This window comes from Paenibacillus sp. Marseille-Q4541 (assembly GCF_018310695.1).
In the GTDB taxonomy this organism is placed as follows: Bacteria; Bacillota; Bacilli; order Paenibacillales; family Paenibacillaceae; genus Paenibacillus.
Map to the genome: position 1 here is coordinate 1 of NZ_JAGXCY010000020.1, position 56,524 is coordinate 56,524.

A 56,524-nucleotide genomic window follows, 5' to 3' on the forward strand; every position below is an offset into this window, starting at 1 on the left:
ATTACATATGATTTCATATTTATAATTAATAATCAACAGTTTTATATACTCATTTGTTATTTAATGTAAATAATAGAAATATTAATCTCCATAAGAAAAAGCCTTATCCAAGGAAGTTTTCCGTTAGACAAAGCTCTTCTCATTCAAGATATTTAGATTATAAGGTTTCTAAATGACGATAACCCTACTACTCTCTATTCTTTATTCTTCCGCACGAGCAATATTTGAAAAATGATTTCGAGTATATTCTCGAAACTGCTGTGCTGCCTGAGATAAGTAACGACGGCGGTTATAACCCATCCCGATAGTTCTGAAGCAATGAGGACCTGATAGTCTTACCATCGATAATTCTGATGACAAAGGACGGGTGATGGACAAAGAAGGTACAAACGAAACACCAAGTCCCCGTCGAACAAGACTTCCAATCACCTGAGGTTCATCTCCTTCAAATGCGGTGAAGGGTGTAAACCCTGCTTCCAGGCACAGCTGATCTGTGAGTACACGGAAGTCATGCCCAGCGTTCATGCTGATGAATCGCTCTTCGCTTGCCTCGGCCAGCGGTAATGAATCACGCCCTGCGAACCGATGAGATGACGGAACGAGCAAATAAATTTCCTCCTCCAGCATCGGCTCCCACTCCACCTCAGTACCTTCGATCGGCACAGAGGACAGACATAAATCTACCTCGCCATTCTCCAATTGACGCTTCATCGAAACCGCAGAACCGATACGCTGACGTAGGCGGACAAGCGGATATTCTGTCAGGAAAGGTCCTAATAATCCGGGTAACAAATGAGGCAGTGACACGGCAAGTGTAACCGATCCTTCTTGTAGTCCAGCCAATTGACGAATTTCGCGGCGACCTTCCTGCAGCTCCAAAAATGCCTTGTCCACCCTTTCCAGAAAAGCCTGCCCGAACAGATTTAACCGTACTTGCCTACCTTGCCGATCAAATAGTGGAACCCCCAGGTCTTCCTCCAACCTAGAAATCGTTTTGCTCAGTGAAGGCTGAGCTATATTCAGCTCTTCAGCAGCACGAGTCATGTGCTCCAGCCTTGCTACCGTTTGGAAATATTGAAGCTGAAGCAATTCCATAATGACACCTTACTTTCCAATTGATAGACTCCAGTATATGATTTCAGTAATTTTCATGTATTATACTTTATCATTTCTCCGATGTACAATAGGAAGCCGATAGATAGCTGCTTACGAAACGAAGGAGGAAATATTGTAGTGAATGGAATCAAACATATATTCGGAGATTGGAAGAGGCTCCTACATCATAAGCATGGCCGGGTGGCACTCGGCTTTCTTCTTCTTGTCCCGTTAATTTATCTGGGATTATTCCTGTCTGGGTATTGGAATCCCTACGGAAACCTCGATAAGCTTCCGGTGGCCATTGTCAACCAAGATCTCGGAGCGACGATGGATGGTGAACCCATTCATGCCGGGGAAGACTTTGTAGAAGAACTAAAGAATAAGCAAACTATGGATTTTCGTTTCGTCAGCGCAGAGCAAGCGAAATCCGGTTTGAAAGACGGAACGTATTACATGGTTGTTACCGTACCGAAGGATTTCTCAGCTGCAGCAGCAAGTCTCATGGATGAGAATCCAAAGCAGGCCCAGCTGCTGTATGAAACCAATGCTGGACGTAACTTTGTCGCATCACAGGTTGGCACTAGCGCTGTGAAGGAAATGAAGGCCGGAATCCAAGAAAGTCTAACGAAGGCTTATGCAGACGGGGTGCTAAGCTCTATGCAGCGTATGGCTGACGGTCTCGGCAGTGCCGGAAGCGGTGCAGTAGCACTGCATGAAGGGACCGAAAAAGCATATTCTGGCCTACAAAGCTTAGCTAGTGGTGCTCATCAGCTTACAAGCGGCACGGATCAGCTCCAAGGTGGCAGCGATAAGCTTGCGACTGCTACTTCACAGCTGAAGCAAGGAGCGGAGAGCGCGTCGAAAGGCAGTACGGATCTTGCGGAGGGCCTTGTTGAGCTAGATGCTTCACAGCAAACACTCACCAGGGGTAGTGAACAATCGGCCACAGGCATGAACGAACTTGCCGTTTCCAGTCATCAAGCTGCTGACGCACAAAAAGAAGCAGCAGCTTCGTTAGCTCAGTTGAAAAAAGCACTGGCAGCTTATGCTAAGTCCACGGATGGATCCAGCGATGATCAAGTACTTCAAAGCCTTGTCAAGCAACTCGGTGAGGCAGCGGATGCTACGCAGGCACTCGCTCTCGGGCAACAGAAACTGGCAGCTGGTGCTGATAAGCTGGCAGATGGACAACAAAAACTGGCAGGTGGAATGGAACAGCTCGGTTCCGGAATCTCTTCTGCTTCTGCAGGTGCGGATCGATTACAAGCTGGGACTACCAAACTCAGTTCAGGGTTGATCAGCTGGGAAGATGGTTTCCATTCGCTGCACAGCGGAATTACCGGACTTGCTTCCGGAGCATCCAACCTATCAAATGGTTCGGATCAGCTGCTTAGTGGAATACGTGAACTAAATGACGGAACAGGCGAGTTGTCCACCAAACTTGCAGAAGCAAATAACAAGACCGCCGCCTTACGCACGGGGAGCGGCGTTGCTGCCATGTTCGCAGAACCAGTACAGCTCGTTGAATCAGACCTCCACGAGATTCCAAATTACGGAGTGGGTATCGCTCCTTACTTCTTGTCCCTGGCGCTATTTGTCGGGGGAATTATGGGTGCAAATATTTTACCGCTAGGTCGCAGACAAGACTTCAAGCTCACAGGTACCGCACAGTGGATTAATAAGCTAGGTCTGTTCTACACGGTAGGTATTGTGCAGACCCTGATCGTCATTGCTATTGCACTATTTGGATTCGGCATTGAGCCGACCAGTGTACCCGGATTTATTGGCTTCTGCCTGCTCGCTTCACTGACTTTCTTGACCATCATCTATATGCTACTTACACTCTTTGGCTTCGTGGGGAAATTCCTGTCTGTTACTCTATTGGTCTTGCAGTTGGCATCTTGCGGAGGCACGTTCCCAAGTGAACTGAATCTTCCCATCATGCAAGCCATTGGACGCTGGGTACCGATGACCTTCTCACTGCATGGGCTGCAAAATGTGATCTCTATTGGAGACCGAGCAGCAGCTATTTCAAGCGCACTTGCTCTCTTAGCATGGCTGATCGGGGCAGCAGTCATAAGCCTTGCCTTCAACGTCATCCATGCCCGCAGGGAACTTCAATTGGCCAAGGCAGAATCGGCAGTTAGTTAATCATTAGAATGAAGCATTGCCCGCTACTAGCAAAAAAAGTTATTATTTGGTAGGAATGATAATCCTACAATGAAAAGAGGAATACCTACCATGGAGATCAATGCAGTCTTAGATGGATATTTCCAAGCATGGAATGAGGCATTTCAAAGTAAGAATGGAGATACCATCCGCAGGTATATGTCCAAGGATTTCGTCGGGTACTGGGCGCATTCAAAGCTAACCATTTCAGATCAGTATGACTACAGCTATGATGTAGAGGGCGTGCTGGAACAATATGATGATGGATTGAAGTCTTTTGAACCCTATTCCATCACAGAACGACAGGGCGGAGAAAATATACTAATAACCGGCAGAGAAACCAGTATCGTAAACGGTAAACCTCATTATGCCCAGTGTATGTTCATTTGGAGAAAAGAAGCGGAAGAATGGAAGCTCCTGAAGGAATACATTGAGCTGGAAACTTAAGCTTCTCCCTTAAAGGAAACGATTTAAATGAATTCAAAGAAGACCTGCAAGAATCATGATCTGATTCTGCAAGTCTCCTTTGTGCGTTTACACTTAGTTGAGTTTTGCCACACTTACCGCAACTTTTTCAAGCTGTGCTTTGCTTAAAGTATGATCTGGAGAGCTTAATGTTACAATTCGATCATCCAGCTTAAATCCTAGCATTGCCGTTTCATCCGGTGTATACCATTTCGCTTTCGTCCCGTTCGAGAGAGTTACTGTCTTGCTGTCATACCCATCGGAGTAATCTCTTGGTGAGATGGAGATAGCCATATGTTTAAAAACCAATCTTACCCCGTCATCCGAAGCGCCTGACTTTTGATAGCTATCTCCTTTCACCATCTGAGTCGGTGCATAGGCCGTTTCGAAATGTTCAAAATTAGCAAACGCCTTTTCCATTTCCTTAATCTGAGCATCACTGTATTTTACATTCGTTAATTGCGCATTTTGACCGGGATTGGTAGACTTTGTTCCGATAAGGACCTGTTTATTTTTCGCATCATATGAAACGGGAACCTGGACTGCATCTGCGATAGTCCGAATAGGTAAATAGGTTGTGTTCTGATAGGTGATGGGCGTAAGCTTCTTCCCATTGTTATCAACTAGTTGATAAGCGGCACCATTCACTTGGATTCCTAGATTATGGTTGAGATAAGCAGTAATCTTCTGCAGGTTCGTACCTGCATATACACCTGCCGCTCCTGTTAACGTCATACCCACTACAGATAATGTTATCATTGATTTTTTAAAATTTTTCATGATGATTCCATCCCTTCTTCTATTCCTGTTTATTTGTCTCTTACGTTTACTTGAAATCTATCACTTGCGTAACGATAAGCGATTCTTTGTCCTCCGTCGTAATCCCAAGCTTTGAGCCAGATGGACTCCAAGTTAAAGGGTACACAGGATGAGCTGCATCGTCCGCCGGAGTGTAATACGGTGTCAAAGACGATACTTTCCCGGAAATGATGCTCCAAATATATACACCATTCATTCCACTTTTATTTTCTGAATACACATCAAACGCTAATTTGGATGAATCGGGTGCCCAAGAGATATAAGAGATTAGATCCCCTTTACCAATCAAAGATCCCTGCAAGTTTCCAGCAGAATCATAAATCAGTAGTTCACTCCCCTTCGAACGGTCAGACTCTTTAGCTGTAGACACAGCAATATAATTGCTGTCAGGGGATATCTCAAAACTCCAAACATTCTCAATCAGACGAATTGATCGGGGCTGTCCGGGTTCAAACACTTTCAGTACATGTTTCGCATCCGTATAATAAATACGTCCTTTGCTCACACCAAACTGCGTAAAAAAAGGGGTCTCCTCATCTTCAAACGCGATTTTCTTATAGGTGCCGTCTGTAGAGATGAGACGAATATCTCCTACTCCACTCGTAGAACCGGCCGCTAGTACATACGTATCATGATCAAGCCAGCCGCCAAACTCCATATAGTTGTCCCCTGTTACTGGTATCATCTCGTTCGTACGTTCATCCTGAATGAAGTTATCTGCTGTATATTTATCCCGCCATTTCTGGATGAAACGAAAGGAACCGTCCGGCGATAATTGTTCTTTCACGAAGAATTCCCCTGCTTTTAATCCTTCTTCTTCGTCTGTTACTTCACGCCGGGCACCGCTGCTCATCGTGATGACTTCCTTGGTGTAGGCGTATTGCGATTCCTCTGCTGAACTCCCTTCCTCTATAAGTTTCGTAGTGCTGACTTTCACCTCATCCTCGGACAGCCATTCCTCGATAGCAGATGCTTCTAAACGATGAATGTGCTGAACTAAGACCTCTTCACCTGATTGCCGTGCTTGCTTGTTTACGACAGTAAGTTTACGTTCCCCTCCAGCCGTAGAGGGACTTTGCTCAGGTTTGTGCTGTATCTGTCTGCTATCTTTTTCTACGACGGTAAGTCTATCTGTAGATTGACAGGCTGATATCAACACCCAAATCACCAGAATCATTAACAGCTTCATGCTATACATTACAAGCGCTTGTTTCATTAACAGGTACCTCCTCCTGTTGAATTCAGTATAGATCCCAGGTATTTCAGAAAAATATCCAGCTTGTAACGAACTTGTAAACAATAAATGCTCTTGATTAAAAATAAAGCCCAGACCTATGTAAGTCTGAGCTTTCTTCTTGATACAGATTCACGTATGTTCTCCATGATGTTCCACAGGTAAAGTAACGATAAACTTCGACCCCTGAGGACTAGACTCTGCCAAAATAACCGATCCATGCTGTTTCTCAGCCAAGCTCCGCACCAGAGATAATCCTAGTCCCGTGCCTCCATTGGCCCTAGAACGATCACTGCTTATCGTATAAAAAGGCTTGAAGATCAGCGCCTGCTCGTCCTCCGGAATTCCGATTCCTGTATCACTGACCTCAATGGTCATACAGGCTTTTCCATTCTGATCCCAAGATAATACGTTAGAGAGGATAACGCTCCCTCCGGGCCGATTGTATTTAATCCCATTATCGAGCAGGTTGACCACGATATGCATCAGATTTTCTGGATCAGCCCATACCTCTCCCTCATTTAGCGTTGCCTTGAGCGTGATATGATACTTCTCCGCTTTTGCTTCAAGTCTAGTCACAGCTTCCTGAAGTAACGGCTTAATCTCAACTGATTCAGCTCTGTTCTGAAATTCATAAACATCCATGGAGGACAACTGAAGTGCCTTCTCCACGAGCCCGTATAATCGCTGAGCTTCTTTACTTATCTGTACTCTTGCTTCCTCCAGAAGTATCGGATCATCCTGATACATCTCAAGCAGATCGGCGTAAGCAAGAATGGAAGTGAGGGGTGTTTTTAGTTCATGACTGATATTCCCGATAAAATGTTTCTGTTGCTGCTCAAGTTTCTGTAATTGTACATTTGCATCCTGCAGTTTTATTTTCTCCTCCGTAAGTTGTCCCATAGAGGAAGAAATTTGACTGCTCATCTCATATATTCCTTCGGCCAACTCACCAAGTTCATCGTTGCGCTGAACAGGAAGAGCGGTGAGATACTTCCCTTCACCAATTTGGTTTGCAGCACCGTTCAGCTTACTGATCACATGAACCTGGCGCCAGACGTATCCAAACCCGATTAAGAATCCGGCAACCAGTACGGCTGCCCCTGTAATGACAAATAAATTCTGAATCCGTTCGTAAAAAGCACGCTGCTCCGCAATAGAAGAATGAAATTGAATCGTCCCCATTTGCTCATCCAGATTGTACAAAGGTGCTAAATAAAGAATCTGGTCACCTTCCGTAATATAAGCCGAACATCCTTCCGCCGTATATTCAAGCGCATCTTTTACATCCATTTTTGGCTGAAAAGGAAGCGAGGTCCCAGTAAAGGTCCCGTCAAGCTTGTAAAGTGTAACCGCAGCGGCACTTTGTTCCCCTAGATCCACAGCGAGGCGTTGACCGAGATTTTCCATAAAAGTATCCGGTGTCAGTTCCGTATTGGTGAGGAACTCTTGGTGTACGCGTATACTCGCTGCCTCTGCTTTCTGGGCAAAAGTATCTGTTAAACGTTCTCGCTGATCCTCTCGTATTCCCGCAAGAACCAATGAACTTAGCAAGGCGAGAACAGAGAATAGCAGTAAGGCCAGTAAAAGTGCAACCTTCCACTTAAGTCCAATATATTTTTTCTTCTTCATCATGAAGAAGACTCCGTACTTTTATATCCGATACCATAGACCGTCTGGATGATGGTATGCAATTCGCCAAGCTTCTTTCGAAGTCTTTGTACATGAATGTCCACCGTCCGAGTTCCACCTGCAAAATCCATATCCCACACCTGCTCCAGCAGAGCCTCCCGTGTGTATACTCTCTCGGGATTTCGTGCTAACAGCGTAAGGAGATCAAATTCTTTAGGTGTTAGCTCCATGAGCTTGCCTTCTGCATGTACCGTTCGATTGATCAGATTAATAGAAAGACCCGATAGCTGAATGATCTGCTCAGCAGGATCCTGTGTTTCTATAGATACGGCTTGCACACGTCTACGGGACAAAGCCTTTACTCTAGCAATTAACTCACGCATATCAAACGGCTTCGTCATATAATCATCGGCACCGAACTCTAGACCCAGCACTTTATCAACGATATCATTTTTCACTGTTAATAAGAGGATCGAAGGGCGGTGTGGATTTCCTTCCAGCTTACGGCACACTTCGTATCCATTAATTCTCGGCATCATCACATCCAGAACCATTACATCCGGCAGGAAAGTAATAATACGATCCAAAGAATCCTGTCCATCGTAAGCCGTTTCAACTGTATAACCCTCTCTTCGGAGTGCATAGGCGATCGGGCTTGCAATGCTCATCTCATCATCAACTACAAGAACTTTTGTCATCTTTATAGGTGACTCCTTTATTATACTTTGTTATTGCAATGATGGTACTCTATCCGGTGTGAGATTACAACAATGCACTTCAATAGCCTATGTTCTCCAGTATGCTAACTAAGCGACTTTGATGAGATGATGACCTCCTTTACTTCAATTAAATTACTGCATATGTAATCGGGTTTATAATGATCAGGCAGCTGCTTGTTCAGTCTGTTTAACCAAATTGCTTGAATCCCTAGGCGCTGTGCACCCTCTATGTCACTCGAAAGTGAGTCCCCTACATGAATGACTTCATCAGGTGTACATCCACTCACTCCTTGAAAACTCACATTCGCATGGATATGATAATTATTTTATAATTGGATAAAAACGAGAGGTGAAGAGGATGAAGCTTGAGGATTATGCTGCAGTGATCGTAGTTGCTGAAATATTTTTTCTACTAGCTCTCTGTCTCTGTTTTCCACTCTGGTTATATGCCAAAAAGGAGAAGTCAGCGAAGTTATTTCGAAATCTGATGATCCTATTTGTTGTACTTCTTATTATAGGAGCTCCTTTTTATTATCAGGTGTATGGGGAAGTCATAGTAAAAGAAACAATCTCGGATTTTAGTTAGACTGATCTGGTTCATTCCTCTATACATCAACCTTGTAATTTAATTGTAGTTCATCACCAGGTACTCCTCTAATCCCCCAATGGTTCTTGGGTGTTTCGAAAATGGTAATTTCGATATCGTTTGTATGAATCCCTAATTGATGGACTCTCTCCATAATCAAGTTGAGTAGCTTTCTTTTCACCTCATCTGTTCTGCCTTCAAACATACTAACCTCAATAATGATGTACTTCTCCGTCCGGTCTGAAGGATAGATGAAATCTTCTTCATCCATACAAAAGAATCTGTGGAAACGTTTATCCGCAGGTAATTTTAGTGAATCCACCATACAAGAATGGAGCACATCCGATAATTTCTTCTGAATTGGTTTTATCGTTGTAGACAATCCATATATTTTGAATTGAGCCATGCGAACTCCCCCTGTTGGCTAAAAACTATCAAACTTTATTCCCAACTGCTATCCAGCGACCGTCGATGTCTTCAAATACAAATTCATCATTTCCGTAATCCGTTCTGATGAGCGGTCTTACGATCTTGATACCCAATCTGTGACATTCTTTTTCAAGTTCTCTTTGCTCTAAGGCAATAAAATACGCATCATACCCATAACCATGGATTTCTCGATTAGGAGTAAGCCTCTCTTGCTGAGACTGAGTTAAAATAATTTCGATGGAATCGCGATACAAACATATATGTGGTTCAACAGATTGTAGATAAGGTACAGATCTAAATCCAAGTTTCTCATAATAATCTGCCGTTCTCTGAAGATTAGGAGTAGGAAACATTTGCAGACAGTGTGTAAATTCGCTATTCATAAACAGCCTCCTCCAGTACAATTTACTCGCTTGAAGAAGAATTAGAGCAGAAATAAAGATAAAAAGAGATCATTTCTTATGCCTAGAAACAATCTCTTCCTGATTCCCTAATTCTACTAGATTAACTTGTTTAGAGTTGCCTACTTCTTTTAAAAACAACAATCACATCCTTGGAAGCTCCTTGCGAAATACTAGTATCAAAACAGGAAACGAGTTCCCATCCGTTCATTCCATGCTCGTTCAGTTCCTGTTCAAATTCCTCCGTGTCTACTTTCCCTCCCATGAATCCACCTGTCTTATATTTCATCGTTTTATATTCCCATTGTTCCATGCATACTCTCCTCTCGCTCGTATCTATCCATGTGAATCATAGTCGTTGTTATGCATGCCATATTCGTGGCATCGGCATAGATTCTTTCCCAAGTTCCGCTGAAATATATCTGAGCAGTAACTCCAGTTTGAGCGTGGTATAGTCGGGATCATCCCAGAGGTTGTTCAGCTCCCTCGGATCGTTCTCAAGATCAAAAATTTCACCATAGGATTGACGGTAATATACTGTGATTTTATACCTCTGATCTACATATGTCTTCTGATGAATGGTGGTGGGCTCATGCCGGAATTCACATATCGCATGGTCACGCGCCTGCTCCTCTTTACCAAGCCATACTTTGCTTTGATCTACCCCCGTCATTGCATGAGGAACATGGATTCCGCAAAAAGTAAGAAACGTAGGAGCAAGATCTACTAGCGACTGAATGGCAGCAGACTGCTTATTTGCAGGAACATGACCTGGATAACGGACAAGGAAGGGGAGCTTAATCAGGTCTTCATAATGAAAACCACCCTTATATTGCAGCCCGTGCTGTCCAAAAAAATGACCATGATCTGTTGTAAAAACAACGAGGGTATTCTCGGATAAACCGAGTTCATCCAACCGATCGAGTATTTTTCCGATATATTTATCCATCAAACTGATCATTCCATAATACGTTGCTACTAACTGTTTACGCTCCTCTTCAGGGAGCAAATGAGAAGTATATCCGTGGATTCCCCGCCCGGTTTCCTTCAAATGGTTATAATCAGGGGCTGCCTCCTGGGTCATTCCAAAGTGTGGTGGGTTCTTATCATGTTCTCCATGATGTACGGTAGGGACCGTCAATTCGTCTTTATTATAGAGGGTATCCCAAGGTGCAGGTACAAGATAATCCGGATGAGGATCAAAAAAACTAGACCAAAGAAAGAACGGCTCGTCCTGCTCTTTATACTCTTCTAAAAGCGCTCCTGTACGCTCCGCGATCCATGTATCATAATGAATTTCCTCCGGTATAGGCCAGGAATGAGTAATCGAAGGGTCCATTGTCCCCGTTGGTTCCAGAAAATAATCGCGCCAGTTAGGGTAACCCTTCTCTTCCATCCAGATGGCATAGTGCTGACCGACATGAGCCTCATTCGTATGATTCCGGGCAAGCTCAACATGGTCAAAACCATAAAAAGGTCCATGAAAGTTGCGCCAAAATTGTAAATCTTGTAATACGGGATAAGCTTCAAGTGATGGGTACTCCTCTGTTCCATGAAGCGGCTGAAAATGTGCTTTGCCGACAAGCGCCGTTCTATAACCAGCTTCCGCAAGTTCCTGTGCCACCGTCCTTCGGTCTTCCATCAGCTTCGTACCCAAAGTCCATGCCCCATGCTGGCTAGGATACATCCCTGTCAGAATAGAAGCCCGCGTCGGTGTGCAAGTTGGATTCGGACAATACGCACGCGTAAAAGCAGTCCCATCTTTCGCAATTCGGTCTAGGTTTGGCGTATGTACTTCGGACTGAAATGCCCCTATTGTATCCCAATGCTGCTGATCACTTGTAATTAACAAAATATTAGGACGACTCATGGAACCCCTCCTCTTTTTTAGGTAGTCATTCACGCACCACAACGGAGACAGCATAGTGGTTAACAAATCAGTTCAATAGAGTGTATCTTTCTTCCCCTCATTACTACTTTTTTCTACATCTCCATACCTTGTACCTTCCCATGCTCCAATAAATAAAAACCAGCCCATAACGATAGACGATATAGACCGGTTCGATGGATTTATTTTATTTGACTAGCGGGTGTGATTAAATTTTTACCGATCACATTAGGGGAGACTGGCTTTTTATTGATTTCTTCTTCTCTGGCCCAGACGGATAGTTGTCCCATATGGTGGATCTGATGAGCAATGACATGTCGCATGACTTCACCCCAGGTGTCAATATCTACAGTTCCATCTGGTCTCTCATCATAGAGGGCTCGCGTCTCCATTGTATCATTCCATGCATATACGAACTCTTCCACTTCGGATTTAAAACGCTTATCAAGCTCCCGTACCTTCTGAAGCGTAGCGTATTCTTCAAAATTTTCTTGGAAATCAGGTTTCCCTTGAAGTACTCGAATCCAGCTCCACTCTACATCCACGATATGAAACAGCGTCTGTAAAATGCTCCCTACTCCTCCTGTTCGTGGGCGCAGCAATTCCTCTTCCGGCAGATCCTCACACCACTCATACCATTGCTCTCTTACGATCCAGTTATGTCGAAAAAAAGTTTGCATCCTTAGATCCCTCCAAATCCCCTAGTTTGCGGTTCATTACGTCTTAGGGGAGTAGTTAAGATATTTCTTTATTGCGATCGAAGCAAATCTTGAAAATCCTTCATAGAAATCAATTTCATCATATTTCACCTTACTGTACTCGGCAGGAGCTCCAAAATACCCAAGCGGTGTTATTTTTTTCGCTGTTTCTCCACCAATATGCCATTTTTTCAAATCATCCCTTGTCAAATTCGTTGGGGCCAGGGTTTGGGCTATGTTCGTATTCACAAGCCCCGGGAAGTATTTCACCATCCCAGCCGTACCGCTTTCGCCTGCATGAATATCAAGAAACTCCGGAAAAGATTGCTCTGGATGAGGTGGATCTGGAAGCGGGACATCAAAGATAAGGAAATGATCGTTCTGTTTGTTTATTTCTAAATCTTCTGCAATCCAGTGCGAAATTACAGATCTCACATCCAAACGAAGTTTACTACGAGCCTCTGAGATTGCATCATGTAGGGCAAGACCATTCACAGGATCTCCATGAATATCTACCAGAAAAACATGCTTTACTCCCCAGCGATGCAAACAATCGAAGATATCATAGAGTACATTTTTTACCGTCTCCCTACGAGAAGTAAAAGATCCAGGAAAAGCACTCGTCACATGATTGATACCCCAATAGAAAGGAGGGGCAATTAGGGATTCTATACCTGAATTGTCTAACTCAGCTTTAATCTTGTTGCAAATGAGGTGGCTGCTGTACACATCCATTCCTGTTACTAGATGAGGTCCTTGCTGTTCAATAACACCCGATGGTAAAAGTACAATCGCTTCATTTTCAATGGATTTCTGCACGTCTGTCCAAGTCATATCTGCCATCGTTCCCGCAAAAATAGAATGAACCATTCCGCTCACAGACTCCTCTCAAGTACCGGAATTTTAACTAACCACCCCTATTGTCCCGTTCACCAGTTTGTATACCTAGGCTGGGCAGAGAATAACTTATCTGCAACCATATTCCCATCCTTGTCAAAGCCTCTCATGGTCCATCCTTCATGTGTATATTCATCCATAACAAATAGCACATAGCCATTCTTCACTTCCTTGACAAGATACTTATCTGGATGAGCTTCGATGTCCTTCATACTAAACTCATAAGACTCATTGTAGTCCGTTATCTTTTTGTGATATCCAAGCGAAATCGAGTGAATATTTGAATTCCGGTTTACTTTAATACCGACGACAAAACTATCATTTTGTTCTACATTATTCCCAAATCCCACCACCTGGAAAGGCATGTCTTCTTCAGGGAATTCCCTTTCAGCTAGACCACCATACTCATAAAACAAACCTAATTTTTTATTGAGCTTAACGGCACCGAACGTTTGATTCTTCATATCTTCATAGATTGCCGCTTTACCATAGACCGTATCTTGAGAAATAATGATCTTGTGATTTCCAGGTATAGCCCCGGATTCTGTTATGTGCCAGTTCTCTGTATAGGTAGACAAGAATCCTATTACAAGAATAACACTAACGATAATAACGATATTTTTCTTTCTCATATGTATGCCCCTGCTGTAATGTATCGTTATTATAGCAGTTCACTATTAGACAATCCTGTAATAATATACCACTTCATATATATTACGCAGATTCATCCGTCCCTTTCTGTCCTAGAAATGAACCTTCCAAATGTTTATCAAAAAATTGTTTGAACTCAACATTGTTGTCAATGTACCGGACTTCTTTATTAAAAACACCGGTTCTTGTTATATAAATATTTTCACGATTATATTGAATTAGGACCTCTCCCGCAGGTTTTAAATATAGTCTAATGCCGGAGGAAATACTGCCCGGTATACTCGATATAGGGACTTTCTCAAGATCTGATGCTGCATTCAGCCAATCCGTAATATTCCTTACTTCATCCTGCTGTAAATTGACATCGGTAAAGTATACTTTAACTCCCCCATCTCCTCGAGTGTACATGACTTTGGTCATTTCGAAATTTTTAATGTTCTCTGGCTTTAGATGTGATGAAACGGATTCAAGTGCTTCATGCTCACTTCGCCACAATATAATGAGTAATATGCCTGCAATAACCCAAGTTTTCTTGTATAAAAGAATGGAATCCTTCTCCAACATTCAGCCTCCTCATAAAAAAGAACATGAATCGCCTATCCGTTCCATGTTCTTTCTTTTCTAATGATAGGATCACATGTTATGAGAATCCTGTCTGAGTTTTTGTATTTTATAATAATCTTCGACGCTATCTTCCGCCCCATTCATGATTCTTCTGTATGCTCTAGAAGGTGGATATAGCTCTTCTTCCCCTATTTGCAAGGCAATCGTATCTTCTACAATTTCACTAGCTTTCCATTCACCACCAAGGTGTCTCACGACAACTTCACCCAGATATCCACCCCACATCTTAGCCATGTAAGCGATCTGTTCTTCAGAAGGTCCTTTATTAAAAATCTTTCTCCATCCTCTAGGAAGCTCACCATGAAACTTTTGGAGGATTGAATCCAGATCCTTCAAGCTAGCCTCACTAAAGTCGAGTTTTACGTCCATTTGATCAGCAAAGTCTACCGCATCTTCCGCATAAGCTTTCATCATATCTGCTATTCTTAGCTGCGTCATCAAGTTCAGTCCCTCTTAGTTGTATTAGAAACATGTTTTCTGTATATCTATCCTAAGCCTTATGGACCCAGTTGATCAAGCAATTATTTCCATCACTTTGCTTTCTTGACAATGTTAATTGCTATTGCCAGTCTCCTCTTTCTTCTCCGCAAGATTGTTTTTCCATAGATTAATTAGCTTTCTCTTTAGATAGGAATAGGTCTTCGTTAACTCTTCTTTTAAAGCCCCCCATATCACTAACATAAATCCAAGAATCATACATCCTATTGCATATATCATCGGCTTATTTCCTTCGGTTATTTCGAGTGCAGACCCAATTCTTCCAGGTGGAGTCGTAAAACCTCCTAATGTAAGACCAAGTTCAAGCGCAGGAAGATACATCCCTAGATAAAGACATATGCCACCAAGAAAAAGAATGCCTCCTGCAATGATTTTTTTCATCATTGTTCCACTCCCATCGTAGGCAAGATGAAGACGTGTAATCCTACCCTTGGACCGCTAATCTTTCTAATGATTCCCAATCTTTGAGCAGTTCTCTAGCCTCATTCGCGGTCCTCTTAATAAAGTCATTCACCTTGTCTTCTGTATAGTAAATCAGCTGAATCCCAGGTTCGTTCTTCTCATTATTCAGCCAGTTCAGTTTGATCTCACGGTACCTCTCCGCTTCTTCAGCACTTACGAGTGAATCCATATCGAAACCTCTTGCTGCCTGCAGTTTGGCTATAACGATATCCACCCACTCGTTACTTCGCATCAGGTTATATTCGAGCTGGCTGACTTCCTCATCGTAGATCCTTCGGATTTCCTGAGGCTCCTTCTGTACTTCTTGTTCAAAGTCAGCATATAACGTTGTCGTCCAACGTTCATCTGTATAGATATGTATGAAATACCCGGCGACATATGTTTTCCACTCCGGATCTTCACGTTCTCCTATATATGCCATGTACTTGCTTGTGAGTAGGCCCTTGTCTGCCAAGCGATCATCATGGACAAAATGAGACAGCATTTTCTCCTTCCGTGTTGTCCCTTCCCTCGCGTGAATCGCGTCTGGTGCAATACTCCCCAGCAAAAATGATGACGACGGATGACCCTTAAAAATTTCATACGCTACTGCAAAATGGACCATTGGCCACGGCATATCGTTGTCCTCCTTTTATGTGAACACTGAAGCCTTTTTCTTAATAACGTTATGTATAGCGGATCAGTTACATCCATATGAGAACTGTCCTACATATTTTTCAAGCACAAGAGCCACACCATCTAGATCGTTGTTATCCGTCGTTTCATCAGCAATTTGTTTCAGCACGGCTACTGCATTCCCCATCGCAACCGAATAATCTGCTTCTTGAAATAAACCCAAATCGTTCATATCATCACCAAATACCATGACCGATTCCATCGGAATCCCATATGTCAGGCATAGTTCACACACCGCCCGCTCCTTAGACGTGTGAAGTGGCATGATCTGAATCAGCTCGTTCTGATCCGTTACTAACAGATGTACTTTGTCCCCGAATGTATCCATGAGTGCTCGCTTGAGTTCAGGAGAGCTGCCAGAGAGCAGAATCTTGGTTGCATTATTCTTTTTAAATTCTGGTAAGGGCTGAATAAGCGGATTCAATTTCACCTTCATCATGGTCATTGCATCATATTCCTTGTAACTAAACCACTGATCGCTGACTTCCATCGTTACGTGTGCATCTGGTTCCTGATGCAGACAGAACTCCACGATCTCGAATGTTAGATATGCAGGAATGTAGCTAGAAAATTGATACCCTGTTTTTTTGCAGATCACTTCTGCACCGTTATAATAAACAAATGCTCCAATCTCTAGCAATTCCTTCGGCAAAAAAGCGTTCACTGTTCTCGGTGGTCTCGCCGTAGCAAAGATGATTTTCATTCCTTGGCAATGACATGCGAGCACTGCCTTCATATTTCGAGCAGATACTTGTTTCTTTGAATTTAATAATGTCCCGTCCAAATCCAGAACCACTGCTTTCCATTTCATAGGATCTCCCTCCCTACACTTCAAAAATAAAAACCCACCTTATCACACATTTATAAGGCTGGGTCTTTGATGTAAGTTATTCCGTTCTACGCAGGCTTCACATTTACAATGTAATTAGGGTTGTTCATGATTTCATGAATAATATCAGGTAATTGTTCTACGGTAAACAACTGGGTATATAACTTGTTTTCAGGACGTAGCTCCGGATCATTTTCAAATTCATCCAGCAAAATAAGACTTCGTTCGCCCATCTGGACTTCCTCAGGACGGAGGTGATCTCGAGTTACAATCGTATCTTGATCAACAAGTAGCACAGCATAAACAATGTTTATCTTATAATCTGCCAGTTCATCTGCCAGCCACTTTGCCTCTGAAGGAAAGGTTACGTAATCAATCACCACATCATAACCGTAATCTAATAGATTTTTAGTAATACTCGCGATATTATTCCATGTTAACTGATTTGTTGCAGGATCAAGCCATGGTTTCCCTCAGCCTTTCACCGGAAAATGACTCACCTGATCACCTGAGACATAAGCGCTTTTCACAAGTGTCTGAACCAAATGTCTTGATGTTGTGGATTTGCCTACTCCGGCAGGGCCAGAGATGATATATACCGTATTGGTCATGATACAAACTCCTTATATTAATCTGTTTTCGACCAAATGAGTCCAAAAATCAATCCTTCCAGTGGCCATGCGAGTCTTCTCTTAATGGATTCCACATTGGATTTAAAATGTTTTACGCCAATCTACAAACTCCGGTCCGGTGGGCAGTCCCGTCATATATAATTCTCGTAAATCCGGAGGGAAAATAATCTCGTACTTACTTTCTATATGTAAGATTTCCGCTAAAGTTAAAGGTTTCTGAACTCTTATTTTTTGAGATCTCAGTTGTTTTATAATTGCGTAAGGGTCCATACTCATCTCCTTTAAATTAACGATGCGATACTTTTTAATATTAAAATTATAGCATCCCGTATTCTTTTAAAGCATGGTGGATTCCGCCTTCACTAGCCTTTTTGGTAACAAAATCAGCCACTCCTTTAAGCGAATCGTTCCCGTTGCCCATCGCAATCCCAAGCCCAACATAGCTCAGCATATCGATATCATTTAGGCCATCACCAAAGGCAATCGCTTCCGATCTAGAAATATTATAATAATTCAACACTTCCCTAATTGCGATGGATTTAGAGACTTCTGTTCGCTCTAGTACATTGCACACATACTTGTGAAAACGCTGGAACCGAAGTTCAGGGAAATAATCGATGAACTTTCCCACTTCCTGCTCATCCGCATACAAGCAAATGCAATATACTTCGTCTAGCACATCCTCTACTATTTCAGGATATACGTTTATACCTAAAGTCTCTTCTAATGCTTCGAGAACTCGGTTGTTATCCGGCTCCATTCCATTCATCATGAAACTTTCAGTGAAGTAAGAAACATGCTGACCATGGATCTTAGCGAACTCTGTGATTTTTGCGATCGTTTCCCTCGCAATGACAGATTTATGTATCGTTGTTTCGTTACATTTAATTAGCGCTCCATTTGCACTGATGAATGTATCGATCCCCATGCTTTTAAATTCTTCACATAAACTGTAGGGTCGTCCCGTTGCTACCACTACTTTTGTTCCATTGCTGATTAATTGCCGGATGGCTTCTTTCGCGCTTATAGGTATTGTTCTGTCCACTTCACTCAGCAAAGTGCCATCCACATCGAAGAACACAATTTTATACATTAAGAAAGATAGCTCCTTTAAAGGATTTTATCTAAACTCAAGCAAAAGATTCATTCGGAGACTTTTCAACGAATTTATGTAATCCAACGCTTCATCAGATCGTTTTATGATCCTTCTCTTATTAGCATATGGATTGGTAACTTCTATTACCTTGGCTACATCGTATCCATGATTCCATTCAATCATCATTTTGCACAAATTTTTAACGGATTGCTTATAATTCCACTGTTGGAATCCAGTTCTGGATAGGACAAATCGTTTTACAATTCTATAATCTCTTATGATCACACTTGGATTGAGGATAAGGATAACATCAGCTTGCTCAAAACTCTCCGTAGTCCAGTCAAACTGTACTCCTTCCATAATCCAAGTTTTCATTTCAAGCGTGTCTTTAAACCTCTCATCCCTCTCTGCTTGGGAATATCTCACGCCTTCATATTCTCTGTTCCATATCATATTATCTATTTCAAAATAAGGGATACCATACTCACGGGATAATTTTCTGGCCAAAGTGGATTTGCCACTCCCGCAGGATCCGACTATGCGAATTTTCATCTCGATCACCTCACCTTTATCCTAACTCCAAACAAAAATAAGATTTAGCATTTACATCTCATCAATAGGTGTTTCTCTACAAAGATTGTTCCGTGATCTGTTTGATGTGATGGATCGTATGATGAATATAATCTTCAGCTAGCCATTGCAAGGTTACGGTACTGCCATCTGCCAAAATAGTTTGTTTCTGATATTCTTCGTCAGTTACCTTTTCTAGTACATAGCGTATTTGTTTGTTTAATTGGAACCATAACGTAGTTAGTTCAGCTTGTGAGTAATTGTCTTGATAATCATGGATGGATACCCAAAGATCTTGGTTATATCCTTCTAACTTTACGATTTCATCAGCTATTCGAATTTTCAGAAATCGATGATGATTATTACTAGCTGAGTCACATAAATGACCTAATATCTCTTTCTTAGACCACTTATTAGGATTTGCTTTTCTGCACAATTCTTCTTCTGTAATTGACTTTAGTACTTCTGGAAATGCGGTGATGAGATTTTCAAGATTTTTTATGATATCCATGTTTATTTCTCCTTCAGTCACAGAAGAATGACCTCTTCAAATTTAGCCCCGTTTGGATTGTTGACATGCCATTATTGCAACTTCTTGTGCATTCATAGGTAAACTCCTCTATTAGCTACACTTAACAGGTGTTACTATTTAGATTACTTCGTCACCATCTTTGTATTTTCCTGTCCAAACTACGGATTGCATTAGAAGTACCAGCGTTAAAATAAGGCTATTTGAATTAAATAGATAACCATATTCATCGATTTCAACAAACAAAAAACCGATGAGATTTAGGTCTCATCGGTTTTACTATAGACAATGATGATGCATGTCTAATTGCATATATAAGCCTAGTTTAGTGTCTTGGACGGTTGATTGTTCCTCTGTTTAACGCTTCACGCTGTTCTTTGGTTTCAACATCCTCGTTTACTAGCGGTTCCCCCTCACGAGTTACGCGAGCTTCTTCATGTTTTACCGTATCCTTAACTTGCTTCGTATCTTGTACGGTTTCTTTATGGACTTCTACTTCACCAGTAACTACGTTACGTTTATTCACTTCCACTTGTTCCTCACTTACCGGAATACGAATGTTCTCGCTGCGTCCAATAGGCTCGTTTGTTGCTTTATCATTCACAGCTTTGCGCTCAATGACGACTTCTTCATGACTTACAGGAACATCAATCGTTTTTTGCTCTTCGATGACTTCTTTACGTACTTCTACTTCCCCTGTTTTAGCCTTGTTTTTAGACACATTTAGCTGCTCTTCCCGTAGGCGAAGTGTTTGTTCATCTTCACCTGAATCAAAGCGACCATTGCCAACATTCTCCGCAGTGACTTTACGGTCCATATCTCTAGTTGCTGTACGATCATTCATTGTCTTGCTGGCAACGGAACGATCCGTTACTGCCGCATTTGGAGCTGTACCTATCGACGTATTCGGAGTTGCATATTTTTCATCAAAATGATGCGCATTTGAAGCATTATTACTACGGAAGATATTGTGGACTTTTGCTTTATTCCTAGCCTTTTCTTCAACTAACACTAGAATTTGTCCTTCTTTAACATTGTTATCATATTCTTTCGCTTGTTCTTCTGGAATTCCCAGACCAATCAAACCTCCAACAAGTCCGCCGGCACCTGCACCAACCGCTGTTCCTGTCAGCGTCACTGCGATTGGACCTGCTACCATAATTGGACCGAACACGGGAATTGCCATTATTCCCAAACCTGCCAGAAGACCTGCAATACCACCAACCAGGCCACCTGCTGTCGCTCCTGTAGCTATACCCTTAGGCGCTTTCGTGCCAGTCTCCTCACTGATTGCCTTCATATCTTTTTTATCTTTAGCAATAACAGAAATTTCGTCTGTACGGAAACCTTCCGCTTTCAACTGCTCAATTGCTCTGCTTGCTTCAGCTTCTGTTTTAAATGTACCTACGATTTTTTCATTCTCATGTACCTTATTCGTGTTCTTTACGTCATTCATTTTGTTTACATTGTTGTTCATCATAATTGTGTTTCCTCCTTAGATGTCTCTCATCGTTGTATTTTTTATTGTTTGTTATCGTTGTTTCGCTTGCCTGATCTAAACTTAACCGTATAAAAATGATTAAAACATGGCTATTTGGTTTAACCGTCCTCATTTTTCTATCTATGATCTTACTAATTTACATTTATTATTGAAGTTTCATATGTGGCTAATAGTAGGAAGTTTCCTTTGATCATGCGGATTTAAGCTTGTCCGTTTAATATTTTTTAGTAACTTTGTGATGCCCAGTTGCGTTTAAATAATTAATAGAATTTTATGTTTGGGGGAGAACGATGAAGAACAAATGGAAGGTTATTTTATTTAGTTCTACCGGAATTTTAATGATTTTAGTCGTAGTAGCCGCAACCTATATCAACAACGTAGGTTATAACAATATCAAGCTTATGTACAAGTTAAATACAACGGAAGTATCCATTGTTCAGATGGATGAAGAGGGACATTATCTTGCATTAAGGGAGAACAGTAATGAACTTCTTAGAGATCGTATGGAAAGGGAAGGCTGGCAGTTCCAGCAGCAGGAAGGCTCTGGATATTTTTTCGATAAAGATAATAAAGAGGCTGTTGTTACAACGAAAATATGGAACCGGAACTATGTTATTTATCAAGTGAATGATAATGTGGCAAACATTGCAGACGAATAAGAAGTGGCTTCACATATAAGGGTACGAAAAAAAGTCGACTTCACAGAAGAACTACGCTGTAAAATCGACTTTTTTTCTTGTCATGTTGCTTATTAAGTAAATTTTCTTATTATGATTTCTTTAATTTGGTCTACAATGACTTGTTTATCTAGAGCTCCATCGATAACAAAATCTGAATTTGGCTTTATCTTATCAATCATCATCATGTACGCTTCTCTTGCCCCAGATAAATAGGCTGTCATATCCTTTCTGATGTCATCTCCAGAAGAATGGCCATAATCTCTTAATATACGTCTAGACATAGCAATATCCAAAGGGGTATCAATAAATATAGTCAAATCAATAAATTCATTCATTTCATTGTTTAATTTGGCGAATGGATAGTCGAGCAATATGTAATCTGGCTTTGACTCTTTTTCTTCTAGCAGCATAGTCACATCTCTAATAAAGGGTGTTAATTTCCATTCATTATAATCTCCCCCGCGCCTAGCCCAATCCACCAAGTCGCTTGGTCCTTCAAAATCGTAATCATCAAAAAACAGTGCTTTAGTGTTACCCAGTTGCTTGTTTAAAAGCTCGATCGCTGTAGTTTTACCTCCGCCTCCAACCGCTGCAATCGTAATAACGATAGGTTTTTTCATCAAGTTAACCTCCCTCTCGTGTTGTTATCTACATTTTTTAATTATGATGCTGCCATCATACAATTAACTATCTTCTTCTACTTCAAAGATGGAGTCAACAATAATCGGAAGATTATCCCTAACAGAAACCGCGCCAAATACAGACCTAGCATGGACACCTCGTTCATTAAACACATCATACATTAAGTCGGAAAATCCATTTAGCACCTTATGATGTTCTTCATAAGTAGGTTCTGCATTAACAAACCCTTGTACTTTGATCACTCTCTTCACTTTATCTAACGTTCCCAAAGCATCTTTTAATACAGCAAGAACTTCAATTCCTGTTTCCCGAGCATATTGATATCCTTCATCTGTTGTAAATTCGCTGCCTAACTTCCCTTTTGGACATCCGGTGGGCCCTTTCCCTGATACAAACATCATCCCATTAACTATTACATAGTTCGTATACTGCGCAGCAGGATGACTTACAGGAGGTAAGTCGATCCCCAATTCTTTAAGCCGAGATTCGATAGATTTACTCATATCTAACCCTCTTTCATGATTACTCAAAATATTCAGGATCCCCATTTTCAAATAATACATTTCCATCCTTATCTGTTGCTTTAATCGTGATGGGATCATGCAATTCGGATTGCCCTGTTATATACCATACCAAATTCTAATCCCATGATGATCTATGATGTTAGCAGATTTATTGCCTTCACTTACTATGATCACTTGAGTTATTTTGGAATCTACAACAGCACCATATAGTATTTTCACTTCTCCTTCTGAACCACCATCTCTCGACCATGTAAGAGCATTGTCAGATAACAATTCTGTATAACCACCCGAACGCACCCATTTTACGTCAACCCTCTGATCTTCAAATATTCCATAACCTAATTTTTGGTTTTGTGTACGATACAATGAGATTATCTCATCGCCTGTATTTGCTATACCTTAAGTCTTTTCCTTATCATTCTGATCTGGCCTCTATGATTGATCTCATCTTCAAACACGTGAAACCACATGAAATAATAATTTGCTTGTTTGTGGGCCCAAAACTCTTCTTCTGTATATAACCAATCATCATTAACGGTTTTAAATAATTCATAAGTTCGGTTTCTCACCGCATTCAATTGTTCTATATAATAGTCTAATTCATTCCCCTTAATCTTTTCTCTTCCTTCTTGCCCAAGACTCAAAGCAGCACCCCAGACTGACATCTCTTCCTCATTTAACTCTCTTTTCTCAAACGTCCCCACCTGGTATGCGTATTCTACTGCTGCAAAATGTAATAATAGAGCTCCAATTGAATTGCTATCCTGGTCTAATAAATAATCCAATTGTTCTACGGATAAATCCTTTACACTTTCTAATGTGGTAAATCTGGCATAGTTCATCATTGATAATAAACGACTAATTTGAGGTGAATGACCTGGGATGTCGGTAATAAGAAAAATCTGATTCATGTCTATCATTGGGATAACCTCCATGTTCATTTAGTTAGTTACGTTAAACCAGAAGATTTTATAGTTGAAAGAAAGGGTCATTCCTACACTCTTCGCCAACTGAATCGAACCTGTATTCTCAGGAGTACAATCCCAGTAAGGATCTAATCCTTGGAGCTTACACTCTTCTACAAATGCGTGAGCTACAGCTGCACCATAATGCCTTTTTCTATACTCTTCTAGTGTTTCTATATCAATTGCATGCATCTTGTCATCAACAAAAGCAGAAAAACATAAACTCACTACCTGATTGTTATGCACGCCAATATATCCAAAACCATGTTGTAAAAATTCATCTACGGAATCCCAAAACCGAGTAATCTTTTGCTCTAAAAATGATTGATTTTCAAATCTGCTGGACCCGAGCAATGCTCCATCTAATCTGTGAATCATCACATACTCCCCGTGGTTACTACATGGTGCTGTGTCTGTGCTGAGTTTAAACACATGCTGATTGTCATTTGATAGGTTTCTTTTATTAAAAATCGTTTGTACCGTTTCTGCCCAGCGATCATTTTCTACACTAATTTCGACCAGCTCAATATTACATTTTTTAAGTTTAGGTTCAATAGAATGGGTCATATAGGTTTCCAATCCTGATAGAAAGGATTCACTCTGCGGATCTCCAGCAACATGAAACCCTGCTTGACCTTGAATCCAAATCAATACCGCTGTTATGTCTGTCTCATGATCTACATAAACAGAACCAGGATTTGTCCCTCTTACCACTGCTCTTGCCTCAATATTTCTACACTGATCTGTAATATGTCTGACCTTATAAAAGTCTTGTTTGGTAAGCTCTGTTATCATAATTACACCCTCCTGAATTGAGTGTGTCATGCGAATCATTTACGTTATGTTCTTATTTAGAAAAACTAATCTATCTATCTCAGTGAAACCATTTTTCTTATAAAATGCCTCTGCAGGAATATCCCGATCGGTTAATAAAGTGATGTTACTTATTCCATGTGAATCAAGTTCATTTACTAAAAACGCCATCAGCTATAGGATTTAGCCCCCTTGGATCGTGAAGGTTTGGGATATGACTTTATGGCTTCCGGAAATCCCCTCTATTTCAATACTATCTTCTTCCTCGGAATAATGAATTCCATTTACTTCATAGTATTTCTTCCAGAATCGAACGGCCGCCTGATTACCAGATAATTGTTCAACTTTAAATTTCCCTTGGAATTGTTCTAGCACCCAATGAACCGCTTCTGCTGCTAGTTTCATTCCCCGATATTTTTTAATAATGAACAGCTCCTGTATGGCATAATCGATCCCTTCTGGTACATAAGGAGGCGAGCATACTAATATAAATCCTATTATTTTCCCTTCATAACTAATGAAATAAGGATGTAATTCCTTTTTTTCTAGATATAAATAGGTGTTTGTTGGATCAAAAGTGCCTTCTTCTGTTATATCTTCGCCAGTAAATTCGGATAGGTCATACAAATATAAGTTATATAAGTTCAAAAACGTTTCCTTTTGTTCTTTCAATATTCTAGTAATGTGAGTATTCATTTCTTCCCTCCATTAATCAAACATCACTTCACTAGTAACGTTTAGACCTTTATCGAACATGATCTGCACTTGTTCACATGTATTTCTCTCCTCTGAGAGCTGTGGTAGATTGGCACGATCAAAGAACTGAACTTCACTCGTTTCCATTCCTTCCTCCGCACTACCCCCGATGATCTCGCACAAAATAAAAATCTTGTACACATGGTACGGCGAAGGTAAATGATGATGCTTATTTTTATCCAACACGGCAAGTAGACGCTTAGGAGCCACATCGAATCCGGATTCTTCTTTTACTTCTTTCACTACAATTTCACGTGGAGATAAACCGACATCCGCCCATCCCCCAGGAAGTGCCCATGCGCCATCTGCTTTTTCCTTCACCAACAGTATTTTATTGTCCTGAAAAATAACACCTCTTATATCTACTTTTGGAGTCGCATATCCGGTTTCCTTCGCAAACAAATCTACAATTCGATTAGAATCGACTTCCGTATACGTGTTCAGTATTTCGATACTTAGACTTCTCAATTGTTCGTATCTCTCGATGTCATAAATATCTTTGCAGTATGCTAATCCATTCTGACTGATAGCCTGCATCTGTTTTGCCCATGTCAGCCATTTCACTTCTTCCATGACCCTCACTCCTTATTCGTATCGATATCAGATCACATAATGGTGTAACTCTGTGGAATTCTCGATTTCTTCTAACATGTAATTTCTTCTCACCCTATGTCCGCGACCATCGTTATGGATGTATCCACCATACCAACTTCCTGAAACCCGAATCGTTGATATAATGTCACTGCTGGCAAATTATTCGGATCTACACTTAGAGACACTCTCTTGATTCCGATCCTTTTCATCTCTTCGAATAATCTTGTTAGCAGGGCTGTTCCCATTCCTTGCCCTCTATATCCTTTTACTAATGCCATTCCCAGTTCCGGTACATCGTCACTTAGGTAACCAAACCCTTTGTTATTTTCATTAAAGTAACGAATGGTTACCGACCCTAAAGACTGCCCTGTGTTGCCAACGGCAATATAGCCTAAATCTCCATCTCTCCCCCAATTCTCTACATACTTCGATAGGAACGATTCTTTTATAACCTCTCTGCTAAAAGGTTCTTCACCTTCTCGGACATATAAAGATTCATATAACATATCCCATAAAAAGGGTTCATCTTGTTCTGTTATAGGTTTGATTGTATATAGACTCATTAAATCCGCCCCTTTGTCTCACTTCAGAGTACGTAACGATCTTTCCAAGTTCAATTTATAAAACGCCTCAGCTCTAGATATGCTTTATATCCTAGACTGGGCGTTTTAAATTATTACCATAATTATACATATTTATTTTGAGTAACGATAGACTTAAATCGTTTTATCCCAATTCGGAAATCGGTATTGTAGGCTGAGGTCACTTTGAAAGGGTGAGGATTCTATTCAGTAAATTCAATGAGAAATGGATGCGTCTTATTGTCTAATGCCTTGTGGATTCTTTCTTTGAGATTCCCCGAAGTAACGATGAACTTCATTTGAGTAACCTCCTCAGACATCTGTTTTATTCACTAATTCTTTTATTTCTTTCATTTCTTTCATCAGTGAACTGAGTCCCTCATTAACTCTCTCATCATTTTCTATTTTTCTTTTCAGCTTTACTTCAATAGATATTAGAGTAATCGTAATAATAAATAGGAATAGGACGATAAGGACCACGCCCACAATCTATCCCCCCTTTCATCTCAGTTTCTTCGTTAAATAAAGTGCCACATCATCATCAATGGTTACCTGATCTCCATTTGTTATATATCTTTCGCCGTTATGAATTCCCTTGCCATCAGGGACGTATCCACGATTTGCATACAATATTTGGGCGTTCCCATAATCCGTAAATAATCCAACTCCGATACCGGCAACATCAGAGCGTTCTTTAATAAGTTCCTCCGCTTTATCCATTAATTTCGAGCCAATCCCTTGACGACGAAACTTGATTAACACGTTAAAATCATTAATTTCAGGAATCCCTTGTTCTTTAAAAGAAGGGTAATATGAATCCCATAGAACATTGACATATCCAGCAAAAGCACCATCAACTTCAGCAATGATCGATATCCGATCCCCGTTTCTCTGTTCATCCAAATATCGAACATATAGTTCAACTGGTTTTTGCCACCCTTGTTCTTTAAACGACTTCGAAATAACTTCAGCATCTCTTTCATTCAGCTCTCTCAAAATAATACCCATCGCATGAATCTCCTACTTTCACAAAGTTTGATTTACTAATTTAGTTCCTTACTATACTGTGTTTAGTAAATTTCATCTCTTCAATCATACTTAATTCGGTTTTCAAACACTCCGGATAAATTTGCATGTCTTTCAACTCTTCGAATGCAAACCACTTAAAAATCAATCTCCCGTTGTCCTCTATGCCTTTAAACTCACCTTTTTGATTAACAATCTCTTGGCCTTCGGGTAATCTAATAACATAGTAAAATCCGATCTCATGATACTTCTTTCCACTATAATCAAAAAAATCCTCGTTAACATAAACGAGTTTATTAATCTCTATACGCACACCGAGCTCCTCATAGAACTCCCTGATTAAGGTATCTTCTGTAGCTTCGTTGAATTCCACTCTACCACCCGGTAAATTCCAGAAATCATCATCAGCAGTGGTATGTAAAAGAACCCTTCCCCTATCTACGGCAATTCCCGCCACTCTAAAATTAAACTTGATGTCATTCTTCTCAAAAGTAATATTGTTATTTTCGTAATTCATTGTTTCTCCTCCTTATATAGTGAAGTTGGTTGTAATTTATAATGGGACAAAAACCCACCTCAGATAAACTTGGGTGGGTTTTTGTTATTTCATTTTTCCAATTCTTTGGAAGAAAGGAGGATGACAATCCGAGATTTAATCTTAGTTACATTTTACCTTTATTTACAACTATGTACAATTGAATTTTCGTTTTGTTTCAGCGACTACTCTTTGTATTCTCCGGAAATCGCTTACACTAAAGTCTAATTCTATAACTGATACACCCAAATATAGATTGTCATTAAGCCAACTAGCAACATACAAAAATTCACGCTCACAAATAAACAACGAAGCCATACCGGTTGATGAAGTTGATATAGTGCCTTAGGTTTTCCCTTGCCTTCAATCAAAAACATGATAAGTAACGTATGAATCACCCAATGACCCACAACCTCAGTAAAACCAAACACTGACGTGGTAAGCATAAATATTCCCGTTAGTATAAGCGCTGTAAATCTGTTCATAAACCCCAGGATAAGTACCCAGCCTAAAGCAAGTTCAATAAAAGCAGATATCAATACAAACTCGTCTACGGAAAATCCGAATGTGGGAAGGTTATACTCATAAATAAGTGACTCGGAAAGCCATGGCATCACCATCTTTTCCATAGAAAGCCAAGCTAGTGATATACCTGTAATGGTGTACAGCGCAGTCAATGCCGATGACCTTAATCGTGTGTTTACGACCAGTAAATAGTATACAATCCCCAAGTAGAAACAGTAGTCGAGTGAATGAAATAAACCGTATTGAAACACAGCATGTATATACAAAATAGCAATGGCTAATCCACTTAGAGGAAGGAGTCGTTTGTGTAATAAGCTTAAGATCGCGATGATGAGAATTCCGTACAACCACCAAGAATCTAGGGCAAATGTAGGTGCTAAATACGAACCTGTGCAAAGTTGTAGCAACAAACCGGTTCCAATACCGATGCGAAAGATCGTCAATTGATAGCAGCTAAAGCGATTTAAGAAAATCAAAATTTTGCTCACCCATCTGTTTCGTTCGATTTGTTTGTTGATGATTGTAGCTGACAGCAGAACTAGTAAGGTGACTCCAAGCCACAACAAAAAACTAGGCGTAATGATGATTTTGATGGGATGTGACTTCCAGTTGCTATCATGTAAAAACCATTTAACATGTGCATATAAACGACCTGATATTGAATAGGAAAGCATTGTCATGTGAAACTCCTTTTACGAAATGGATTGAAATCACATAGAAGGACTTAACGAGGCGGAAGGTAAATACATCTTTAACACGTTGTTATCTGAACTAAGTGTTTTTAAATACTGATCATCCCAAGATGATTACTGAAAAATAAACGCAAATTATTTCCATTTATTTTCCATTTTCTTATTGTAAAACATTATAACGTTATTTCCTATTAGATTTTCGTATTTCTCTATAAATTGCTTCAAAAGTCATATGTATAATGAGTCGCACTGCCTAACTCTAATGCGGTAAGGCAGTGCAGATGTGTATGGTTTTAATATTAACTCATCCGATTTCAGCCACCTAGTACACTTTCTAAATCTTGTATGAACTGATTCGTTGAACAGACTTTGACTCCAATGTTTTTGATCTCATCAATTCCTTTACTGTAAACCCCTGAAATAGCGTCTTCTACCATGACCACTTTAAAATCTCGCTCACTCGCTTCGTAAACGCTTGTTCTTGGACAATTCGGGAAATTGCACCCAGTGAAAATCAAGGTGTCTATATCCTTCTCTCTTAAAAATGTTTCTAGATTTGTTTTGTAAAACGCTCCCCATCTAGGTTTATATAAAGCCCATTCAGAACTCCCAATCGGTTGTATTGATCCTTGTAATAAATCTTCATAGTCTAATTCTTTCGCATTCGTTGGTTTAATTGCACTCACAAGATCCGCTCCTATTGATCCTGGACTAACAATTCCCACTCCAGATTCAATCACTTCTTTTCGGCACAAGTCTACATTCGATCCATCTTCTTTATAGATACGAATCACGTGAATAATTGGAATATGAATATTTCTACATACCTCCAAGATACTCTTCATCCGAGGAATTACCTCATTCGTTCCTTTGATTTCTGCTACAGCACCAGGCAAACTAAAGTCATTTTGTGTATCTATTGTGATGACAGCACACTTGGTGAGATTAGGTTTTGTATACTTATTCATTAATAAACCACCTTTATCAAATCTTCTCTCGCTTTAATTAGCCATGGATGAACAAGTTTTAATTTATCTCGTTGTTCCCAAATGTAATTGAGATATATTAGAATTGCTTTGTCTATTTCTAAATTATTGACTCTCTCCCTCATTTCGATTAAATGGGGATGTTCTCCCGGTAGCTTCCAAGAAATTTTATCTGCTACGAACAATATCTTTGCCGTCATACTTGCTTGGGCTCTATAAGTTGTATGGCTTTCAATAGCTAGTAAAATTTCTCTATCCGAGATCCCGAAAATATCTTTGGCCATAAACATGGAAAGCTTTTGATGCACACTTCTATTGTACTTATTCTCTTCTTCAAGAATCTCAATAGACAATTCCTTAGCCACATCAAGCATCGTTGATACTGGAATTACGTTACTTATATCATGTAACAGAGAAGCACTGATTACTTGATTCGGATCGATTGTAAATAGATCTGCAATTCTATGAGCTTCTGCAGTAACATCCAGCGTATGTTCCAACGTTCTCAGATCCTCATTTATAGTAAAAAATAGTGAGATGTCTCTTTTCAAATCCCCAGATAAGCTAAAACCATTCGTATATTGATCGAATTGTTTGTTCATGTTCTGTCCTGCCCCTCGTATTTTATTTTCTGTGAATGTTTCCACATCTACAACATGACCCCACCACAGTGGCAGGGTCATTGTAACGCTATTTACTTGAATGAGTAGAGTACGTATGGAAGAGCTTTAACGATGATTCCGGAACATATAATTAACGGATAAAAGTACCTTTCTTAAACCAAACATAACAAAATAGATAATTGCTACATTAAAAGCATAATACATTAAACCCCTTGAAGAAACCATCTTATCCCGTCCGCCTCATCATGATACTGTGTATAAAATCTAAAGGGGAAACCATATGCTGTTCTGGAAGCACCGTCAGTAGAAAACGTCCCTGGAACAAAAAGGATAGAAAGTAAAGCGAGCCAGATCGATAGACGTAAAATAAATACATGTATCCTCATTTATTTCTTCCCTCCTCATAACGACAATTCTGGTACTTCGATATATTCGGACACTCTTGATTTTAATATTTCTATTAACTCTTCATCCATAAATCGATAATCATCTGGGATATCAAGGCAGATTACTCTTTTGTTCATTAGATTGTATGAAAATTTATTTTTCAGCCTTCTTACATGTTTCTTCTCCATTGCAAAAATAAGATCAGACCAACCAATGAGTCCTTCTGTAACTTTAATTCTTGCTCCTTCTTCAGTTCCTGCTGATCTAACGTCATATCCATTGTATCGTTCAAAAACTTTTTCAGCTGTTAAACTACGCCATTTATTACGGCTGCAGATAAAGAGTAATTTAATATCTTGTCACCTGTTTCCTTATTTTTGTTTTCCGTTAACCCGAAGCATATTCCCGCTCGATCTACGATATAATGCCTTCGTCCATTCCGATCTCTTCTTCTTTTTTGTTTTGACTACTCATCTCAAATGCAATTACACGTCCCATATGTAACACCTCATTTTTTCTAATGATTGTTAATTCTATTTACATTGCTTCTTCATTATTGCATAAACATCCTCTAGTCGAATCATCAAAATAGGTAAACTTCTTATTAAGTTGGTTCTATAAAATAAACAAAACCGCCTCCCCTAATGGAAGACGGTTTGTTATTAGCACCTATGAAGATGTAATTAATTTATCTCAATTAAACAACGCCTTGAGCGAGCATAGCGTCTGCTACCTTAATGAAACCTGCGATATTCGCTCCAGCCACAAGGTTGCCTGTGCAGCCGTACTCATCTGCTGCCTGAACGCAGCTAGTATAAATGTTCTGCATGATCTCATGCAGTTTAGCATCCACTTCTTCAAATGACCAGGACAACCGCATGCTGTTCTGTGACATTTCAAGTGCGGATACGGCTACTCCGCCAGCGTTAGCCGCTTTAGCCGGTCCGAACAGAACGTCCTGCTCAAGGAAAAGTTCAATTGCTGCCAGTGTTGAAGGCATGTTAGCTCCTTCACCAATCGCTTTTACTCCACCTTTAATCAGCATTGCAGCGGAATGCTCATCAATTTCATTTTGCGTTGCACAAGGAAGTGCGATATCACAAGCAATGGACCAAATTCCTTCACAACCTTCTGTATAAACGGCTTGAGGATGCTCTTTAACGTATTCACTGATACGTAGACGCTCCACTTCTTTCAAGCGTTTCACGGTCTCCAAATTAATACCTTCTGGATCATAGATGTATCCGCCCGAATCACTGCATGCAACAACTTTTGCCCCAAGTTCTTGTGCTTTTTGAATAGCATAAATGGATACATTACCAGAGCCGGATACAACAACTGTACTGTCCTTGAAGCTCAGTCCTTTAGATTTCAACATCTCATTTACAAAATAAACACAACCGAATCCAGTAGCTTCCTTACGCGCTAAGCTACCTCCATACTGCAGACCTTTACCAGTTAATACGCCGGATTCATGACTGCTGCGAATGCGTTTATATTGCCCAAACATATAACCAATTTCTCTTGCTCCTACACCAATATCTCCTGCTGGAACATCGGAATCTGAACCAATATATTTATAGAGTTCTGTCATGAAGCTCTGTGTAAAACGCATAACTTCAAGATCAGATTTTCCTTTTGGATCAAAGTCAGAACCGCCTTTACCGCCGCCGATAGGCAGACCAGTCAAAGCATTTTTGAAGATTTGTTCGAAGCCGAGGAACTTAATGATCCCGGAATAAACGGAAGGATGAAAACGAAGACCACCTTTGTACGGACCAAGTGCACTGTTGAACTGAACGCGGAACCCACGGTTAACTTGCACCTTGCCTTGATCATCAACCCAAGGTACACGGAAAGTGATAATACGTTCTGGTTCAACAAGCTGTTCAAGTAAGCTGTTTTCCCGATATTTAGGATGAGCTGCAATAACAGGAACAAGGGAATCAAGAAATTCTTTTACAGCTTGATGAAATTCAAACTCCTGTGGATTTCTAGCAACAACGGATTCATAAACCGAATGAACATATTCTGTGGCAGTTAGCTGATCAAGCGCTGTAGTATCTGTAGTTAGTATGGACACTTTTTCAATGCACTCCTTTATTGTGTTAAAGTATGGACTGGTCTATTTGCATAAATCGCATAAAAGTTTGTAGTTAAATATACAGGAAACTAAATAAAAAAACGAGATGCTAACCTATAAAATCTTTTTTATGATGCTATTAAAATGTTCTATGGATCTATCACTGGATGTAAAGGATTATTTTTTAATAAATTGTTATCTATTCATAAAAAGGGTATGAATTCCACTATTTTAATCTATCATTTGCATAAATAGCCGCACCGATCATTCCTGCTCTTCCGCCTAACTGGGCTTCCTGAATCTTACAGGCCTCATTAGATAGCTTTAAAGCATGTTTCGCTGTGGTTTCTCGGACTATATGTAGTAATCGATCTCCGGCGGCAGACATGCCACCCCCTACAATAATTATTTCAGGATTAAATAAGTTGATTACATTGGATAGACCAAACCCTAGAATTCGCCCCGTTTCATGCATAACTTCAATCGCTACTTTATCTCCTAGATCGTAGGCATCAGAAATCATTTTAGCGGTCATTCGACTTGGATCTTGCCCAGTCCATTCTTGAATGATACTTTTTTGACCCGTACTGAGTTTTTCAATCAGCGTGTTCACCATACCTACAGCAGAGACATATCTCCCTAAGCAGCCGGAGCTACCACATTTACAAGGACGCCCTTCTCTATACATATTCATGTGCCCCACTTCCCCCGCACTTGAGGTCTTCCCATACATAACCTTCCCATTACTGATGATTCCGGACCCAAGACCTGTTCCTAACGTTATTAATACTAGATTGTCGTAACCAATTCCTGACCCATGTCGCCATTCCCCATAGAGATTTACACGTACATCATTATCTATAAAAGTAGGGAATTCAAAAAAACGATTCATAATATTGACGACGTGGATGTTTTCCCAGTCAGGAAAATTAGGAGAAAAGATGGAAAGTCCTTCATCTGGATCAAGAAGACCCGGAATGCCCATCCCCATACATTTGATGTCAGCCAGAGATAAATGAGAGGTTGCTATTAGCTCCGTAATTATGTCTTTCATTTTATTCATTACATGGTTTGGACCCTTGACTGCTTCCGTGGGCACACTTGTTTCCGCCACCGTCTTATACTCATTATTAAATATAGCCGCTTTGATGTTAGTACCGCCTAGATCAATGCCTATCGTAAATTCGCTCATATAAAATCTCCTATTTCTTATTCTGAAACACTTGAATAGGTCCCTGCCACTTCTCATTGTTAACTATTGTCTCCGAGTATTCTCCGGCAGTGTAATCATGAATAACCTTATTCCAAAATTTATTTGCAGGTAGATTTTTTGTTGTTTGCCGCACTTCCCAAGTTCCTTTAAATTTATTAAAAATGGTGTGAGCTGCTTGTTTGCCATAGCCTTTATTTCTAAATTTACGCATAATAAAAAAATCACTTATTACATTCGTCTCTTTCGCGGTGCTCACTTTCACAAAATCCCTTGGAACATTGGATATAACTAGCGCAAAACCTGCTATTTCACCACCAACTTTCAAGAAGTAAGGGTGTCGATAATGGTCAGTCCATTGATGATCTAAATATTTGTAAAGATAAACACCATGATCGTTCAATACATGTTCATCAAACTCACTTGAGTCATATCTATAGAACTGTATTAGATTATTAAGAATGACCTTATCTTCATAAGGGATTTCAATGATTTCAAGCATCCTTATCTCTCCTTGTCCATGTTGGGAAAACCAACGCTATACCTACAAATGATTTGTTAGATTCATTTCAGTAATTTCCCATTTATTCGACGTCTTCTCAACCGTATGTACACTTGTATTATCGATCGGAAAGAAAGAGCATTTATTGGTCCATTCCTGACCGTTTAAAAGATAGTACAAGACATTAATGACACCGCCATGTGTTACTACTAACACATTTGTCTCTATTTCTTGGCTTTCAAGCTGAATACATAAATTCTCAAACGCTTTTCTAACTCTGTTATGAAAATGGATTGGAGTTTCGCCTCCTGGAAAAGGAGTATCCATGTGAAGAGTATTAAAGTAAACACCCGGGTACTTTTCTTCGGCTTCTTTATTTGGCATCCCAGCTAGGATCCCGTTATTCATTTCTCTCCACTCTTCTGTGTACAGGGCCTCTAGTTTGAGAACTTGTTCAATTTCTCTTGTCGTTTCCACAGCACGTGCAAGATTGCTGCTCAGAATGGTATGAATGCCATATTGCTCAGGATGATGATATAAATACTTAGCAAGTTTCCTCGATTGAAGAATGCCTTGATCAATGAGTCCCCTGCCACTCCATCCTCCACGGAATCCCTCTTCATCTTCGCCGTGTCTAACGAAAAATATCTTCATTGCAATATTCCCTCCTGTAACCTCACAATAATTTAAATTATTGTCACTCTATATAAGTAATTAATTGGAAAACATACAATAGTTTACAATGCATTTAGTAAATATGGAAGCGACAACATTATATTAATGAAAATAAAAACGACAGTCCCAAGGCATTATAATTTCCTCCTAAGTAGGGACAAAAAGAAAGAACAGCATCCAAAAACCGATACTGTTCCTTTTAAAAATTTTCCTTTGAGACTAGTTGTTTGCCAAAAAGGCATCCAACTGTTTTTGCTTCTCTGCGATGATTTTATCGATACCCGCTGCTTTCAATTTTTCTGCATATTTCGGAATCATTTCATCTGGATTTACCGCACCGGAAGTAAGTGCCGGTTTAAACTGTTTGTTGACGTTATTGACCGCGGCAATCTCATTTTTGACAGACTGACTGTTAAATGTGAATCCGAGCGCCGGTGACTTTACACCTCTGGCATTGAAATCTTTAAACTTCTCCCATTTCTCAGGATCTTCATTATCCCAGAGATAGTTGAGGAACTGATTGCCAAGTTGCCACTGAGCCCCCGGATTATAGGTCCGGTTGTTCGGGTCCGTACCTTCAGGCAGGCTGATGATATTTTCGCTGCCTTCTTTTTTCACATAGTGTTCGCCTTCAATACCGAAGTTGAGCAAATTGTTCACATAAGGATCGGAGTGAAGCAGGTTAATCACTTCCATCGCCTTGGCTGGATTTTCAGATGTACGGGACAGAGCCAGCATCGCTCCGGAGGCATCCCCTGTCGTAATCGTTGGCTCCGTAAGTTCAATCTGAGTCAATGGGAATCCAACATAGCTCTCTTCTTCCTTGTCTTTCCCAGGTTTCATTCCATCTGTCCACATAAAGACTTTTCCTGCTTTAGCCTGATCTTTCGGGAACACTGTAGATGTTGCAGAATCACTATTGATGTACCCCGCTTCGTACCACTTACGTGCAAGTGCCGCAGCTTCCTTGAATTCAGGAGTTTCCACCTCATTCAATACGGTAGTATCTGAGCCGATTTTTCGAATCACACCGGGTACGGAAGCATCACCAAGATAATCCCAATCCAAGTTATCCAGTAGTCCATTTCCTGTTGAATTGGACATATAAAACGGAGTTACACTTGGTTCGTTTTCCTTGATCGTTTTGAGAAGCGGCTCGAGATCCGCCCATTTCTTCACATTCGAAATATCTAGATTATACTTTTCAAGCAAATCTTTTCTTACCAGCACGCCGCGGGTTGCCGCCAGTTCCTTATTTGTCGGAACGCCGTAATTTTTTCCGTCTACCTTCGATCCTTCTAGGAATGCGGGATCAAGGTTCTTAATAATGTCCTGTCCATCTTCCTCCAGCAGATCGTTTAAAGGTAGAAAAGCACCTTTTGCCACGTTCACCGTATAATTTTGCCATGCTGCTGTAAAAATGATATCCGATTTCTCTCCCGACGATATCATGAGGTTCAACTTGTTGTCCCATTGTCCCCAATCAATCGCGTTAATTTTAAGCGTTGCTCCGATTTTGGGTTCAATGTATTTATTAATTTCGGCCTCTACTTTCGCTACGTCCTTCTGAGGTGTCCCTGGATAGAACAAAGATACTTCATAGGACTTTTCCGATTTAACTTCGGAATCCCCTCCCGTCTTCGTCTCACCGGTGGATGTAGTATTTCCGCTCCCCGAACATCCGCTTAAAGCCAGCACAATTGCGGTGATGGTTGCCAGAATAATCGGTCTTTTCCGTCTAACGAATCGTCCCCCATGAATCCAATTCATGACCTTGCCCTCCCTAATTTAAACTCAGTATTTTAAAACACATACATTTCTAGGCAGAATCAACTATTATCTTTTAGCCTTTAACCGCACCAACGGTCAACCCCTTGATGAAATAACGCTGGAAGAAAGGATACGCGAGCACAATCGGTCCGATACCCACAACGGCCATAGCCATCTGTAAGGTTTTGTTCGGCAAATCCAGCATGCCTCCCTGGGAAGAAATCTGCGAGGCGACATTGGAGTTGGAAGTAAGATACTGGATATCAAGCAAGGTTCGGTACATTAAATATTGAAGACTGATCGTTTTATTGTCAGAGATAAATATCATGCTTAGATACCAATCGTTCCAATAATTCAGCGTACTGAACAAGGCAACGGTAGCAAGTACCGGCAGGGATAAGGGGAGAACAATCCGTACAAAGGTACGAAATTCACCTGCGCCGTCCACTCGTGCCGACTCAAGAATAGACATTGGGATCGAATTCGCAAAAAAGGTTCGCATGACTAGGACAAAAAACGGTGACATCAACATCGGCATAATCAGAACCCAGATGGAGTTTTTCAAATCGAGTAAATTGACATAGACGAGGTACCAAGGTACCAATCCGCCGTTAAACAACATCGTGAAGAAAATAAAGAAAGCGAAAAATTCCCGATACGGTAAATCACGTCTGGACAACGGGTAAGCATAACAGGCGGTCAGCGCTACACTGATCAATGTGCCCACCACGGTAACAAAAATCGAAACCCCGTAAGAACGAATGATCTGATTCATATCTTTGAACAAAAAGTCATAAGCACTTACACTAAATTTCTCCGGTATAAATCTATATCCATTCGCAATCACCGTCGTTTCATCGGATAACGAGATGGAGAGTACAAGAATGAGTGGCAAGATGCACAAAGCCGCGTAAAAGATGAAAAAAGCGTGAATGACAATTCCTGATCGCTTAGAGACATGAAGCGGATTACTGGAACCCATATGCAAAAAACTCTCCTCCTTTTAAAATAGTGCGTTATCCTTGTTAACACGGCGAACGATGGAATTAGACAACAGTACGAGTATAAATCCGACAACCGCCTGGTACAGACCAGCCGCCGAAGACATACCAATGTCACCGCCGATCAGGAACGTACGATAGACATAGGTATCAAGAACATTCGTCACCGGGAACAGAGCGCCGGATTCGAGCGGTACCTGATAGAACAACCCAAAGTCTGCATAAAAAATACGTCCGATCTGCAGCAATGTCATCACAATCATCAGCGGGTAAAGGAATGGAACCGTAATAAAGCGGACCTGACTCCACTTGCTCGCACCATCAAGGACGGCTGCCTCATAATACTCCTCACTGATCCCGATCACGGCAGCCAAATAAATGACTACATAATATCCGATATTCTTCCAGGTATTCACAAAGGGTAAAATATACGGCCAGTATTCCGGTTCGGAATACCAATCGACAGACTCCTTGCCAAGAAGCGGCAGAAAACTCGTGTTCATAAACCCGGAGTCTTTCCCCAGAAAAGCAAGCACTAGATAACTAATAACAATCATTGATAGAAAGTATGGTAACAGCATGACCGACTGATAAAACTTCGAAGTGAATCGCCCTTTCACCTCACTCAGTAAAATGGCAAGACCTATACCGAGCACGAGATTCAGCAAAATAAACACAACGTTGTACGCAAGGGTGTTGCGTGTAATTTCCCAAGCATCCGAAGTGCCGAACAGATATTTAAAGTTATCTAGTCCAGCCCAAGGACTTCCGAAAATCCCGTCGGTGTAATTGACATTTTTAAAGGCAATGATGACTCCAAACATCGGTAAATAGTTATTAATCAGCAGAAACACAACCCCTGGCAAAAACATCAAATACAGCACTTTGTATTTGCCCAGATTGTACAGCATGGTTTTCTTTTTCTTTATTGGTTTTGGCATTACTTTACACCTTTCCCCCTTCATATAGGTTCACTGTTCACCCTCCCCTTCAGTGGTAACTTCATTATAAAAATCGCAGCTAAGTTTAAATACCAAGTATCGTAACCTCTTACTGTGTCATTTGATGACATTCATCTGCTACAAAAAAAGAACGGACGCTCATAGCATCCGCTCTTCCTCTGTCTTATTCCCGATCTGCCTGCGGTACTGCTGGGGAGTAAGACCCGTATATTTCTTAAACATTTTCGTGAAATGGGTGTAATTAAAATATCCTACTTTGCTTGCTATATCCGTAACTGTGGCACTTGTGGTCAGCAGCAATTCCTGCGCTTTCTGGACTCTGGCATGAAGAATATAGCTACTTAAGGACATGTCCATTTCTTTCTTGAAGAATCTGGATAGATAGGCAGGATGAAATCCAATAAAGTCTGCTATTTCCTCTCTTCCCAGTTCGTATTCCAGCCTTGCATCAATGTATAGGCATACCTTCTTCACCGTCGAATGTGTATCCTCTCCTTCCGGATGGATCAGCAATCCCGAACGTGAAATGAGTTCATGCGCCCACTCGCGAAGCGCTGGAAAAGACCTTGTAACATCCGATTCCTGCGGTTCCTCGCCCAGATAAATACTATGCAGGGCAATTCCATTCTTATGAAGTAAAGGATATATAGAATGTAGCAGTGCGTGATAAAAAGATTGCAGCAGCTCCGCTGACGAAGGCTTCTGTTCCTGCATCCAATCGATGAGTTCATCCGCCCTTTGTAATACCTCTTTTATTTTCCCTGTTTCCATGAGCAGCGAAAATTCAGGTGCCCACGGCAGCGGAACAAGTTCAGGGACAGACTCGCTTTTCTCTTCGCTCGCCTGAATATAATAGACTCCATCCCTACCTGCCACATTGTGTCTGTGGACCTGCAATAACTTACGGTAAGCCTCCGGCATATTCTTCAGCGGAGTCCATTCCCCAATATAGCAGGACAATCGGCACGACAGATAAGCAGTACATCTGTCCATATAATCCTTGCAGGTGTCTTCCATTGTATCCGGAACTTGCGATGTCTGTATCTTATCCGAAGCATAGAGCAGAACCAGAACATACCCGCGCTGATCTGCCACAGCATCTCCGGCATTACCATCCAGAACAAATTCCTCCGCAGCATTACACAGCCCAAACTCCAGAATATCGAGATCTTTATCTGGGAACTTTCGAAGCCATTCTTCCACGCGAAATAAAATCGGCAGGATGAAAGTTCCTGGATCCAGATCCACATGATAGATCAACTTCAGTTCGTTAATTTTCGCTTCGCTGATCGGGTAACGGGAAGAGTATAGATCCTTCCAAAACCGTGCCAACCGTTTAGGTTTCCAGGAATGATCTTCTTTTATATAAACCTCGTACACTTCAGCTAATTTTCTGAATTCAAGATTCTGCATTCTTTTTTCCAGTGCTCGTTTGACCGTCTCCATTAAGCTCACTGAATTGATAGGTTTCAGCAAATAATCGAAGCTGTGCAGCTGAATTGCCTTTTGTGCATAGGAAAACTCGGCGTGACCCGTCAGAAAAATGGTTTCTACCTGAGCTGCATAATGCTGAACCCAGATCTGAAGAGATAACCCGTCTTCTTCCGGCATTTCAATATCGCAGATCATAATATCAACTTGTTCCTTCTCAAGCACACTCCGGGCTTCATCCGCTGACATCGCTGTATAAAGATGATCAATACCGATTTGTTTCCAATCCACTGCCAGCAGCATAGCTTCTACAGCATAATATTCATCATCCACGATGAGCAAGCTGTACATCCGTGATCTCCTCCCCAGGTATGTGGCACTTGTAGTTCATCGTTATTTGTACGGCTGCGCCGCCGTCTGATCCATTCTCAAAATGAAGCTCGGCACGCTTGTCTTTCATCTTCCGCAGCCGATGCTGTACATTCCAGATCCCGATACTTCTTCCCATCTTCTCCTCTGGGGTATATTCCCCATCCTGCAGCCGGGCAAGAACATCTTCGGAGAAACCCGGCCCATTATCCTGAATCCGGATCAGTAGCTTTTCCTCTTCAGGTAAATATGTGACCCCTATTGTGATCACCAGTGTGCCTCTCCCCTTCTTAAATCCGTAGAGCACACTGTTCTCAACAAAAGGCTGCAACGTTAAAGGAGGGAGAAGCAAATCTTCGCAACGCGGGTCCAACTCCAAATGATATTTCAACAAGTGTGGGAACCGTAGAGTTTGAATTTCGAGATAGTTTTCCACATGCTTTAATTCATCCTTGATTGGAATCACATTGCGGTCAGCTTGCATGCTGAACCGAAAATAACCACCGAGATGTTCCGCCATTTTTTGAACAAGATCATATTTGTGCAGGGCTGCTAGACTATGAATAATATGGAGCGAATTCAAATAAAAATGGGGGTTGATTTGCATTTGGAGCTGTTTCAGCTCCGCCTCCTGGACACGAAGTTGCTCTTCATACATACTTATTTTTAGATCCTGTACCTCAGTAGTCATCTGATTAAAGGTTTCGGTTACAAAAGTGAATTCTGGCGAAGAGGAAGGTGCCAGCTTCACATTCAGTTCCCCTCGGCTGACCTTTTTCATCCCTCGAATCAGTGTATTCATCGGTTTGAACAGAACTTGTCTTAGAAAAAAGAGAACGAGTATGAGCAGAATGGATGCAGCTAAGGGCAGCAGTTGAATAATTCGCTGAAACACAGGCAAGTTGCGCATAATGCTAGACTCAGGTAGCATGACAACATAATTGATGAACGCCTCATGAGCAGGCACCCCGATCATCAGATAACGATCCTTGTCTCCACCTTGACCAACCACCTGATATAACGAAGTTAGGGCTGACTTATGCTCAGAAGCCAAACTTACCACCTCATCAGGCATTTCTGTGCTAGATAAAGGCGTACCCTGATTAGATAGAATCACAGAGCCCCCGCCTTCTCCCCATTCCGTACTGTGTACCCGCTGATTGAGGCTTTCCATTGGAACCCAGGCCCCGGCAATAAACTGCTCATTGATCCTTACCGTTTTTACGAGATGATAATTGTCTTTGATCTGAACAATCTCCCACTTATAGGTAGGGATTCCTACGCTCATACGAGAAGCCTCTGGCATCATTTCCCCAATTGCCGTAATTTTTTCATCATATCCATTTTGGGTGGCCAGTACGGTATCGTGATGGAGGGTATCATATAGAAACAGACCATCCAGCAAATCGTAAAATCCCAAATCAGTTCTGAACTTATTCACAATCCGCTGCTTAGCGATGGTGTAGTCTCCGCTTCCGTACTCTAAAAAAAATAACGATATGATATCCGGGTCCTGTTCCCCTAGACTGTATAAATAACGATTCGTTTCCTTCAGTATTCGTTCATTTTCTTCCACATTCTTAATGACATAATTGCGATTCGTCAGGGATACCTGATCCCGAACCACATCCATGGCATAGACGTTGTTGAAGTAAAGAAACAATACAAGTGGCACCATAATCATGGAAAAGCCCGTAATGATTTTGAATCGTAAAGAAAACCTTGAACGATTTTTCATGGATCATCCCCACTATTTAACTGGTTATGAAAACGCTATCGAAAATTTGCACATGATCTCTAATTCGATGGAATTTTTTTGGTTCCTTCTTATTTAAGAACTCTGAGTTAGATACCTTCCATATGTTCTATAAATTCTTCATTCTTGAGTCTTAACGTTTTGTCATATGTTTCTACTTCGAATAAATCCCAAAATATTCGCCCCTCTTCAGATAGATCCTTCAAACAAAAATATATTTTTCCTTTCTCAATCAAAAAAACTTCTTGTTTATTAATACGTATCTTAATATCTTTAACTAATGAGCATTTCATCGTTTTTTCACTTATCAATCTTTGTTTACTCCTGTTTACGGTACCATTTTCTAAGCTGATTAATATGAGCTTGATGATAACGGCTATGGTCAGCCATATGCCATAAGCCCCAACGTATAGTAGCTTGTTTTTCATTTTCATGTCCAAATATAACAACTCTATCGAGATCAGCATCTGTTAATTGTGTACATAATTCTTTCAACATACTTAATACACCTTCATATGTAGACATAAGTGTGTTCAAAGACATCCCTTTGACCATCGGAAGCCTATTATTTTCATCTATCATGGGGCCATATTGCTCTTTTAATGACTGAGGAAGTGGAAGTCCCTTGATTCTATAAACCCAATTCAGATCAACATACATAACATGTTTTATTAACTGAGCGGTACTATTAAAATGGTGTTGAGGTCCCTTGTAATCGACTTCTTCTTGCGACATACCCTCAATGATTGCCTGTAGTCGTTGGCTATTCTCTTTTACAGCAGCATATAACATTCCCACGATTGGTGACATATCTATTTCACCTTGTAAATCGTAAAGCATTCTGAATCCTCCCCCCTTGTAATTAATGAATTCATGATTAATCTAAAAATTATGCAGATTGTTCGGTATGCATAAATCGGTATTGTATTAGTTGGTCGTCCACCCCTAAATATTGTTCACTTCCAACTCTACTTATTTCTTTGAATCCTATTTTCTCTAACATTTTTCTAGATCGAATATTTGATTCATGTGTTTCAGCGTAATAGATTGTAATCCCCAGCTTATTGGAACCGTACTCCATCATACATAAAGCAGACTGAATTCCTATACCCTTTCCCCATAATGCACTCTCACCGATCGCTATTCCTAACTTCGCAGTATTGTCTTTTCTTATTACCTTTTTATAGGGACAAGTCCGTTCGGTAGCTCTCTGTCATGAATCCAAGCATCAACTATCTTGTTAAATAACTCAGGCTCGGAAAGAGATGCTCCATGACCAACGTTAGGTATGATAATACCTTTACAATGTATAGTTTTGTCCATTAAGTCTAATACGGATTTCTTCATCATTTTTTTCTCTTGATCACCAACCGTAATTAAGATTTTTGATTTAGACCTACTGAAGTCTTTCGGTATACTAAAAGACATGTTTTCTTCTAGAATGTTAATAAGAGTGTTACGTTCCATATTATTTGTTTCTTTATAATACGTCTCAAACATTTGTTCACTAATGTATAACTGTTTTGCTTGAAGCTTCGAAAAGGTTCGATTTTTTGTTAGCCTATAAGTTAACCAGATAGTAGGTTTAATTATTTTATTAGCTAATGGAATAGGTCTAACAAGTGCACTATTTAATATTGCATAATCTACTATATCTGTGTTCATACTTAGTATTTTAATAGCTACTTGTGCACCTAAAGAAAATCCGATGAGAATAACTTTTTTACCTTGTGCCTTAGTTAGAATCAAACTTAATATTTCTTCAGCAGTATGATGAATAGAAAAGTCCGTGCTGGAACTTAAGCCATGTCCAGGTAGGTCTGGAACTAAACAATGGTAATCTTTAAAGTATTGAATTTGTTGTTCCCACATCCAACCACTTACTCCTCCCCCATGTAAGAAAACGATGAGAGAAGCTTCTGTATTTCCTGACTCTTTATAATATAACTTCAATGGAATTCACACCTTTACTTCTTCGCTTAGTGCTTCTTTATTAGGCTTCCTGCTAAAAATCAGACCCCCAGCATAAATTCGAAGTTAGCGAAGAACTCCTTTAATTACTTTGAAGTAAGTTGTAACTCTTCTTTATAACCATTCCATTCAACTTTTACATTGATTTTCGAATCTTTCGGCGGAAGAGCACCATTTCCCTATATTCTTGATTATATCGTACCATCTACTAATCTAACCCCCACATTCTTCAACGAATGTTCGTTGTTAGTTGATTTTTTATTTCTTAGAACTCTTTTCCAAATTGCTCTTCAAATAATGCTCTAATGAGCTCTGTAAATTCAGTGTTTGTCTTGTAATAAATTTCATTAATTTGATTTGGTATAAATCCTAACTTGATTTCGTCTCCTTCATAAAGACTTATTCCATAAACATAACCGACTCTTCCTTCTTGATTATCATCAGGTGTTAATTCTATATCCTTAATTTTACTAATCCATTGTTCTATTACTACTTGTTCTTCTATAACTTTCCTTTCCCCAGAAGATCCATCCAATAATTCAATTTTATCTATCTCTGAGATGTTTCCTGGATAGGCTTCAGACAATGAAATCTCATTCAAAAAAACGGGGTTTGGTTTATTCGCACAACCTGTTATTACGATCACTAGAAAAAATACAATCACTCGTTTCAAAAAATCACCTCCCGTTTCACTTTATGTTTCTTCTTCCCTTTATTTATACTGTAGAATTTGTATTGTAGGTTTGGTCATTAGTAGGAAAGTGTTTATTGCTTCATCTTCATCAAAAATAATCTTTAATGATTCTCTATCTTTGTATTTTTCAACTTTTAGCCCTTTTACGTTCTCGAATTTCAGTTCGTAAATGGTTCTAGTATTGATTCTTAAATTTATATAAATCGTGTGATATGCTGGTTCAATCCAGCATTCTATGGGTTCATAGCCTTCAATTCCTCTCGACTGATATTAATAAGATAATTGTTATGTTAGGCTTGGTACTTAAATCGTTGTCACACCACTTTTCACTTTGACTATTCTTTTTCTTCTATGACAATATCCCCTTCTCCTAAAGGTACTTCAAACCCTGTTAAGATTGAAGATAATAATAATTTTTTATTGTAAATACAGCGTTGGCATCAAATCGATGGGTCCGATTGCAAAGACGTTCATGAAAATTTTTGATGTTATTTTCTGAAATACGGTGAATTTCCATAAATTTCACTTACACGTTTGCTGTGACTGTGATATGATTTCCAAGGCCCTCAGAATGGTGAATTCATCTGATAGCCTTATCTACTTGCATAACTACTGGAGGAACTATGACAACACAATCAAAGCAATCGGTACAAATTATTACAGCTGATCCAAGCGGAATCGGCCTATTTGGTCTGGCTATAGTTACGCTTGTCGCATCTTCGCAGAAGCTTGGTCTCACAACAGGCCTTAGCTTCGTTATCCCTTGGGCTATTTTTCTTGGTGCACTAGCCCAGATTTTCGCAGCTATTCAAGATGCCAAGCATAATAATACATTTGGAATGACGGCCTTTGCTGCCTACGGCTTCTTCTGGCTTGCGGTCGCTACCAGCTGGTTAATGAAGCTGGGTGCCTTTGGTCCTCTTCTGTCCGCTGACATAGATGGAAAGCAGCTCGGCTTCGCCTTTTTAGGTTATTTGATATTCACGTTATTCATGACTATCGGTGCCATGGAAACGAACAAAGTACTGTTTATTATCTTTGTGTTAATTGATTTTCTTTTCTTAGGATTAACATTGGACGCTTTTGGAGTCGCACCGCATGTATTCCATACCATCGCAGCATATGCTGAAATGGGTATTGCTATCGTATCTCTATATGGTTGCGGCGCATCTGTTCTTAACGTTCATTTCGGACGCCGTTTCCTTCCTATTGGTGCGCCATTTGGTATCTTCAAGGACCATACGGACAAATAAATTTTCTGAATAATTTAAAATAAAGCCCTGATAGATCAAGCTTTTTGATCTCATCAGGGCTTTATTTTTATTTTGTCAGCGATTGCTTAACATGCTCCGGTACACGGTTAGACATACCAATATTATTCAAATCATAATTAAAAGTAACATTCGTTATTTTCATCTAATCACTTCCTTGTTCTTCATATTTCCGAGAATCTCATATTGAGCTGTGTTTTACACTAAAAAAGCCCCCGGTTTCCCGGAGGCTCATAAATACTATTTATTTTACCGCGATAACTTCAATCTCCACAAGTCCGTCCTTCGGCAGCTTCGCAACCTGAACGGCGCTACGTGCCGGATAAGGCTCAGCAAAGAAAGTGGCATATACTTCATTAACAGTCTGGAAATCGTTCATATCTTTTAGAAATACTGTCGTCTTCACTACATGCTCCATGCCATACCCTGCGGCTTCCAAAATCGCATTCACATTAGCTAGTGATTGCTTAGCTTGCTCCGATACAGAATCGGGAAATTCTCCTGCAGCATTCATTCCAAGTTGCCCGGAAGTAATAATCATATTACCAAATTGTACTGCTTGTGAATAAGGCCCTATAGCCCCCGGAGCGTTTGGAGTTGCGATTGTTTTTCTCTCTTGTTCTGTCATATACGTTCTCTCCCTTTATCCACGCATTGATGCGCATTATAATTATTATTTTCTCAATTGGGTGTACAGCACACCCATTTTATAATGATTCAGCTGCTTTTACATCATCATACTCCTTCAGCATTTCCTGTTGCTGCTCTGGAGTCAACTTAGTGATTCCAAAGCCTGTGAAGCCCCAGATTGTCGCGAAGATAATACCTGTCCAGCACAAGGTTGCCCAAGGTAGATATGAAAGAGTTGAGACCCCCAAGGTTCCAGCCATATAAGCCCCTGCCGCAGTCCATGGTAAAATAGGTTCAACAATGGATGCAGAGTCTTCAATCGTTCGGCCAAGGTTCTTCGGATGCAGACCTCGGCGGATATACGCCTCACGAAGCATTTCACCAGGCATTAGGATCGATACCTGCCCATTGCTTGTTACCCCAATCATGGTCAAACCGGTAGCAATTGTAGCCAAAATCAGCGATCCTGTTGAGCGCACATACTTCAGAATCTTATTTACGATTAATTCCAGAGATTTTGTCAGCGAAATCGTACCAGCAAACGTAATGGCACAGAAACAAATCAGCAATGTACCCATCATAGAGTTCATTCCACCGCGATTTAGAAGGCGAGGAATATCTGGAATCACTGCTGCCGCGTCAAAACCTTGAACGTTAACCATAGCCACATCAAAACCATTAATAACGGAAGTAATTACATCATGCAGTGTGAATCCTTGAAAAATCATACCATTAGCCATCGCTACAAAAGAGGAAAAGAGCATAACCGGGATGGTAGGCTTTTTGCGAATCGACCCATACAGAACAATTAATACCGGAAGAAGTAATAGCAAGTTCCAGTCAAACACCGTGCTGAGCGTGTCCATAATGGTGATAACCTTCTCAGGAATAGCCATACCGGCCCCATCGGTATTGAATCCGGTGATCAGGAAGATCGTTCCGGCGACGATAAATGAGGGTACTGTCGTATACAGCACATGACCAATATGTTCATACAGGTTAACTCCCGTTGACAGCGCTGCCAAATTCGTTGTATCTGATAATGGTGATAGCTTGTCGCCAAAATAGGCTCCCGCTACGATTGCACCGGCAACAGCGGCTAGGTTTGCATCAAGTCCAGCTCCTACCCCCATAAACGCTACCCCGATCGTACCTGCTGATCCCCAAGAAGTACCTGTACACAAAGAGACAATGGAAGTGACAATGAATGCTGTAATCAGCAAAAATTGCGGATTAATAATTTCAAGCCCGTAATAGATCATCATCGGAATCGTACCGCCGATCATCCAAGCGCCAATCATAAATCCGACCGTGATCAGGATCAAGATAGCTGGCATTGTCTTGGCAATCTTCTGCGCAATCGAACCCATAATGTCGTCATAGTTGTAACCCAGCTTTATGGCGATGATTCCGGCAACCACGGTGGACAAAATGATTAACGGTTCAGGTGGCAATTCGAATAGAACATATCCTAAACATAACAGCAGAATCATGGTAACAATCGGTAATAAAGCTAAAAACAGAGTAGGTTGCTTAACCGTCTTTTCCTTACTTGGCTTAGCCATTTAAGGTTCCCCCTATCGATGATGTAAGAAATTATCTGTTACTTAAAAGGGTAATTGCTCGCCATTCGCTCAAAAGCCTCTTGCAATAATGCCCTAGGAGCACCGAGATTCAGGCGAATAAATCCTTCACCGTCCGCGCCAAAGGACGAACCAAAGCTTACGCTAACCCGGCTTTTATTTTGAATCCATTCAATTAAATCGCTTTCATTTCTGCTTAGGGCTGTACAATCTACCCACAATAGATAGGTTCCTTCTGCTCTCACAATTTTCAGTTCAGGCATATGCTCAGCAAAAAAATCTTCCGTAAATGAAATATTGTCCGTAATATAAGTTCGAAGCTCCGTCAGCCAATCATCACACTCCGTATATGCAACCTCCAGAGCAGGGATGGCAAAAAAAGTAGGATTATGAATGCCAGCCTGTCGTAACCCATATTGGAATTGCTCCCTTAACTGCTTGTTTGGGATAACAATATTAGCGATTTCAAGACTTGCTAAGTTAAAGGTTTTGCCTGGCGAAGTGCAAATGATGGACCGCTCCGCGATCTGTTCTGACAATTTCGCGATAATGGTATGCTCATGTCCTTCGTGAATAAAATCGGCATGAATGTCATCTGATACGAGCAATGCATCATAACGAATGCAGAGGTCAGCTATACGTTCTAAATCCATCTTTGTCCATACACGCCCTGTCGGGTTATGCGGAGAGATTAACAGAACCATCTTAACCCCTGCCTTCATCTGGCGTTCCATATCATCAAAGTCGATTTCATATCGACCATCCCTAAGCAGCAACGGATTTTCTACGAGTTTTCTGTCATTGATTTCAACAGCATTAGCGATGGGTTGATAGGCCGGAGTATGCATTAAAATTCGGTCACCGGGTTCTGTAAATCTCTCGATTATAACCGATACTGCCTGTACAATCCGCGGGCAGAACACGATCCATTCTTGCGGTACATCCCATCCGTAAGCTTTATCAAGCCACTGCTGTACGACCTTATAATAAGGAGGGAACGGATCGGTATATCCGTAGATTCCGTGCCGTGCCATCTCGCTCACCTTATTTACGACTTGCGGGGGCGCTTGTATATCCATATCTGCAACAGAGAGAACGATCATATCATCCCCTAAGCTGTTTACAACCCCGTCCCACTTCGCGCTATTGGTGCCAATTCTACTAATCACTTGATCAAAGTTATAACTCATGGTCTCACCTTCTTGTTTTTCTATCTAGACCTCTACTTTATTATTTCAGCTTTTGTAAATAGCGGTAAACCGTAGGTTCCGATATCGATAAAGCAGTTGCTACCTGCGAGACGCCGCCTTTCAGCAAGAAAACTCCAAGCTCATTTAACTCGCGGACAACCTCAATCTTCTCCTGCGACGACAAACGTTCCGGCGGAATTTTTAATTTACCAATGACTGAAGATATCATATGCTGCAGCAAATCATCCGCATTCCCTTGCAGATACTCTGTTGTTTGCTTTTCTTCCTTCGACGTTTCAGCAGCAGGCATTACATATGGATTAGGTCCTCCCTGTAAAATATGTTGAACCCATTCAGCTGCTACTTCCATATGTGTAACGTCAATATTCAGACACAGCAGGCCAACCAGCTTATTCTGATCATTCTTTATATAGTAGGTAGACGAGCGAAAGCTCTGACCGAATTTGCCTGATGCTTTGTAGTTAGCAATATACTGTTCCTCATGATAAGCCTCGGATTTGAGAATTTTTAGGACAAGATCAGTGGATGCATCGCCTACTTCACGTCCACTAATATAACCGTTCTCAATAAAAACAATGGAATGCTCCGGATCACTGATATCATGCACGACGACTTCACATTTAGGTCCTATAATTGCCGCAATGAATGAAGCGATCGGAAAAAACCTCTCAAGATACTGCCGATTCTCACTCCCCATCAATTTGGACTCCTTTCTCTGTATTCAACAATATAATTTTTTATTGTATAAATAATAAATTATTATCTTGATAAAATAATATCACAACTGTAAAACGCTTTCAACTTTTTTTGTTGATGATCGTAATTTATAAAGAAAAAGCCTCCACGGTCACTTCTGTGACACGTGCAAGCTACTTACGAGAGTTATATACTAATCTTATATGATCTGTCTTCTTGATTTACTATCCTACCTGTTCATTATCTCTCAATGTAAAATATAGAAGATTGTCTTTCAAATCTTTCTCTTCATTAAATCCGATCTTCTTTAAAAGTTTCTGTGATGGGACATTTTTAATTTCAGTTATCGCTTCAATATAATGGAGTCTCATCGAATCAAATCCAATTCGTATCACCTTCAATAATGCCTCCTGCATTAGCCCCTTTCCCCAATACTGTGGCGACAAATCAAAACCTATTTCGGCTTTAGATTCTTGATTCTCTGTAGACCAGCAATGAAAACCGCATGTACCTATAAGTTCATTATTTTCTTTATTAAATAATCCGTACCTACAGCCAGAATCATTAATATGAAAAGCAATAATTTCCCTAACTTCCTCTATGTTTTTACATACATCGATATCCATGAATTCCGTTACTTCCGGATATGAAAAATGTCTATATACTGCTTCAATATCATCTAGAGTTAGTTCTCGTATGAATAGTCTTTCCGTTTCAATATTCGGGTATTGAATCATAAGTTGCCACCCCTACCCTCTTTTAGTTATGTCTGTTAGATTTTTGAGTTCATTAACCTCTCTGAAATCCACCTTCTGAGTGAATGACTTGTCCAGTTACCCACTCCGCTTCGTCACTTGCAAGAAAAGTAATGAATCGCGCTGCATCTTGAGGCAATCCTATTCTACCCTTTGGAGATTTAGTCAAAATGTAATCTTTTACGTCATCACTCATCCATCCCGTATCCGTTGGACCTGGATTCACGGCATTTACTGTAATTCCTTTCGAGGCTACTTCAGCCGACAACGTTAAAGTGAATGCATCAATAGCTCCTTTAGTAGCAGCATACGCTATATTACCAGCCATTGGCCCTAATGATTGACCAGAAGTTAAATTAATAATCCTTCCACCGCTGGAGTGGCTAAACCGACTAGCAAACTCTGCACTTAATAACATCGTTCCACGAATATTCACTTGGTAATGTTTATCAAGTACTTCAGCAGTTAATGTATCGTATCCTACGTCAACCGAATAGGTTGCATTGTTGATTAAAATTGATGGCTTCCCTAATTTTTCTTCAACTGCATCAAGTAACTTAGTAGGTGCTAATGTATCAGAAAGATCTAATTCAAACTTCTCACAACGTACACCGTATTCTATAATTTTATCTTGTAACAATTGAGGTTCATTGGAATTGATTCCCCAAGGCATCTCTCGGTCATAGCTAGTCCAATACGTAAAAAATACATCAATTCCTTGACTCGCCAATGCAGTACATATTGCTGCCCCAATGCCGCTAAGGCGAGAAGCACCCGTTACTATAGCTATTCTTCTTTTTGAAAATAAATCTTTTTCCTCCATGATTTATTCCTCCTTTTTATAAGTTTGGGTAATTATTTGTAACGTTTGGCATTCCTGACGTTCAGGCGACATAAGTGGTAGGGAACGGGTTAAAAGATTTAGACAGTTGAATGTATCCCCTGAGTTTTCTCCGAAGATTCCTGTTGGTGCCAAATGCACCTACGCGACATGTATTAATGTTCTGTTAAACGGAGGTACTGCCTTCTTCGAACACCAATCCCAATAGTCGTTTGTAATTTTCGTAATCTCTTCAAAGAATCGTCACAGAAACAAACTATATTAATAAATTCACCTTCTTGTTTTGCATCGGTAATTTCAAGTTCTAGGGCTGTTATTTTAGAGGTATCATAAGTAAAATAGTTAAACTCACTATCAATCATTTCTGCTAGATATTGAATATATACTGTATTGTTCCGTCATGAAGACTGCCAATAGCAGTTTTCATTTGAATGAGTATCATTTTTTTACTCCTTAGCTTCGCAGGACTTTCGTATACGATTCTAAAAAACTTTCGGGTCTTTCAGTTCCGACCATTGGATCTGGGGTTCCTCATCCCTATCTACCGTTATCGTCCCTATCATTACATGATCTAAATTTGGGTTCTCAAAATAGTGTTCTAACATAAAGCTAACAACTTTGGACAAACGAAGATTCTTAATCATCCCCTGACTTATCCAATGTAATTCTCCTTCATCTGAGCTAACAAAAGTAGTTCTCTTTAATTTACCGAAATAAACAAATTGTTGCCTAATCTCATCCTCTTTGACCCGCATCAGTATATACTTTAAATCAAGATTTTCTAAATCGTTCTCTTCAAATCCAGATTCTTCATATATTTCTCTCATACATGCTTTTTTAGGAAAATTCAGTTCTTCCGGTTCCATATGTCCACCAAGTCCTGACCAAAATTCAACATCCGTAATTCTACTAGAAGACTTCTTCATCATTAATATATCTTCGTTAAAAAACAGGAAAGCCGTTGCCATTTGTCTTACTTCCATTTGCATCATCCCCATTTTTATCTTGTCCACATTGTTTTAACCAATTTTCATTTCCTTCTTCAACATGCACAATAACTTCAAACTGGTGATTTCCTTTAAGAAAGTAAACTTGATCAGGATTGTTTTTTTGCAATTCGATCGCATATAAAATGGTCTCAGGAGAGAACTTTCCTCTGTCCAATAAATCACCGAGTTGCACTAATATCTGTTCATCTCGATTCCAATGTTCATTAATTAATTTAGTGAAAGTATGAAAACAACCATGCACATCTCCAACTACGAATAACTCCATTGTTTGACCCCCATAAAAAGTCTCGCACTAAAATAACCGAATTAATTCTTCTCATATAAATTAGCACTCCACCCCTCACCATTCATTCTTCTAACATATTCAAATCCAATTTCCTGATAATACCGATTTAATCTTACATTATCCGCCATACAATCAAGTCTAATGAGGGTCTTCCCTTTTTGTTTGATCTGTACTTCTGCGGACTTTAATAGATATTTACCTATTCCTTTTGCTTGAAAATCTCTATTTACTGCAAATCTATGAATGTATCCAGAATCTTTGTTATCAAGTTCTTGCCATATGAAAGGATCGGACCACGTTAATATATATGTACCTACAATTTCATTATTTATTTCAGCCAGATATACATCAGATCCATTGGTCATAAACTCAATGACTTGATCTATATGAAAATTCTCTGGGCGCCATTGAAAAATCCCTTTAGAGTTGAGCCATATGGCCGACTTTTGCCAAAGGCTTAACACAATTGGAGCTTCTTCTAAGGATGCGGATCGAATAAAAAGTTGTGTTTCAATTAGATCCATTGATATCCCCCTCTATAAAACAAATATCGTTATAAACGGCCTATATTCCCTTCGATTTGCTTAAGAAATTCGATACTGCTTTTAACACAATTCTTAAACTGTTCGAAGTTATAGTTTTGGTGAAATGGGTTCATGAAACCATGCTCAGCTTCAACAATTTTTGTCAAAGTATTTTTCTTTTTCTTCAGCTCCTGTTCTACATCCATTACATTAAACGACTTCTCTCTGTTAGGAAAAAATAATAAGACTGGACATTTAGGCTCTATTTCTTTATGATTTCTAATTCTTGACCCATAATATCCAATAATTCCTCCAACCTCATATTCACTGAGCATCCAAGCTATTGTTGCACCAATACTAAATCCCATGATCAATATCTGATCATACTTCTCTTTATTCTCTTTCACTATTTCCTTAACTTCTCTTAATGATTTCTCGAATCCAATCTCATTCATATAATATTGATAAGCGATTTCCTCTTGATCATAAGAAAATGAATCCCTGTGTATTAAATTAGGAATGAGTACATCAAAGCCTTCTTTTACAATCATTTCACTGAAAAATTGAATGTGATCGTTAACTCCATAGATCTCGTGCAGAATAATCACTAAAGATCTTCTTGATGATTCTTTACTCATTGATTTTCACGTCTTTTCATGGTTTTGGACAGGATCTCTCTTAACTCTTCTTTACACTTTTCCATATCATATTGTGAATTATCGATCTTCCGCTTATTGATCTTCAACAAATCAAAAATCTCAAGTTCAATATTCTTCCTTTCTTGAAGAACTTGAACAGTTCCATCAAATCCATGATATCCTTGCATTTTGCCAAATCCTTGATTTGTATAATATTCAATAAACCCATTCGACCATTCTTTCGGTCTTTCATTTATTGCTTTCTCAAAAGTAGACTTGATATCTTTTTGATCAATATAAATTAATAAAGGATTCAAAGATTTTACTGCATCTTCCAACTGCAATACATAGTTGATAACCTCTTCTTTCTGTTTGTTATACTTCACAGTACCTATTGTCAGTGGGTTTTGTATGAAACAACATTCAAATATGTATATTGAATTACTTCGAAGAGTTTCTTCCTTAAAACAATTCCACTTCTCTGTAATCAGGCTAACGTTCTGCTCGAATGGCAACTCATAAATATCTCTAGTCAATATCTCTTGTAGTAACTCATCAGGAAATTCAGATCCAAGTTCATTTTTTATTTTCCGATAAGGGATTAAGAAATGACTTCCGTACTTTACTGATCTACTCTCTACTATTTCTTTATAGCTTTCATGGTCTGATAACAACTGATTAAATTCATCTTGTCTATAAAAAGAAACTCCATCGTAATCAGCTGGATGTTCTAAATTCCCTTCCCCAAACAATTGTGCCTCAACACCATTGTCAGCAAGTATTTCAGATACGAATTGTGCGACAGTCGACTTCCCAGATCCGGGTAATCCCTCAATAATAATCAATTGTGTATTCAATCGGCTTTCCTCCACCATCTGTTCCATTTTAATTACACTTCGATGTGCTGGCTTATTAGGAATCCTTCTTGCCAACCAAGGGGCCTAAGCCCCTAGGACGACTAATTATTAATAATCGAAATTAATCTCGTTTCTTGCGACGAAAGAGCGAAATTCCACCGAAACCACTTATAACAGCGATGTAAAATCCAACATCATACCATAGGCCCGAATTAAACACTTCATATAATCTGATATTATGGTTGAATAATACACCAATTATTAATGAAATAGGAGCGATCCATCCATGCCATATTCCCCAAAAGAATCCTGCAGGATGTTGAGCGTTGTTCGCCCCATCTCCAGGTACACACCCTGTTAAAAGAGA

General features: G+C 40.2%; 70 protein-coding genes. 5 read left to right on the forward strand and 65 right to left on the reverse strand.

Going from position 1 to position 56,524, the window contains the following annotated elements; translation table 11 throughout:
* Positions 1-201: 201 nt before the first annotated feature.
* A complete protein-coding gene (locus KFT32_RS17825; protein WP_211748599.1) occupies positions 202-1,095 on the reverse strand; it encodes a LysR family transcriptional regulator in 894 nt (297 codons plus the stop codon).
* Positions 1,096-1,233: 138 nt separating this feature from the next.
* On the opposite strand from KFT32_RS17825, the gene KFT32_RS17830 reads away from it, so the two are divergent.
* Both KFT32_RS17830 and KFT32_RS17835 read left to right on the forward strand, forming a co-directional pair.
* Entirely contained in the window at positions 1,234-3,249 is a 2,016-nt protein-coding gene (locus KFT32_RS17830) for a YhgE/Pip family protein (protein WP_211748600.1), read from the forward strand.
* Between the two features lie 90 nt (positions 3,250-3,339).
* A complete protein-coding gene (locus KFT32_RS17835; RefSeq protein WP_211748601.1) occupies positions 3,340-3,714 on the forward strand; it encodes a nuclear transport factor 2 family protein in 375 nt (124 codons plus the stop codon).
* A 93-nt stretch (positions 3,715-3,807) separates the two neighbouring features.
* Here KFT32_RS17835 and KFT32_RS17840 read toward each other — a convergent pair whose 3' ends face one another.
* The 5 genes from KFT32_RS17840 to KFT32_RS17860 all read right to left on the reverse strand — a co-directional run bounded on the left by KFT32_RS17840 (position 3,808) and on the right by KFT32_RS17860 (position 8,423).
* Positions 3,808-4,512, reverse strand: coding sequence for a stalk domain-containing protein (locus KFT32_RS17840; RefSeq protein ID WP_211748602.1), 705 nt, complete (start codon positions 4,510-4,512; stop codon positions 3,808-3,810).
* A gap of 46 nt (positions 4,513-4,558) precedes the next feature.
* Positions 4,559-5,767 (reverse strand): WD40 repeat domain-containing protein, encoded by a 1,209-nt coding sequence (locus tag KFT32_RS17845; protein ID WP_211748603.1) that lies wholly within the window; start codon positions 5,765-5,767, stop codon positions 4,559-4,561.
* Positions 5,768-5,917: 150 nt separating this feature from the next.
* The gene (locus KFT32_RS17850) at positions 5,918-7,420 is read right to left on the reverse strand and encodes a sensor histidine kinase (RefSeq protein ID WP_249435964.1); all 1,503 of its coding nucleotides are present in this window, start codon (positions 7,418-7,420) and stop codon (positions 5,918-5,920) included.
* Positions 7,417-8,115 carry a response regulator transcription factor gene (locus KFT32_RS17855; protein WP_211748604.1) on the reverse strand — a complete coding sequence of 233 codons (699 nt, stop codon included), beginning with the start codon at positions 8,113-8,115 and terminating at the stop codon, positions 7,417-7,419. Before KFT32_RS17855 ends, KFT32_RS17850 begins: the two co-directional genes overlap by 4 nt.
* 104 nt (positions 8,116-8,219) lie before the next feature.
* The gene (locus KFT32_RS17860) at positions 8,220-8,423 is read right to left on the reverse strand and encodes an HAD family hydrolase (RefSeq protein ID WP_211748605.1); all 204 of its coding nucleotides are present in this window, start codon (positions 8,421-8,423) and stop codon (positions 8,220-8,222) included.
* Positions 8,424-8,494: 71 nt separating this feature from the next.
* On the opposite strand from KFT32_RS17860, the gene KFT32_RS17865 reads away from it, so the two are divergent.
* Positions 8,495-8,722 carry a hypothetical protein gene (locus KFT32_RS17865; RefSeq protein ID WP_211748606.1) on the forward strand — a complete coding sequence of 76 codons (228 nt, stop codon included), beginning with the start codon at positions 8,495-8,497 and terminating at the stop codon, positions 8,720-8,722.
* Between the two features lie 19 nt (positions 8,723-8,741).
* On the opposite strand, the gene KFT32_RS17870 is transcribed toward KFT32_RS17865, so the two are convergent.
* The 18 genes from KFT32_RS17870 to KFT32_RS17955 all read right to left on the reverse strand — a co-directional run bounded on the left by KFT32_RS17870 (position 8,742) and on the right by KFT32_RS17955 (position 21,081).
* The gene (locus KFT32_RS17870) at positions 8,742-9,128 is read right to left on the reverse strand and encodes a tautomerase family protein (protein WP_211748607.1); all 387 of its coding nucleotides are present in this window, start codon (positions 9,126-9,128) and stop codon (positions 8,742-8,744) included.
* Between the two features lie 28 nt (positions 9,129-9,156).
* On the reverse strand, positions 9,157-9,534 hold the full coding sequence (locus KFT32_RS17875) for a VOC family protein (RefSeq protein WP_211748608.1): 378 nt from the start codon (positions 9,532-9,534) through the stop codon (positions 9,157-9,159).
* A 130-nt stretch (positions 9,535-9,664) separates the two neighbouring features.
* Positions 9,665-9,865: a DUF4177 domain-containing protein gene (locus KFT32_RS17880; protein WP_211748609.1), complete on the reverse strand. Its 201-nt coding sequence runs from the start codon at positions 9,863-9,865 to the stop codon at positions 9,665-9,667.
* Between the two features lie 48 nt (positions 9,866-9,913).
* Positions 9,914-11,422 carry a sulfatase family protein gene (locus KFT32_RS17885; protein ID WP_211748610.1) on the reverse strand — a complete coding sequence of 503 codons (1,509 nt, stop codon included), beginning with the start codon at positions 11,420-11,422 and terminating at the stop codon, positions 9,914-9,916.
* Between the two features lie 200 nt (positions 11,423-11,622).
* Entirely contained in the window at positions 11,623-12,120 is a 498-nt protein-coding gene (locus tag KFT32_RS17890; protein WP_211748611.1) for a DinB family protein, read from the reverse strand.
* Positions 12,121-12,156: 36 nt separating this feature from the next.
* Positions 12,157-13,008 (reverse strand): creatininase family protein, encoded by an 852-nt coding sequence (locus KFT32_RS17895; RefSeq protein ID WP_211748612.1) that lies wholly within the window; start codon positions 13,006-13,008, stop codon positions 12,157-12,159.
* A gap of 59 nt (positions 13,009-13,067) precedes the next feature.
* Positions 13,068-13,667 (reverse strand): hypothetical protein, encoded by a 600-nt coding sequence (locus KFT32_RS17900; RefSeq protein ID WP_211748613.1) that lies wholly within the window; start codon positions 13,665-13,667, stop codon positions 13,068-13,070.
* Positions 13,668-13,749: 82 nt separating this feature from the next.
* Positions 13,750-14,250, reverse strand: a complete 501-nt coding sequence (locus tag KFT32_RS17905; RefSeq protein WP_211748614.1) for a hypothetical protein — start codon at positions 14,248-14,250, stop codon at positions 13,750-13,752.
* A 69-nt stretch (positions 14,251-14,319) separates the two neighbouring features.
* A complete protein-coding gene (locus tag KFT32_RS17910; RefSeq protein WP_211748615.1) occupies positions 14,320-14,751 on the reverse strand; it encodes a hypothetical protein in 432 nt (143 codons plus the stop codon).
* Between the two features lie 111 nt (positions 14,752-14,862).
* A complete protein-coding gene (locus KFT32_RS17915; protein WP_211748616.1) occupies positions 14,863-15,192 on the reverse strand; it encodes a hypothetical protein in 330 nt (109 codons plus the stop codon).
* A gap of 40 nt (positions 15,193-15,232) precedes the next feature.
* Positions 15,233-15,886 (reverse strand): hypothetical protein, encoded by a 654-nt coding sequence (locus tag KFT32_RS17920; protein ID WP_211748617.1) that lies wholly within the window; start codon positions 15,884-15,886, stop codon positions 15,233-15,235.
* Between the two features lie 63 nt (positions 15,887-15,949).
* The gene (locus tag KFT32_RS17925; protein ID WP_211748618.1) at positions 15,950-16,756 is read right to left on the reverse strand and encodes a Cof-type HAD-IIB family hydrolase; all 807 of its coding nucleotides are present in this window, start codon (positions 16,754-16,756) and stop codon (positions 15,950-15,952) included.
* Between the two features lie 86 nt (positions 16,757-16,842).
* The gene (locus tag KFT32_RS17930) at positions 16,843-17,154 is read right to left on the reverse strand and encodes a hypothetical protein (protein WP_211748619.1); all 312 of its coding nucleotides are present in this window, start codon (positions 17,152-17,154) and stop codon (positions 16,843-16,845) included.
* 93 nt (positions 17,155-17,247) lie between these two features.
* A complete protein-coding gene (locus tag KFT32_RS17935; protein ID WP_211748620.1) occupies positions 17,248-17,385 on the reverse strand; it encodes a hypothetical protein in 138 nt (45 codons plus the stop codon).
* A gap of 337 nt (positions 17,386-17,722) precedes the next feature.
* Complete coding sequence (locus tag KFT32_RS17940) at positions 17,723-18,499, reverse strand: Cof-type HAD-IIB family hydrolase (protein WP_211748621.1); 777 nt, start codon at positions 18,497-18,499, stop codon at positions 17,723-17,725.
* Positions 18,500-18,526: 27 nt separating this feature from the next.
* Positions 18,527-19,054, reverse strand: coding sequence for a P-loop NTPase family protein (locus KFT32_RS17945; RefSeq protein WP_211748622.1), 528 nt, complete (start codon positions 19,052-19,054; stop codon positions 18,527-18,529).
* Between the two features lie 76 nt (positions 19,055-19,130).
* Positions 19,131-19,583 (reverse strand): DinB family protein, encoded by a 453-nt coding sequence (locus KFT32_RS17950; protein ID WP_211748623.1) that lies wholly within the window; start codon positions 19,581-19,583, stop codon positions 19,131-19,133.
* 343 nt (positions 19,584-19,926) lie between these two features.
* Positions 19,927-21,081 (reverse strand): YsnF/AvaK domain-containing protein, encoded by a 1,155-nt coding sequence (locus KFT32_RS17955; RefSeq protein ID WP_211748624.1) that lies wholly within the window; start codon positions 21,079-21,081, stop codon positions 19,927-19,929.
* Positions 21,082-21,392: 311 nt separating this feature from the next.
* On the opposite strand from KFT32_RS17955, the gene KFT32_RS17960 reads away from it, so the two are divergent.
* A complete protein-coding gene (locus KFT32_RS17960) occupies positions 21,393-21,761 on the forward strand; it encodes a hypothetical protein (RefSeq protein ID WP_211748625.1) in 369 nt (122 codons plus the stop codon).
* Positions 21,762-21,853: 92 nt separating this feature from the next.
* Here the strand turns inward: KFT32_RS17960 and KFT32_RS17965 are convergent, their stop codons facing one another.
* The 30 genes from KFT32_RS17965 to KFT32_RS18105 all read right to left on the reverse strand — a co-directional run bounded on the left by KFT32_RS17965 (position 21,854) and on the right by KFT32_RS18105 (position 45,834).
* On the reverse strand, positions 21,854-22,402 hold the full coding sequence (locus tag KFT32_RS17965) for a nucleoside/nucleotide kinase family protein (protein WP_211748626.1): 549 nt from the start codon (positions 22,400-22,402) through the stop codon (positions 21,854-21,856).
* Positions 22,403-22,465: 63 nt separating this feature from the next.
* Complete coding sequence (locus tag KFT32_RS17970; RefSeq protein ID WP_211748627.1) at positions 22,466-22,927, reverse strand: RidA family protein; 462 nt, start codon at positions 22,925-22,927, stop codon at positions 22,466-22,468.
* A gap of 117 nt (positions 22,928-23,044) precedes the next feature.
* Positions 23,045-23,314, reverse strand: coding sequence for a hypothetical protein (locus tag KFT32_RS17975; protein ID WP_211748628.1), 270 nt, complete (start codon positions 23,312-23,314; stop codon positions 23,045-23,047).
* Positions 23,315-23,340: 26 nt separating this feature from the next.
* Positions 23,341-23,859 (reverse strand): DinB family protein, encoded by a 519-nt coding sequence (locus KFT32_RS17980; protein ID WP_211748694.1) that lies wholly within the window; start codon positions 23,857-23,859, stop codon positions 23,341-23,343.
* 30 nt (positions 23,860-23,889) lie between these two features.
* Positions 23,890-24,708 carry a GNAT family N-acetyltransferase gene (locus KFT32_RS17985; RefSeq protein ID WP_211748629.1) on the reverse strand — a complete coding sequence of 273 codons (819 nt, stop codon included), beginning with the start codon at positions 24,706-24,708 and terminating at the stop codon, positions 23,890-23,892.
* 201 nt (positions 24,709-24,909) lie between these two features.
* The gene (locus KFT32_RS17990) at positions 24,910-25,422 is read right to left on the reverse strand and encodes a GNAT family N-acetyltransferase (protein ID WP_211748630.1); all 513 of its coding nucleotides are present in this window, start codon (positions 25,420-25,422) and stop codon (positions 24,910-24,912) included.
* 12 nt (positions 25,423-25,434) lie between these two features.
* Positions 25,435-26,055 (reverse strand): NUDIX hydrolase, encoded by a 621-nt coding sequence (locus KFT32_RS17995; RefSeq protein ID WP_211748631.1) that lies wholly within the window; start codon positions 26,053-26,055, stop codon positions 25,435-25,437.
* 89 nt (positions 26,056-26,144) lie between these two features.
* A complete protein-coding gene (locus KFT32_RS18000) occupies positions 26,145-26,639 on the reverse strand; it encodes a GNAT family N-acetyltransferase (protein WP_211748632.1) in 495 nt (164 codons plus the stop codon).
* 330 nt (positions 26,640-26,969) lie between these two features.
* Entirely contained in the window at positions 26,970-27,143 is a 174-nt protein-coding gene (locus KFT32_RS18005) for a hypothetical protein (RefSeq protein WP_211748633.1), read from the reverse strand.
* Between the two features lie 15 nt (positions 27,144-27,158).
* Complete coding sequence (locus tag KFT32_RS18010; RefSeq protein ID WP_211748634.1) at positions 27,159-27,665, reverse strand: GNAT family N-acetyltransferase; 507 nt, start codon at positions 27,663-27,665, stop codon at positions 27,159-27,161.
* Positions 27,666-27,705: 40 nt separating this feature from the next.
* Positions 27,706-28,200 (reverse strand): NUDIX hydrolase, encoded by a 495-nt coding sequence (locus KFT32_RS18015; protein WP_211748635.1) that lies wholly within the window; start codon positions 28,198-28,200, stop codon positions 27,706-27,708.
* 248 nt (positions 28,201-28,448) lie between these two features.
* Positions 28,449-29,423 (reverse strand): hypothetical protein, encoded by a 975-nt coding sequence (locus KFT32_RS18020; RefSeq protein ID WP_249435966.1) that lies wholly within the window; start codon positions 29,421-29,423, stop codon positions 28,449-28,451.
* Positions 29,424-29,749: 326 nt separating this feature from the next.
* Positions 29,750-30,403: a cysteine hydrolase family protein gene (locus KFT32_RS18025; RefSeq protein WP_211748636.1), complete on the reverse strand. Its 654-nt coding sequence runs from the start codon at positions 30,401-30,403 to the stop codon at positions 29,750-29,752.
* Positions 30,403-31,023, reverse strand: coding sequence for a bis(5'-nucleosyl)-tetraphosphatase (symmetrical) YqeK (gene yqeK / locus KFT32_RS18030; protein ID WP_211748637.1), 621 nt, complete (start codon positions 31,021-31,023; stop codon positions 30,403-30,405). Before yqeK ends, KFT32_RS18025 begins: the two co-directional genes overlap by 1 nt.
* Positions 31,024-31,247: 224 nt before the next feature.
* Positions 31,248-31,430 (reverse strand): hypothetical protein, encoded by a 183-nt coding sequence (locus KFT32_RS18035; RefSeq protein ID WP_211748638.1) that lies wholly within the window; start codon positions 31,428-31,430, stop codon positions 31,248-31,250.
* A 15-nt stretch (positions 31,431-31,445) separates the two neighbouring features.
* The gene (locus KFT32_RS27275) at positions 31,446-31,784 is read right to left on the reverse strand and encodes a low molecular weight protein tyrosine phosphatase family protein (RefSeq protein ID WP_349304924.1); all 339 of its coding nucleotides are present in this window, start codon (positions 31,782-31,784) and stop codon (positions 31,446-31,448) included.
* A gap of 344 nt (positions 31,785-32,128) precedes the next feature.
* Positions 32,129-33,508, reverse strand: a complete 1,380-nt coding sequence (gdhA, locus tag KFT32_RS18040; protein WP_481856350.1) for an NADP-specific glutamate dehydrogenase — start codon at positions 33,506-33,508, stop codon at positions 32,129-32,131.
* Positions 33,509-33,740: 232 nt separating this feature from the next.
* Positions 33,741-34,706 carry an ROK family protein gene (locus tag KFT32_RS18045; RefSeq protein ID WP_211748640.1) on the reverse strand — a complete coding sequence of 322 codons (966 nt, stop codon included), beginning with the start codon at positions 34,704-34,706 and terminating at the stop codon, positions 33,741-33,743.
* A gap of 10 nt (positions 34,707-34,716) precedes the next feature.
* On the reverse strand, positions 34,717-35,226 hold the full coding sequence (locus tag KFT32_RS18050; RefSeq protein ID WP_211748641.1) for a GNAT family N-acetyltransferase: 510 nt from the start codon (positions 35,224-35,226) through the stop codon (positions 34,717-34,719).
* A 42-nt stretch (positions 35,227-35,268) separates the two neighbouring features.
* Positions 35,269-35,880 (reverse strand): histidine phosphatase family protein, encoded by a 612-nt coding sequence (locus KFT32_RS18055; RefSeq protein WP_211748642.1) that lies wholly within the window; start codon positions 35,878-35,880, stop codon positions 35,269-35,271.
* Positions 35,881-36,120: 240 nt separating this feature from the next.
* Positions 36,121-37,671, reverse strand: coding sequence for an ABC transporter substrate-binding protein (locus tag KFT32_RS18060; protein ID WP_211748643.1), 1,551 nt, complete (start codon positions 37,669-37,671; stop codon positions 36,121-36,123).
* Positions 37,672-37,744: 73 nt separating this feature from the next.
* Positions 37,745-38,653, reverse strand: coding sequence for a carbohydrate ABC transporter permease (locus KFT32_RS18065; RefSeq protein WP_211748696.1), 909 nt, complete (start codon positions 38,651-38,653; stop codon positions 37,745-37,747).
* 21 nt (positions 38,654-38,674) lie between these two features.
* The gene (locus tag KFT32_RS18070; protein WP_249435967.1) at positions 38,675-39,613 is read right to left on the reverse strand and encodes an ABC transporter permease; all 939 of its coding nucleotides are present in this window, start codon (positions 39,611-39,613) and stop codon (positions 38,675-38,677) included.
* Positions 39,614-39,772: 159 nt separating this feature from the next.
* Positions 39,773-41,416 carry a helix-turn-helix domain-containing protein gene (locus tag KFT32_RS18075; protein WP_211748644.1) on the reverse strand — a complete coding sequence of 548 codons (1,644 nt, stop codon included), beginning with the start codon at positions 41,414-41,416 and terminating at the stop codon, positions 39,773-39,775.
* The gene (locus KFT32_RS18080) at positions 41,391-43,172 is read right to left on the reverse strand and encodes a histidine kinase (protein WP_211748645.1); all 1,782 of its coding nucleotides are present in this window, start codon (positions 43,170-43,172) and stop codon (positions 41,391-41,393) included. The genes KFT32_RS18075 and KFT32_RS18080 overlap by 26 nt, the downstream gene beginning before the upstream one ends.
* 107 nt (positions 43,173-43,279) lie before the next feature.
* On the reverse strand, positions 43,280-43,501 hold the full coding sequence (locus tag KFT32_RS18085) for a hypothetical protein (protein WP_211748646.1): 222 nt from the start codon (positions 43,499-43,501) through the stop codon (positions 43,280-43,282).
* 7 nt (positions 43,502-43,508) lie between these two features.
* Positions 43,509-44,030 carry a DinB family protein gene (locus tag KFT32_RS18090; RefSeq protein WP_211748647.1) on the reverse strand — a complete coding sequence of 174 codons (522 nt, stop codon included), beginning with the start codon at positions 44,028-44,030 and terminating at the stop codon, positions 43,509-43,511.
* Between the two features lie 49 nt (positions 44,031-44,079).
* The gene (locus KFT32_RS18095) at positions 44,080-44,364 is read right to left on the reverse strand and encodes a GNAT family N-acetyltransferase (protein WP_211748698.1); all 285 of its coding nucleotides are present in this window, start codon (positions 44,362-44,364) and stop codon (positions 44,080-44,082) included.
* Entirely contained in the window at positions 44,364-45,143 is a 780-nt protein-coding gene (locus tag KFT32_RS18100) for an alpha/beta fold hydrolase (RefSeq protein WP_211748648.1), read from the reverse strand. Before KFT32_RS18100 ends, KFT32_RS18095 begins: the two co-directional genes overlap by 1 nt.
* Positions 45,144-45,426: 283 nt before the next feature.
* Positions 45,427-45,834: a hypothetical protein gene (locus KFT32_RS18105; RefSeq protein WP_211748649.1), complete on the reverse strand. Its 408-nt coding sequence runs from the start codon at positions 45,832-45,834 to the stop codon at positions 45,427-45,429.
* Between the two features lie 644 nt (positions 45,835-46,478).
* Between KFT32_RS18105 and KFT32_RS18110 the strand changes: the two genes are divergently transcribed.
* Positions 46,479-47,108, forward strand: coding sequence for an acetate uptake transporter (locus KFT32_RS18110; protein ID WP_211748650.1), 630 nt, complete (start codon positions 46,479-46,481; stop codon positions 47,106-47,108).
* Between the two features lie 262 nt (positions 47,109-47,370).
* Here KFT32_RS18110 and KFT32_RS18115 read toward each other — a convergent pair whose 3' ends face one another.
* From KFT32_RS18115 to KFT32_RS18165, 11 genes are all read right to left on the reverse strand, one after another.
* Entirely contained in the window at positions 47,371-47,754 is a 384-nt protein-coding gene (locus KFT32_RS18115; RefSeq protein WP_211748651.1) for a RidA family protein, read from the reverse strand.
* A gap of 79 nt (positions 47,755-47,833) precedes the next feature.
* Positions 47,834-49,321, reverse strand: coding sequence for a Na+/H+ antiporter NhaC (gene nhaC / locus KFT32_RS18120; protein ID WP_211748652.1), 1,488 nt, complete (start codon positions 49,319-49,321; stop codon positions 47,834-47,836).
* A gap of 38 nt (positions 49,322-49,359) precedes the next feature.
* Positions 49,360-50,529, reverse strand: coding sequence for a MalY/PatB family protein (locus KFT32_RS18125; protein WP_211748653.1), 1,170 nt, complete (start codon positions 50,527-50,529; stop codon positions 49,360-49,362).
* A 40-nt stretch (positions 50,530-50,569) separates the two neighbouring features.
* Positions 50,570-51,247: a helix-turn-helix transcriptional regulator gene (locus KFT32_RS18130; protein WP_211748654.1), complete on the reverse strand. Its 678-nt coding sequence runs from the start codon at positions 51,245-51,247 to the stop codon at positions 50,570-50,572.
* Between the two features lie 223 nt (positions 51,248-51,470).
* Positions 51,471-51,983: a GNAT family N-acetyltransferase gene (locus KFT32_RS18135; protein WP_211748655.1), complete on the reverse strand. Its 513-nt coding sequence runs from the start codon at positions 51,981-51,983 to the stop codon at positions 51,471-51,473.
* A gap of 52 nt (positions 51,984-52,035) precedes the next feature.
* Positions 52,036-52,824: an SDR family oxidoreductase gene (locus KFT32_RS18140; protein ID WP_211748656.1), complete on the reverse strand. Its 789-nt coding sequence runs from the start codon at positions 52,822-52,824 to the stop codon at positions 52,036-52,038.
* 500 nt (positions 52,825-53,324) lie between these two features.
* A complete protein-coding gene (locus KFT32_RS18145) occupies positions 53,325-53,825 on the reverse strand; it encodes an NUDIX domain-containing protein (RefSeq protein ID WP_211748657.1) in 501 nt (166 codons plus the stop codon).
* The gene (locus KFT32_RS18150; RefSeq protein WP_211748658.1) at positions 53,785-54,117 is read right to left on the reverse strand and encodes a metallophosphoesterase; all 333 of its coding nucleotides are present in this window, start codon (positions 54,115-54,117) and stop codon (positions 53,785-53,787) included. The genes KFT32_RS18145 and KFT32_RS18150 overlap by 41 nt, the downstream gene beginning before the upstream one ends.
* 41 nt (positions 54,118-54,158) lie before the next feature.
* The gene (locus tag KFT32_RS18155) at positions 54,159-54,662 is read right to left on the reverse strand and encodes a GNAT family N-acetyltransferase (RefSeq protein ID WP_211748659.1); all 504 of its coding nucleotides are present in this window, start codon (positions 54,660-54,662) and stop codon (positions 54,159-54,161) included.
* 29 nt (positions 54,663-54,691) lie between these two features.
* The gene (locus tag KFT32_RS18160; RefSeq protein ID WP_211748660.1) at positions 54,692-55,300 is read right to left on the reverse strand and encodes a dienelactone hydrolase family protein; all 609 of its coding nucleotides are present in this window, start codon (positions 55,298-55,300) and stop codon (positions 54,692-54,694) included.
* Positions 55,297-56,157, reverse strand: coding sequence for a P-loop NTPase family protein (locus tag KFT32_RS18165; protein WP_211748661.1), 861 nt, complete (start codon positions 56,155-56,157; stop codon positions 55,297-55,299). The genes KFT32_RS18160 and KFT32_RS18165 overlap by 4 nt, the downstream gene beginning before the upstream one ends.
* Positions 56,158-56,524: the final 367 nt, after the last annotated feature.

Excerpts from the sequence above, each read along its gene's own strand:
- KFT32_RS17825 (WP_211748599.1), bottom strand. The coding sequence starts at position 1,095 with ATGGAATTGCTTCAGCTTCAATATTTCCAAACGGTAGCAAGGCTGGAG.
- KFT32_RS17835 (WP_211748601.1), top strand. The coding sequence starts at position 3,340 with ATGGAGATCAATGCAGTCTTAGATGGATATTTCCAAGCATGGAATGAG.
- KFT32_RS17840 (WP_211748602.1), bottom strand. The coding sequence starts at position 4,512 with ATGAAAAATTTTAAAAAATCAATGATAACATTATCTGTAGTGGGTATG.
- KFT32_RS17845 (WP_211748603.1), bottom strand. The coding sequence starts at position 5,767 with ATGAAACAAGCGCTTGTAATGTATAGCATGAAGCTGTTAATGATTCTG.
- KFT32_RS17850 (WP_249435964.1), bottom strand. The coding sequence starts at position 7,420 with ATGATGAAGAAGAAAAAATATATTGGACTTAAGTGGAAGGTTGCACTT.
- KFT32_RS17855 (WP_211748604.1), bottom strand. The coding sequence starts at position 8,115 with ATGACAAAAGTTCTTGTAGTTGATGATGAGATGAGCATTGCAAGCCCG.
- KFT32_RS17865 (WP_211748606.1), top strand. The coding sequence starts at position 8,495 with ATGAAGCTTGAGGATTATGCTGCAGTGATCGTAGTTGCTGAAATATTT.
- KFT32_RS17870 (WP_211748607.1), bottom strand. The coding sequence starts at position 9,128 with ATGGCTCAATTCAAAATATATGGATTGTCTACAACGATAAAACCAATT.
- KFT32_RS17875 (WP_211748608.1), bottom strand. The coding sequence starts at position 9,534 with ATGAATAGCGAATTTACACACTGTCTGCAAATGTTTCCTACTCCTAAT.
- KFT32_RS17880 (WP_211748609.1), bottom strand. The coding sequence starts at position 9,865 with ATGGAACAATGGGAATATAAAACGATGAAATATAAGACAGGTGGATTC.
- KFT32_RS17885 (WP_211748610.1), bottom strand. The coding sequence starts at position 11,422 with ATGAGTCGTCCTAATATTTTGTTAATTACAAGTGATCAGCAGCATTGG.
- KFT32_RS17890 (WP_211748611.1), bottom strand. The coding sequence starts at position 12,120 with ATGCAAACTTTTTTTCGACATAACTGGATCGTAAGAGAGCAATGGTAT.
- KFT32_RS17895 (WP_211748612.1), bottom strand. The coding sequence starts at position 13,008 with ATGGTTCATTCTATTTTTGCGGGAACGATGGCAGATATGACTTGGACA.
- KFT32_RS17900 (WP_211748613.1), bottom strand. The coding sequence starts at position 13,667 with ATGAGAAAGAAAAATATCGTTATTATCGTTAGTGTTATTCTTGTAATA.
- KFT32_RS17905 (WP_211748614.1), bottom strand. The coding sequence starts at position 14,250 with ATGTTGGAGAAGGATTCCATTCTTTTATACAAGAAAACTTGGGTTATT.
- KFT32_RS17915 (WP_211748616.1), bottom strand. The coding sequence starts at position 15,192 with ATGATGAAAAAAATCATTGCAGGAGGCATTCTTTTTCTTGGTGGCATA.
- KFT32_RS17920 (WP_211748617.1), bottom strand. The coding sequence starts at position 15,886 with ATGCCGTGGCCAATGGTCCATTTTGCAGTAGCGTATGAAATTTTTAAG.
- KFT32_RS17925 (WP_211748618.1), bottom strand. The coding sequence starts at position 16,756 with ATGAAATGGAAAGCAGTGGTTCTGGATTTGGACGGGACATTATTAAAT.
- KFT32_RS17935 (WP_211748620.1), bottom strand. The coding sequence starts at position 17,385 with ATGACCAATACGGTATATATCATCTCTGGCCCTGCCGGAGTAGGCAAA.
- KFT32_RS17940 (WP_211748621.1), bottom strand. The coding sequence starts at position 18,499 with ATGTATAAAATTGTGTTCTTCGATGTGGATGGCACTTTGCTGAGTGAA.
- KFT32_RS17945 (WP_211748622.1), bottom strand. The coding sequence starts at position 19,054 with ATGAAAATTCGCATAGTCGGATCCTGCGGGAGTGGCAAATCCACTTTG.
- KFT32_RS17950 (WP_211748623.1), bottom strand. The coding sequence starts at position 19,583 with ATGGATATCATAAAAAATCTTGAAAATCTCATCACCGCATTTCCAGAA.
- KFT32_RS17955 (WP_211748624.1), bottom strand. The coding sequence starts at position 21,081 with ATGATGAACAACAATGTAAACAAAATGAATGACGTAAAGAACACGAAT.
- KFT32_RS17960 (WP_211748625.1), top strand. The coding sequence starts at position 21,393 with ATGAAGAACAAATGGAAGGTTATTTTATTTAGTTCTACCGGAATTTTA.
- KFT32_RS17965 (WP_211748626.1), bottom strand. The coding sequence starts at position 22,402 with ATGAAAAAACCTATCGTTATTACGATTGCAGCGGTTGGAGGCGGAGGT.
- KFT32_RS17970 (WP_211748627.1), bottom strand. The coding sequence starts at position 22,927 with ATGAGTAAATCTATCGAATCTCGGCTTAAAGAATTGGGGATCGACTTA.
- KFT32_RS17980 (WP_211748694.1), bottom strand. The coding sequence starts at position 23,859 with ATGAATCAGATTTTTCTTATTACCGACATCCCAGGTCATTCACCTCAA.
- KFT32_RS17985 (WP_211748629.1), bottom strand. The coding sequence starts at position 24,708 with ATGATAACAGAGCTTACCAAACAAGACTTTTATAAGGTCAGACATATT.
- KFT32_RS17990 (WP_211748630.1), bottom strand. The coding sequence starts at position 25,422 with ATGAATACTCACATTACTAGAATATTGAAAGAACAAAAGGAAACGTTT.
- KFT32_RS17995 (WP_211748631.1), bottom strand. The coding sequence starts at position 26,055 with ATGGAAGAAGTGAAATGGCTGACATGGGCAAAACAGATGCAGGCTATC.
- KFT32_RS18000 (WP_211748632.1), bottom strand. The coding sequence starts at position 26,639 with ATGAGTCTATATACAATCAAACCTATAACAGAACAAGATGAACCCTTT.
- KFT32_RS18010 (WP_211748634.1), bottom strand. The coding sequence starts at position 27,665 with ATGGGTATTATTTTGAGAGAGCTGAATGAAAGAGATGCTGAAGTTATT.
- KFT32_RS18015 (WP_211748635.1), bottom strand. The coding sequence starts at position 28,200 with ATGAATTACGAAAATAACAATATTACTTTTGAGAAGAATGACATCAAG.
- KFT32_RS18020 (WP_249435966.1), bottom strand. The coding sequence starts at position 29,423 with ATGACAATGCTTTCCTATTCAATATCAGGTCGTTTATATGCACATGTT.
- KFT32_RS18025 (WP_211748636.1), bottom strand. The coding sequence starts at position 30,403 with ATGAATAAGTATACAAAACCTAATCTCACCAAGTGTGCTGTCATCACA.
- yqeK (WP_211748637.1), bottom strand. The coding sequence starts at position 31,023 with ATGAACAAACAATTCGATCAATATACGAATGGTTTTAGCTTATCTGGG.
- KFT32_RS18035 (WP_211748638.1), bottom strand. The coding sequence starts at position 31,430 with ATGAGGATACATGTATTTATTTTACGTCTATCGATCTGGCTCGCTTTA.
- KFT32_RS18045 (WP_211748640.1), bottom strand. The coding sequence starts at position 34,706 with ATGAGCGAATTTACGATAGGCATTGATCTAGGCGGTACTAACATCAAA.
- KFT32_RS18050 (WP_211748641.1), bottom strand. The coding sequence starts at position 35,226 with ATGCTTGAAATCATTGAAATCCCTTATGAAGATAAGGTCATTCTTAAT.
- KFT32_RS18055 (WP_211748642.1), bottom strand. The coding sequence starts at position 35,880 with ATGAAGATATTTTTCGTTAGACACGGCGAAGATGAAGAGGGATTCCGT.
- KFT32_RS18060 (WP_211748643.1), bottom strand. The coding sequence starts at position 37,671 with ATGAATTGGATTCATGGGGGACGATTCGTTAGACGGAAAAGACCGATT.
- KFT32_RS18065 (WP_211748696.1), bottom strand. The coding sequence starts at position 38,653 with ATGGGTTCCAGTAATCCGCTTCATGTCTCTAAGCGATCAGGAATTGTC.
- KFT32_RS18070 (WP_249435967.1), bottom strand. The coding sequence starts at position 39,613 with ATGCCAAAACCAATAAAGAAAAAGAAAACCATGCTGTACAATCTGGGC.
- KFT32_RS18075 (WP_211748644.1), bottom strand. The coding sequence starts at position 41,416 with ATGTACAGCTTGCTCATCGTGGATGATGAATATTATGCTGTAGAAGCT.
- KFT32_RS18080 (WP_211748645.1), bottom strand. The coding sequence starts at position 43,172 with ATGAAAAATCGTTCAAGGTTTTCTTTACGATTCAAAATCATTACGGGC.
- KFT32_RS18090 (WP_211748647.1), bottom strand. The coding sequence starts at position 44,030 with ATGCTTTACGATTTACAAGGTGAAATAGATATGTCACCAATCGTGGGA.
- KFT32_RS18110 (WP_211748650.1), top strand. The coding sequence starts at position 46,479 with ATGACAACACAATCAAAGCAATCGGTACAAATTATTACAGCTGATCCA.
- KFT32_RS18115 (WP_211748651.1), bottom strand. The coding sequence starts at position 47,754 with ATGACAGAACAAGAGAGAAAAACAATCGCAACTCCAAACGCTCCGGGG.
- nhaC (WP_211748652.1), bottom strand. The coding sequence starts at position 49,321 with ATGGCTAAGCCAAGTAAGGAAAAGACGGTTAAGCAACCTACTCTGTTT.
- KFT32_RS18125 (WP_211748653.1), bottom strand. The coding sequence starts at position 50,529 with ATGAGTTATAACTTTGATCAAGTGATTAGTAGAATTGGCACCAATAGC.
- KFT32_RS18130 (WP_211748654.1), bottom strand. The coding sequence starts at position 51,247 with ATGGGGAGTGAGAATCGGCAGTATCTTGAGAGGTTTTTTCCGATCGCT.
- KFT32_RS18135 (WP_211748655.1), bottom strand. The coding sequence starts at position 51,983 with ATGATTCAATACCCGAATATTGAAACGGAAAGACTATTCATACGAGAA.
- KFT32_RS18140 (WP_211748656.1), bottom strand. The coding sequence starts at position 52,824 with ATGGAGGAAAAAGATTTATTTTCAAAAAGAAGAATAGCTATAGTAACG.
- KFT32_RS18145 (WP_211748657.1), bottom strand. The coding sequence starts at position 53,825 with ATGGAAGTAAGACAAATGGCAACGGCTTTCCTGTTTTTTAACGAAGAT.
- KFT32_RS18150 (WP_211748658.1), bottom strand. The coding sequence starts at position 54,117 with ATGGAGTTATTCGTAGTTGGAGATGTGCATGGTTGTTTTCATACTTTC.
- KFT32_RS18155 (WP_211748659.1), bottom strand. The coding sequence starts at position 54,662 with ATGGATCTAATTGAAACACAACTTTTTATTCGATCCGCATCCTTAGAA.
- KFT32_RS18160 (WP_211748660.1), bottom strand. The coding sequence starts at position 55,300 with ATGAGTAAAGAATCATCAAGAAGATCTTTAGTGATTATTCTGCACGAG.